Below are 53655 nucleotides of genomic sequence, written 5' to 3'. Positions count from 1 at the left end.
GGTGGTGTCGAACTGCATGCCTGGGTCGCCGCACACCCACGTGCCTTCGGCGATCAGGCGCATGACGTCGCGGGCGCGGTAGGTGTCCATCACCTCGCCCGTGGTCACCGCCTTGGTCTGCCACAGGCCATCGTCCAGCACCGCGCGCATGAACTCGTCGGTCACGCGCACGGAGTTGTTGGAGTTCTGGAAGAACACCGAGCCGTAGGCGGTGCCGGTGAACGAGCCGTCGTAGCCGGCGTCGATCAGTGCCCACGCCTTCTTCTCTTCATCCACCTTGCAGTTGATGAAGTCGACGATGTCGGGGTGCTCGGCGTTGAGGATGACCATCTTGGCGGCGCGGCGCGTCTTGCCGCCCGACTTGATCACGCCGGCGAAGGCGTCGAAGCCCTTCATGAACGACACCGGCCCCGAGGCGGTGCCGCCGCCGGCCAGCAGTTCCCGCGATGACCGGATCGCCGAGAGGTTGCTGCCGGTGCCCGACCCGAACTTGAACAGCATGCCCTCGGTCTTGGCCAGGCCGAGGATCGAATCCATGGTGTCGTCAACCGCGTTGATGAAGCACGCGGAGCACTGCGGCGCCTTTTCGAACCCGCAGTTGAACCACACGGGGCTGTTGAAGGCCGCCTTCTGGTTCACCAGCAGGAACTTGAGGTCGTCGCTGAACGCCGAGAGCGCCGAGTCAGACGCGAAATACTTCTGCTTGCGCGCCCACTCGGTAATCGTGTCGACGACACGGCCGATGAGCTGCCTGACCGAGCGCTCGCGCTCGGGCGAACCAATGTGGCCCCGGAAATATTTTGAGACAACGATGTTGGTCGCCTGTTGCGACCACGATTTCGGGATCTCGACTCCCCGTTGCTCGAAGACAACGGTGCCCTTTTCGCTGCCGATGATCGCGTCGCGCACTTCCCATTCGATTTGATCGAACGGGTCGCTGCCGGCGACCGTGAAAAAACGCGGAAACTCCAGGCCGGGGGAGGCCTGAGACTTTCGGCTGCGTGTTGACTCTGCCGGTTCCACGTTGCCCGACGATGAGCTAACAGTCTGTCCTGCGGTGGCCGCTGACAGACCCTTTTGGGAAGCGCCTTCCTGCATGCTTCTTCCTCCGAATGGCGACACCCCTCCCCATGGGGCAGACGCCCTATCTAAGCGAACGGTTCTTCTAAATTGGTGTGGTACGCGCGGTCTGACGTCTCTAAATCGCTTTTCTTTCTTCTCGAAATCGGCTGCGATCTGGTCCCAATCGTTTGGCGCCGGGAGGTGCCTGACGATTGAAAATCATCTTCGCGCGCGGAGCCAAATATGCGCCTGTAACTATTTGTTGTCAAGCTCTTAACCCACAACATGTTGCGCTTTTCTTTTAGGTCGTCCGCAATATCTCGCGGAAACAGGCCAGAAAACTTCCATTCGTTTTATTTTCGCTTAACGAAAGTTTTTCCGCAATGTAAACAACGCCCTCCGTGCAAGGGCGTGCAACCGCGTCAACCAAAGATTAGATGTCAAAACCCGAGGCGAGGTGACCGGATTAGCGGACCAGGACGGACGCCATGGTGGCGGCCTTATCGGCGAGTTTTCCCGCAAACACGACGTTGCGGGCCTTGAGGGCGTCTTCGGCCTGCTGCAGGAATCGCCGGGCGGTCTCGAACTGCGCGCGGCCGTCGGCGTCGAGCGCGCCGGCGTTCACCCGCGATAAATCACGACCGGCCCTGGCGATCAGGTCGCGAATCGCCGCGGCCGTTTGCATCTCTGTGCCCGGCGACGGCGTGAGCGTCAGGGACAGTGGCGAGGCCGGCCTCGCGGCGTCCGCGGCCGGTTCCGGCGTGGCGGGCGGCTCCGGCCTCGCCTCTGCCCTGGCGGGCCGCGCCGGAGGCCGGGCCGGCGTCACCGGCTCCACCACCGGCGCCGGCGCCGGCGGCTCCGGCTCTTCCTGGTAGGTGGTGACGACCCGCGGTGGCGGAGGCGGCGGGTCGAGCAGCGGCATCTCCACCTCGGTGCGCACCTGCGCCTTGGCCGCGCACGCGCTCAGCGACGCACTCAGCACGACGAGGGACACGAGCCGACCGCGATACATCATCACGATTGTATCCGCCTCCGCTTCGCTGGCACACATCAGCTACGGCGGAACAAGCTTCACGCAGCTGGCAAGACGACGATGAAGGCCGTGCCGACCCCGACCGTGGACTCGACGTCGATCGTCCCGTTGTGAACCTGCACGGTGCGAAACGCCAGCGCCAGCCCCATGCCTGATCCCCGTTCCTTGGTCGTGAAGTAGAGCTCGAAGATCCGCTCGAGGTTCTCCGGGGGAATGCCGACCCCGGTATCTTCGACGCGGATGCGCACCCGGCGGTCGGTCAGCGCCGCGCAGACAATCGACAACCGGCCGCCCTTGGGCATGGCCTGGATGGCGTTCTGCGCCAGGTTCAGGAACAGGTCGCGCAGTTGCGCCGCGTCCCCTTCCACGACCAGCGACTCGTCCGTGCACCCGGCGTGCACGCTCACGCCCGCCTGCTCCGCCTCCGGCCTGACCGCCGCCAGCACGTTGCCAATCAACGGGGCGACGCGCACCGGGCCGAACGACACCTCTTCGGGACGCACGAACTTCAGGAAACCCTGGATGCGATCGTCGAGCTTGCGGATCTCGCCGGCGATGACATCCAGGTGCGGAGAGGCCGGGCTCGTGGCGCCCAGCTTCGCGCGCAACAGCTCGACGTGGATGGTCATGGCGTTGAGCGGGTTCTTCATCTCGTGCGCCACGCCCGTGAACAGGCGGCCCACCTGGGTGATGCGGCGCGACATCTCGGCCAGTTGCGCCGGCTTGAGCCCGCCGGGCGAGGCGGCTCGCAGTTGCGCGCTCACCTGGTCGAAGACGTCGCCCAGGTCGCGCAGTTCCTCGTCGGCGCGCAGGTCGAGCGAGGCGCCGAGGTCGCCGCGGCCCAGGCGCGTCAGGCTGCTCCGGATCACATGCATCGGCCGCAACACCAGTTGCGCCAGCAGCATCGCCACGACCACCGCCACCAGCAGCGACACGCCCGCGGCCAGCGCCGCCGGCGCCAGCGACTCGTTGAGGTCGTCGCGGACCAGCAGCGTTGACAGGCCGATGCGGATCTCGCCGAACGGCTCGTCGCCCAGCGCCACCGGCTGGCTCCACTCGAGCGTCTGCTGGGTGGCATACACGGCCCGCACCTGGCCCAGGCCGCTCGCGGCCAGGATGTTGTTGAGCGGCACCCGCGCCGGCACCGTCTTCCCCACCTGCGCGGGGTCGCTCGATGCCAGCACCGTGCTCGAGCCGTCGACAATGACCGCGTCCACCACGTCCTGTGAATAGAACGCAGCCTCGAGTGCCGACTGCACGTTGCGGCTCGAGCGCAGTTCGCCGGCGGCGGTCTCGCGGCTGGTGACGACTTCCTTGGCTTGCTGGTAGATCGCGTTGGCGAGCAGTTCGGCGCGGGCGCGGCTCTCTTGAAGCAGCACGCTGGCCAGGGTCACCAGATGGAGCAGGCTGAGCGCGGTGACGACCATCGCCACCATCGCCGTGACGCCGAGCACCTGCTTCTGCTTGATCGAGAACCGCATGGCGATCAGGAGGGCGGATTCTGGTTTTCTTTGAAACGATTGAGCTTGTTATGCAGGGTCTTCAAGCTGATCCCCAGCATCTCGGCGGCCCGGGTCTTGTTGCCGCCGGCGGCAGCGAGCGTCGCCATGATCAGCTTCTGCTCCGCCTCGTCCACGGTCATCCCGGGCGCGATGGTCAGGGCGTTGGCCGGGCCCGGCGCGGCGGCGGCCGGGCCCAGCGCCGGCAGGTGCGCCGGTTCGATCACCTCGCCGCGGGCCAGGATCGTGGCCCGCTCGATCACGTTGCGGAGCTCGCGGACGTTGCCGGGCCAGTCGTACTGTTCGAGCAGCCGCATGGCGGCCGGCGCCACGGTCTTCACGGAGCGGTGATCGCGCGTGTTGAACTCGTCGATGAACGCCTGGATCAGGAGCGGCAGGTCGTCCTTGCGCTGGCGGAGCGGCGGCAGCGCGATGCTGAACACGTTGAGCCGGTAGTACAAGTCCTCGCGCAACCGGCCCTCGCGGATGGCCACCACCGGATCGACGTTGGTGGCGGCAATCACCCGCACGTCCACTTCCTGCTCGGTGCGGCCGCCCAGGCGGCGGAACTTCCGCTCCTGCAGCACCCGCAGCAGCTTCACCTGCGTCGCCGGCGTCATCTCCGCAATCTCGTCGAGGAACAGCGTGCCGCGGTCGGCCAGCTCGAAGCAGCCCAGCCGCCGCTCGGTCGCGCCGGTGAACGCGCCCCGCTCGTGGCCGAAGATCTCGCTCTCGAGCAGGGTGTCGGGAATCGCCGCGCAGTTGAGGGCGATGAACGGCGCCGCAGCGCGCGGGCTCAACTGGTGAATGGTCTGCGCCACCAGCTCCTTGCCGGTGCCGGATTCGCCCAGCAGCAACATCGACGCCGGCGTCGGCGCCGCCTGTTCCAGCACGTGATAGAGGGCGCGCATCGAGGCGCTGTGCCCGATGATGCGGCCGAACCGCCCGCGCTCGTTCAACTGGCGCCGCAGCGCCTGGTTCTCGCGCTTCTGCCGGTTGATCTCCGCCAGCCGCTCGAGCAACCGCTGCAGCTTGTGCGGATCGAGCGGCTTGGTCAGGTAGTCTTCGGCGCCGGCCTTGACGGCCTCGACGGCGGTGTCCACGGTGCCCTGCGCCGTCAGCAGGATTACCTTGATGTGCTCGACGTCGCCCTTGAGGGCGTTGAGCAGGTCGAGCCCGCTCATTCTCGGCATCACCATGTCCGAGACGATGATCGAGGGCCGGAAGTCGGTCACCCGCTCCAGCGCCTCGGCGCCGTCGCTCGCGGACTCGGCGGTGAACCCCCACGCCCGCACCAGTTCGGTCAGCCCGCTGCGCGTGGCAGGGTCATCGTCGACGACGAGGACACGTTCGGCGGCATGTGAAGTCGGCTCAGCCACTGTTTCGAGTGTACCATCGGCCAGAGCGAGACCCACCACCGTGCTCCCCCCAACCGCAGCCGAAGCCGAACCCGAACCCACCGCCAATCCGGCGTCCCCGCCGGCGCCGCCCGCGCCCTTGCGCAGCCCCTGGCGCGCGTGGGCCGAGATCGTGCTGTGCTCGGGATACCCGACGCAGATCATGCTGGGCGAGGCGCTGAAGGACGCCGGCATCGCGCCGCTGAACGCCAATGGTTCGCTGTCGGCCACGTTCGTGTTCGCGCTGTCACTCGGCGACACCGCGGTGCTGGTGGCGCTGATGCTGTGGCTGTTGATCAGGAATGGCGAACAGCCGCGGCAGGTCTTCTTCGGCACCCGGCGGGCCGGCGAGGAGGCCGTGGTCGGCCTGCTGTCGGTGCCGTTCGTCGTCGCGATGGTGCTGGCCCTCACGCTCGTCATCCGCGCCGTCGCGCCGTCGCTCCGCAATGTGCCGGAGAATCCGCTCGCAGGGCTGCTGGGCACGCAGACCGGCCTGCTCGCGTTCCTGGTCGTGGTGATTGTGGCCGGTGGCCTGCGCGAAGAACTGCAGCGCGCGTTCCTGCTGCACCGGTTCTCGCACGACCTCGGCAGCACCGGGGCCGGACTCCTGATCACCAGCGTGGCGTTCGGGCTGGGTCACACCCTGCAGGGCTGGGATGCGGCGATCCTCACCGGCGCACTGGGCGCGGCGTGGGGCGCGATCTACCTGACGCGCGGGAGCGCCGTGGCATCCATCGTCAGCCACAGCTTGTTCAACTGCGGCGAATTGCTGCGCGCGTTTCTGCGGTGACATCACGGCTCGATGGTGTCCGACAGCTCACGGGGGTGAGGATGCTCCCGGAGAAAGCCGTTGAGATGAGCTCATAGACCGCACCGTAAGCGGTGCCGTTTTCTCCGGGAGCATCCTCACCCCCGTGAGCTATTGAACCAGGATCACGACGTCGGTTCGGCGGCGAAGGTCCGACACCCAGTCGGCGATCAGTTCGCGGCGGCGTGACACGACCAGCCGTTCGCGCAGGATCGGCGCCGCCTGCTCGAAGGTGGTGCCCGCCCGGTCGAACTCGGCCCGCTGCCGGGTATAGGCGGCCGAAATCTCGGTGTCGGTCGGGGTGCTCGCGGATGCGAACCGCTGCGCGAGATAGGCGACCGCCCGCAGGTCGTCGCGGACCCAGGCCCGCAGGCGCGCCTCGGTGAATCCCGTCTCGTCCAGCACACGCGCCATTTCGGCCGCACCGGCGACCCGCTTCCTGATGTCATCCAGCCGCGCGTCCACCGCGCTTTCCGACGGGGCCGGGGGCGCATAGCGCTGCACTTCGCGCAGGACCAACTCGCGATCCACGAGCGGCTGGGTGATGCCCGCGGCATCGGCGGACGGGGCGGCGTCCACCAACCCCAGGCGCACGGCGGCCCGCGCGTCGCCCAGCGTGATGACCTGCGTGCCGACAATGGCGAGGGTGCGCTCGATCAACTCGCCGGGCTGCGCGAGCGCGTCGGCGGCCGACGCCGTCCAGGCCACGAACACCAGAGTGAGCAGGCGGCGCATCAGAAGGCCTGTCCCAAAGAAATGTGCAACACGTTGGACCGTTCTCGTCCGCCGGTGAGCAGCAACCGCGTGCTGATCTTGAAGCCCCAGTCCACGCGCAGCGGGCCGATCGGCGATCGATAGCGGAAGCCGACGCCGCTGGTCACGCGCAACTCATCCAGGCGGATGTCGGACGCCTGCTTGAAGACGTTGCCGGCGTCGGTGAACCACACAAACTGCAGGTTCTTCCAATACGGCGCCCGGGCCTCGAGGTTGAACACGGCCAGGCCGTTGCCGCCCTGCGGAAAGCCCTGCGGGTCGAGGGTCTGTGGCGTGCCGAGACGGTCCAGCGCGAAGCCGCGCACCGTGGTGTCACCGCCGCCAAAGAACCGTTCGCTCGCCGGCAACTCGCGGATGACGGTCGGGAATGTCGCCGCGCGCGCCGCGCCGCGCGCCACCGGGCCCTCCGGCGTCCCGGCAATCTCGAACACCGGCGGCACCGCCTGCGCGAAGCCGACCGCGACGCCGATGCGCGCGCCGGCGGCCAGCACGAAGCCGCGGCCCGGCAGGCGGCGGTAGATGAAGCCCTGCGCGAAGGTCTTGACGAAGCCGACCTCCGATCCCATCCGCTTGGCGGCCAGCGAGGCGTCAACGCCGACGACCGAGCCCTGTTGAGGATCGAGCACGTCATTCCGTGAGTCGCGGAGGACCGAGCCGAAGACCTTCGACAGCTTGACCTGCGGGAACAGGCGATCGATCAGCAATTGATCCTCGGCGGCGATGCGCTCGTTGAACAGCCTGGTGTAATCGAAGGTGTAGCGGCCGGTAAACGTGAAGGCGGTGAAGCGCTTCGCGTAGTCGGCCGTCAGGCCCTTGCGGTTGAAGTCGAAGCTCGAGCGCAGCCCTTGCTCCACGAACGCCGTGAACTGGGCGTCGCCGGCGGTCCCGAAGGCCCGCGGCTCGCGGAACGTGAATAGCCCGCGGTAGTCGTTGAAGCCGTAGCCGCCGGTGTTGGATGGATCGGTGTTGTCCACGCCCGGATCGCTCTGGCGGAGCGACACCCGCGCGAACAGCGTGACCGACCGGTTCTTGCCCCACAGGTTGCGCCGGCTGATGTCGAAGAAGCCGCGCGGCGCGACGTCCAGCTTGTCCACCGCCTGGCCCGAGTCGTCTTCGCGGGTGATGCGGCCCACTTCGAAACCGCCGCCATAGCTGACCGTCGTCGCCGGCGCTTCCTCGAGATCGACCAGCACGTCACGGGTGTTGGATCCGGTGCGCGGCAGTTCCGTCACCCGCACGCGGCGGAACAGGCCGGTCGCCGCCAGCTGCCGCTGGCTCTCGATCAGCGCATCGTCGCTCATCGGGCTGCCCGGGCTGATGGTGAGCGCGCGGCGGATCAGGTCAACACCGGCGCGATCGTTGCCCTTGATCAGCACGTGGTCCACCAGGATCTGCGGGCCTTCGGCGATCGTCCAGGTGATGGCGACGCGGCGCTGCTCGTCGGCAAACGCGAGCTGCGAGATGACCGACGCGCCCTGGTAGCCCAGGTTCCGGTAGGCGCGCTGCAGGGCGTCGCGGTCGGCGGCCAGTTGCGGGCGGTAGAACGGCCGGCCGGATGACAGCGCCATCTGCGCCGCCAGTTGTTGCGGGGCAATGGCCTTGGCGCCCTCGACCGTGACCTCGGTGACCAGGGTCTGCGGCCCTTCCAGGATCTCGAACCGGACCTCGACCGGCCGGAACGACGCGCCGCCGCGGGTCTCGGCCGGCAACACCTGGATGGCCGGCTTCACCGCCGCCTGCGAGAAGCCACGGACCCGGTACAGCTCCGTGATGGCGGACGCCACGGCACCCATGCGCGCTTCCACGAACGGCTCGCCCGCTCTCACGAGCAGCAACGGCGCGATGCCGGCGCGATCCAGGCCGGCCAGGCCCGAAACATCGACCAGGGCGACGCGGTGCTGCGGCCCTCTCGTCACGGTGAAGGTCACGACCACGTCATCGCCGTCCTGGCGGCGCGCGTAGGGCGCCTGCGCGGCGCGGAAACCCTGGCGCCGAAGGGCCTCTTCGATGTTGCGGCTCCCATCTTCGAGCAGGTCCTGGTCCACCGATCGTTCGGCGCGAACCGGGACGAGGGCCTCGCGGTCGCCCTCCAGGGGATCCCCTTCGAACACCACCCGCACATGCGGTCCGGGCTCGACGCCGAGCAGCACGGTGACGCCCGTGCCATCGGCTGAAAAGTCGTGGCTCTGGCGCACGCGCGCTTCGTAGTAGCCGAGCCCGCGGAGTTCCTCTTCGTAGTCGGCAATGCGGGCGTCGAGCGCCACCCGGTCGAACGGGCGGCCAACCTGGAGATTGAGGCGCCGGAGCACGTCGGCCTCGGGCATCAGCGGCGAGGTCGCCACGGTCACCGCCTGAATCGCGGCGCGGGCGCCGGCGTTCACGGCGAGCAGCAGCGTGACGCGCTCGGGCCGTGGGTCCTGCTCCTCGAGACGCGGCAGGATCGAGGCCTGGCGAAAGCCGCGATCGGCGTAGAACGCCTCGAGGGCGGCGACCATGTCGGGCACGCGGCTGGCGGATGGCAGCGCGCCGAAGCGATCGGTCAGCTCGGTGCGGATGCCCTGCTCGGGCAGCTGGGCATCGCCGGTGATCCGGACCGCCGCGATGCGACGGACCGGCGTCAGCAGCCATCGCACGGTCACGCCCTGGTCCGACGGCGACGCGAACACGCGCACGTCTTCAAAGCGTCCCAGCCCGACGAGGTGATCGATGGTCGAGCGGACCTTGATCATGGTGAGCGGCTCGCCGATGCGCGTCTCGACCAGCTCGATCACGGCCGGGTCCACGAGCATCACCCCGGCCACCTCGACGCGGACGTCGGCGACGGTACGCCCAAGGTAGGGCTGGGCGTGGGCGGCGCCGACGGCGGTGGCGAGCAGCAGCGCCGCCGCCAGAACCAGGGTCGCGGCGCGGTGGCGCATCAGAAGGCGTGCCTCTTGCGCACTTCGATGGCGTAGGTGCGGTCTTCGTTCTGCGACAGCACCCACGACAGCGTGTCGCTCTCGTCGAACTCGAGCAGGATGATCTCGTCGTGGGTGGCCGACGACAGGCTCCGCGCGTAGGTCAGGAAGATGCGGTTCGAGATGCGCTTGCCGATGGTGATGCGCGCGGTCGGGTTCAGGTTGACCCGCGCCGACTGCTGGTACGGGTCGTTCAGGAGCGGCGTGATCTGGAAGGTGTCAACGCCGAACGTCTGTTCGACGACCCGGCCCACTTCGGCCGACAGGGCGCCGGTCAGGGCGCGCGTCGCGCGGGCTTCGACCAGCCGCTGCTCCTGCTCGTTGGGCCGCTGCAGGCGCGCCAGTTCCATGTCGCCGCTGGGCGCCTGGTCGCTGAACAACAGCGACAGGATGTCGAGCGTCGGCAGCGGCGGATCCGACTGGAACTGCGGCTGCAGCCGCTCGGTGGTGCCGGCCATGCGCATGGTGATGCGGTAGGTCTGGCGCGGCACCCGCACGCGGGTCTCGGCCTCGATGTCGAAGAACGGCTGGATGCGATCGGGGTTCGCGAAATCCAGGCTGCCGCGCGTGACCGCGTAGCGCCGGCCTTCGAACTCGACCTCGCCGCGCACGATCTCGGCGCGGCCGAACACCAGCGGGCGATCGAGCGTGCCGCGCAGCGCGAGGTCGGCGCTGGCGACGATGCGCGCCTGGTCGTTGTCGATGCGCAGGGTCCCGGGCGCGAGCAGGCGCACGTCAAACCGGAGGGTGGAGGCCGGCGCGGCCGCCAGTTGCCCGGCGACGACCGGCAGCGCCGCGTCGCCGCCGGTGAGGCCGCTGAACAGGCCGCCCGAGGTGTCGATGCCACGCGTCCAGCTCGCGCTCTTGACCAGCACCGTGCCGGTGACGACCGGCGACGCCGCCGGCCCCTGCAGCGCCAGCGTCGCATCCACCAGCGACCGCATGCCCTCGGGATAGCGCAGCCGCATGTCCAGGCCGGTGACGGTGACATCGAACTCGCTCAGCTGGTACGCCGCCAGGCCGATGCGGCCGCCAAACCGCACCGGGCCGCCGCCGAGCCGCGCGGTCAGGCCGTCGAGCCGGACGCCGGTCCCGTCAAACGTGACAATGCCGTTCAGGTCTTCGAGCGCGTGCGGGAACGAAAACTGGCGCAGGCGGCCGGTGGTCAGGAGCGCATTGCCGGCCACCACCGGCTCGCGCGCGGTGCCAGTGATGCGGGCGGTGACTTCGGCGCGGCCCGAGCTGCGCACGTCGGCGACAAAGCCCTGGAGCACGGCCAGGTTGGCGGCGCCGTTGGCCTGCAGCGCCAGCGACTGATCGCGCAGATCGACCGTGCCGGTCACATCCAGCTCGGTGCCGTCACCGACCAGGCGCAGCGAGTCCACCTGCAGCCGCTGGCCCTCCACGCTCAGCAGGATGGGCGCCGCATTGCGCAGGCGGTAGTCGACGAGGCGCAGGTCGACGAGCTCGACGGCGGTGTCGATGCGCAACGCGTCCGGGTTGTAGAGCTCGCCGACCACGCGGATGGTGCCGCTGGCGATGGCGGAGGTAAACGGCGAGAACGTCGGCTGGAACGCGCGGATGAACGGATCGAGCGAGGTGTCGCTGACCCGGAACGACAGCTCCGCGTCCATCTCGTCGTTCAGTTCCACCCGGCCGGTGCCCGAAACCGCCATGCGCGTGGAGGCGACCTCCATCTCGTAGGTCATCAGCAGGCCGCGCATCGACAGCCGGCCCGTCATCTCACCGACGCCCTCGTCGCCGAAGAACAGGTCGCGGGCGCTGAATTTCACGTCGTAGCGCGGCAACTCAAAGGTCCCGGTGCCCTCGACGCTGAAGTCGAGCGAGCCGAAGATCGTCGGATAGCCCGGGAACGTGGTCAGCGCCAGTGTCTCCACGGCCACCCCCCGCCCGGCGGCATTGAACGAATAGGTGCCGTTCCAGCCGACGTAGGCGGCGGCGGTGACCAGGCCGCCGCCCTTGCGCATCTGGATCGCGTCGAGGCGGACGCCGGCGCCCTCGAACCGCAGCGCGGCCTCGGCCTCGGCGAACGGCTCGTCGTAGGCAATGCCGCGGGCGATTGTCATGCGGCCGAACCCGTGCGGTCCTTCGTACTGGCCGTAGACGTGGAAGTCGCCGGACAGGGCACCATCGACCTCGTAATCCTGGAGGTCGAACGCCTCGCGCAGGTCAACCAGGGGGCGCTCGGCCACGCGGATGCGGGCGTCCATCTCCTCGCCGCCATCGGCGCGCGGATAGCCCAGCGAGAACTGCCCGGTCACGTCCATCCGCGACAAGCCCGAGCGAATCACCGAGCGGCTGATGTTGGCGTACGAGTTCTCGACCACGAAGTCGCCGTCGATGTCGCCCCAGTTCACGTCCCACGCGCGCATTTCCGATGCCACCAACCGGCCCTCGATACGCGGACGCCGGAACGCGCCCAGCAACACGCCGTCGAACCGGCCGACCCCGTCCACCGCAATCGCATTGGTCGTCGCGCCGAACGCGGTCATGATGCCGGCCAGCATGCGGTCGCTTTCCTGCCAGTTGCGGCTGGTCACGCGGAAGGGCATCTTCGACCGATCGCCATAGGCGGTGGCACCTTCGAACGCGACGTAGGTGTCTTCAGTGAAGACCTGGCTGGGCTCGAAGCGGATCGCTTCGGGATCAAACGCGTAGGTGAGGCTCCCCGCCACCGCGAGCGGCGTCAGCGGCGTGTGATTGCTGAACGGGCCCTGGATGGCGTACCGCTCGCGGGCGGCGGCGGCGGCGGCCGCTGGCAGTTGCGGTCCCTGCAGCGCCGTGCCCGGCGGCGCGGTGAACGTCACCGCGCCGGCGCCCGTCGCTTCGGCAAAGCGACCGAGCGGCCATTCCATCTGGTTGCTGCCGGTGGCGCGGCCGGCCACGCGCAGCCCGCGCATCTGGTAGAAGTCGGTCAGGGCCGTCAGGTCAACGTCCGTATAGTCGGCGTCGAACTGCGCGCGCGCCGGCGTCACGGGATTGCCGAGCGGCGACATCTCGTAGCGAAAGCGCGTCCGGCCGCCGGCGAAATCGGAGGTCGCGCGCGTCACTTCCATCCGATCCCGCACCCAGACCACCGAGCCGGCCAGGTTGGGGAATCGCAAGTCGTTGACGCCGGCGACGGCGCTGGTGAAGTCGCCCTTCAGCTCGCGGCCGCCCTTGAACATGTGAAACGTCCCGGCGAAGCTGCCTTCGCCCGACAGGCTGAAGCTGTCGTGGGCAAAGAAGATCTCGCGCATCTTCGGGAACTGCATGCGCGACTTGACCTGATACAACTGCTCCGGCCACTGCGCCGGATCCACGGTCCCCGTGATCTGCGACACCGCGCCATCGGTGAGCAGATCGATGCGGTCGAACACGACCTTGCCGTCAACCAGCCTGAACGCCGACGACAGGTTGGCCGACATCGGCACGTACTTCTGAATGGCGATGGTGCCGCCGGCGAACTTGAGCGTGCCGCGGTAGTCGCCGGCCTTGGCGACGGTCACGTCCAGGTTCGGCGCCACGGCAAACCAGTCGGAACCGTAGTCGTTGACCACCAGCTCGCCGCGATGCGCGCGGACATACTGCAGCGTGGTCACCACCAGGCGCGGTCCCGTCCGCGGCGGCCGCGGCGGTCCGGTGAGGCGGGGAAAGGTCTGCCGCCCGTCGGGAAACGACTCGACCACCATGCGCCAGTCGGTCATCTCGACGTTGTCGAGCAGGATCTCCCGTCCGAACAGCGCGCTCCAGGTGATCGACGTCTCGATGTGCCTGGCGACCAGCCAGGGCGGCTCGCCCGGGAGCATGCCGTCGATGCGCAGGTCTTCGACGACAAAGCGGCCGCGCCCGAGGTGCACGCCCAGCCGGCCGATGGTCACCTTCCGCTCGAACCAGTTGCTGCCCGCGGTCTCGGCCCGGGCCTTGAGCGCCGGCCCCAGGTCGATGGTCAGGGTTGACACCAGGACGACGGCAATCGTGACGCCGATGACGACGACGAACCGCCGCGCCAGGCGATAAACGCGCGTGAATGCGGAACGCAGCCGGCTGCTGATCTGCGCCATCCGTGTCATCCGCGGTGTCTATTCCACGACCAGCAGGCTCGCACCCGCATCCACCGACTGCCCCTCGACCACCGACACCTCGCGGACCCGCCCGTCGCGGACCGCGCGAAGCTCGTTTTCCATCTTCATGGCCTCGACCACCACCAGGCCCTGCCGCGCCGTCACCTGGTCGCCCGCTTTCACCAGCACGCGGACGATCTTGCCGGGCATCGGCGCGACAATCCGCTGCGGGCCGGTGCCGTGGGCGGCGCCGGCCTTCTTCTGACGTCCGAACCCGCCCGCCACGCGGACCTGCACCGGGATGGTCCGGCCCGCCACGTGCACGTCAAAGTCGCCGGCGGTGCGCTGCGCGGCCAGCGCCACATCCACGCTACGGGTCGGCTGCGACGCATCCTGTGGTTGCACGAGCAGTGACAGCGCGAGTTCGCCGACCCGCCTCGCATCGACGACGTGGGTGCGGTCACCGATCACGACGTGCAGTAGCGCCCCCTTGCGGGAGATGGTCACGGAGCGGACGCCGTTGCCGGCGGCAACCTCGAACGTCATCGCAGCGCCTCCGCCCGGCCGGCCTGTTTCCAGTGGCTGACCGGCGCCGCCGACGAGGCCAACGAGTTCGCCGCGGGCCGCGTGAACATGTGCACGGCGGCGGCGATCATCGCCAGTTCCTCGTGATCGGCGTCAATCGCCTGCAACGGGCCGAAGCCGGGCGCGCCGAGCTTGCGATCGATAAACGTGGTGTCGAAGCGGCCGGCCTTGAAGTCGTCGTCTTCCAGGATCCACTGGAAGAACGGGATGGTGGTGCGAATGCCCCGCACTTCGTATTCCGCCAGCGCGCGCTTCATCCGCGCCAGGGCGCGGTCGCGGGTGTCGCCCCATGTGATGAGCTTCGAGATCATCGGGTCGTAGAAGATCGGCACCTCGCCGCCCTCGTACGCCCCACTGTCGTCGCGCACCCCCGGCCCCTGCGGCACGCGCAGCCCCTGGATGCGGCCGGGCGACGGCAGGAACCCGTTGTCCGGGTCCTCCGCGTAGATGCGGCACTCGATCGCATGCGCCGTGGGCGTCAGCAACGACTCCGGGTCGAGGTCGAGCCGCTCGCCGCGGGCGATGCGAATTTGCCACTGCACCAGGTCCACGCCCGTCGCGATTTCCGTGATCGGGTGCTCGACCTGGAGGCGCGTGTTCATCTCGAGGAAGTAGAACGAGCCGTCGGTATCGAGCAGGAACTCGATCGTGCCGGCGTTGGTGTAGCCCACCGTCCGCGCCACCGCGGCGGCCGCCGACGTCATCTGCCGCCGCAACTCGGGCGACACCGCGAGCGACGGGCTCTCTTCCACCACCTTCTGGTGACGGCGCTGGATCGAGCACTCGCGCTCCACGAACGGCAGCACGGTGCCGTGGTGATCGCCGAGCAACTGCACTTCGATGTGGCGCGGCGCGAGGATGCGGCGCTCGAGATACACGGCACCGTCGCCGAAGGCCGACTGCGCTTCCGAGCGCGCCGCGCGCAACGCGCCCGGCAGGTCCGCGGGCGAGGCGACCATGCGCATGCCCTTGCCGCCGCCACCGGCCACCGCCTTCAGCATCAGCGGGTAGCCGATGCGTTCGGCCACGGCGAGCACGTCGGCGTCGGAGGTCTGATCGCCCAGCGGTTCCTCGGTGCCCGGCACGACCGGCACGCCGGCCTTGATGGCGGCCTGGCGCGCGGCGGTCTTGCTGCCCATCAGCGTGATCGCTTCGGGCGACGGGCCGATGAACACGAGGCCCGCATCGCGGCACGCCGCCGCGAAATCCTCGTTCTCGGCCAGGAAGCCGTAGCCCGGATGCACGGCATCGGCACCCGACTTCTTCGCGATGTCGATGATTTTGTCGATGCGCAGGTAGCTCTCGCGCGGCGGGCTCGGCCCCACCGGCCAGGCTTCGTCGGCGAGGCGCACGTGCAGCGCGGCGCGATCGCATTCGGAATAAACCGCGACCGTGGCAATGCCCATGTCGCGGCACGCACGGATCACACGGACAGCAATCTCGCCACGATTGGCGATCAGGATCTTCTTCATCGGGCCGAACCGCTTACGATTCTATCAGTTACGGCGTTATCGCCGTGCGGCGAGGTTCGGCCGGCGAAGCCGGCAGGCCGCGAACGGCGGGACGAACGGATCGAGCGGCCGAGGTCCGCCGGAGAGCGGCGGGCCTACGCGAAGTGACGTTCGAGAAACAGGTCGAAGTCGTCGCAGGTCGCTGCGGGCGGCGGCTGCAGCCGCGCGAAGTGCGCGGCGTCGAAACTGGTGGTCAGCGCCACCACCGGCATGCCGGCGGCCTGGGCCGCGACAATCCCCACGGGCGCGTCTTCGAACACCAGGCAGTTGGGCGGCGGCACGGCGAGCTGGATCGCCGCCTCGAGGAACACGTCGGGGGCCGGCTTGCCGCGCGGCACCTGGTCGCCGCGCACGATCAGCGGGAAGGCGGCGGTCAGGTCCAGCTCGTTGAGCGTGTGCACGACGTTCGGCTCCGGCGCCGATGTCGCCAGCGCCATCGGGATGGCCGCCGCGATGAGTCGCGCGATCAGGGCCAGCAGGCCTTTCACCGGCAGCAACCGGCCGCGTGACAGTTCGCGATACAAGCCTTCCTTCTCCGCTTCGTAGGCCTGCCACTCGTCGCGAGGCACGTCGCGGCCGAACAGGATCGGAAAGATCTCGCTGTTGCGCCGGCCGTCGAGCTTGGCGCGATCGTCGGCGGTGAGCGGCGGCAGGCCATGGCGCTGCGCAAAGACCGCGAAGGCCTCGGCGTGCAGCGCCATGTTGTCAACGAGGGTGCCATCGATGTCGAAGATGACGGCGTGCGGACGAAAGCGCATGCGCTACTTCAGGACGACAAAGGCCGCGCGGCCGGAATACGCGACCTGGCGGCCGCCCTGAAACGCCGCCACCGCCCAGAAGTAGGTGCCCGAGTCGAGCACGATCTCCTTCGGCACGGCGATGGTGGTGGCCTGGACCGTCACTTCCCAAATCTCCATGTCCACCTCGTTCACCACCAGCAACGCGTAGCCCTCGGCACCAGGGACCGCGGTCCACGCGAAGGCCCTGGGCTGCGCGCCGACCGAATCGCGGGCCGGCGACAGGTGGTCGATTGCCTGCTGCACGGCTGCTTTCGGGGCGCGGTCAGGAGGCGCGGTGGCCGGCGTGGGCGCTTCGGACGCCCGCGCGCACGCCAGGCTGGCGAAGACGATGGCAAGGACGAGGCTAGAGCGGAATGTTTCCATGTTTTTTGGGCGGGTTCTTGTCGCGCTTGTGATCGAGGGTGGCGAGCGCCTGCACGAGCTTGGCGCGCGTCGTCCTCGGCAGGATTACTTCATCCACGTATCCGCGTTCGGCGGCCACGTACGGGCTGGCAAACCGCTCGCGGAACTCCGCGATCTTCTGCGCGCGCGTCGCCGCCGGGTCGGCGGCCTTCTCGATCTCGCGTTTGTAGAGGATGTTGACGGCGCCTTCGGCGCCCATCACCGCAATCTCCGCGCTCGGCCACGCGTAGTTGAAGTCGGTGCGGAGGTGCTTGCTGGCCATCACGCAGTAAGCGCCGCCGTAGGCCTTGCGCGTGATCACGGTGATCTTCGGCACCGTCGCTTCCGCGAACGCGTACAGCAGCTTGGCACCGTGGCGGATGATGCCGCCGTACTCCTGCACGGTGCCGGGCAGGAAGCCGGGCACGTCCTCGAAGGTGATCAGCGGGATGTTGAAGGCGTCGCAGAAGCGGACGAAGCGCGCGCCCTTCACCGAGGCATTGATGTCGAGCGTGCCGGCGAGGTAAGCCGGCTGATTGGCGACGATGCCGACCGGACGGCCGCCGAGCCGCGCGAACCCCACCAGCATGTTCCGCGCGTAGTGCTGATGCACTTCGAGGAAGTAGCCGTCATCGGCAATGGTGTGGATGAGGTCGAGCATGTCGTAGGGCTGGTTGGGCGAGGCCGGCACCAGCGTGTCGAGGGCGTCGTCTTCGCGGTCGGCGGGGTCGTCGGTCGGCTTGCGGGGTGGGTCGTCCAGGTTGTTGCCGGGCATGAACGACAGCAGCTCGCGGATCAGCGCCAGGCATTCGGCGTCGTCTTCCACCGCGAAGTGCGCCACGCCGCTCTTCTCGTTGTGCGTCATCGCGCCGCCGAGGTCTTCCTTGCTGACGTCCTCGTGGGTCACGGTCTTGATCACGTCGGGACCGGTCACGAACATGTAGCTGGTCTGCTTGACCATCACGATGAAGTCGGTGATGGCCGGCGAGTAGACGGCGCCGCCGGCGCACGGGCCCATGATTGCGGAGATCTGCGGCACCACGCCGGAGGCCAGGGTGTTGCGCAGGAAGATGTCGGAGTAACCGCCCAGCGACACCACGCCTTCCTGGATGCGGGCGCCGCCGGAGTCGTTGAGGCCGATCACCGGCGCGCCGTTGCGCACCGCCATGTCCATCACCTTGCAGATCTTCGCGGCGTTGGTCTCCGAGAGCGAGCCGCCGAACACGGTGAAGTCCTGCGCGAAGGCGTAGGCGACGCGGCCGTGGATGCGGCCGTGGCCGGTGACCACGCCGTCGCCCGGCACGATCTGCTGCTCCATGCCGAAGTCCTGGCAGCGGTGCGTGACCAGCTTGTCCACTTCCTCGAAGGTGCCGGGATCGAACAGCCGCGTCATGCGCTCGCGCGCGGTCAGCTTGCCCTGCTCGTGCTGCTTCTGCAGCCGCGCTTCGCCGCCGCCCAGTTCGGCGAGGCGTTCGCGTTCCCGCAGCCGATCGATCGGGTTCATTGACACGGGTTGCTGAGCGTGCCGACGCCTTCGACCTTGACCATCATGCGATCGCCGGGCACCAGCGGCCCCACGCCTGACGGGGTGCCGGTCGTGATCACGTCACCGGGCTGGAGGGTCATGAACCGGGAAACGTGCTCGACCAGGTACGGCACCGGGAAGATCAGCTCGCGGGTGTTCGAGTGGTGGCGCCGCTCGCCGTTGACCCAGCCTTCAATCTCGAGGGCTGACGGGTCGAGGCCGACCGCGATGCAGGGGCCGAGGGGCGCGAAAGTGTCGAAGCCCTTGGCGCGTGAGTACTGCACGTCGTTGACCTGCAACTCGCGCGCGGTGACGTCACACAAGCACGTCACACCGAGGATGTAGTCCATGGCGTCGGCGGCCTTGACCTGCGAGGCGCGCTTGCCGATCACCACCGCCATCTCGGCCTCGTGCTCGATGCGGCCGGCCCAGCCGGGGAGCCGAATCGGCTCGTCCGGGCCAATCACCGTCGTCGCCGGCTTCAGGAACACCAGCGGCTCGTCCGGGAGCTTCTTCTTCATCTCCGCGGCGTGGTCCTTGTAGTTCAGGCCGATGCACACCACGATCGACGGCTGCACCGGCGCCAGGAACTTCAGCGCCGACCCGGCCGGAATTTCGTCGCCCGGTTCGTAAGTGCCGAACACGTCGCCGCGCAACCAGAACAGGTTGCCGCCGCGCTCCACCGCGTAGCGCCCGCCCATCCCCTGCTTCACTCGATAAATGCGATCCATGCGTCCCGTCTTCGTGTGGTCGTGATTGGTGATTACCGCGCGGTCTCTTCGACCCGGTTGGACTGCGCGCTGACATTCTGCGGCGTGGCCCGGTCAACCGCCACGACGACGTACACGTATCGCGTGCCCGCGCGCGCGGTGGTGTCGCGATAGGTCGTGCCCACGACCGGCTCCGGCGTTATCGCTCGAAGTGTGTCACCGGGCGCGTCCCCGCGCAAGACCAGGTAGCCGGCAAGGTCCTTCTCGGTATTGGGCTCCCAGATCAGGCTAATCACGCCCTCCCCCACAATCGCCGCCAGCGACAGCGGCGCTGCAGGCGGGAAGGTGTCCGCCGGGGTCACGCACGTCCTGGGTGATGCGGGCCCCTGCACCACGGCGCCGGCCACGCGTTCAACCGGCCGCACCACGAAGCAGCGCTCCACACCGAAGGTCACGCTCGGGATCACGTACTCGGTGACGGCGAGCGGCTGCGGCGTGAGCGCCGCCGGCACCGTGATCGCGAACGGATCGCCGGCAACGTCGGCAGCGGCCACCTCGAACAGGTGATAGGTCGTGGCTTCGGACTGGAAGCCCAATGACTTCGCGACCAGCAGCGGCGCGATCGGCGCCAGCGGGGTGAGGGCGGCCGGCGAGGCATTGCCAGGTACGGGCACCACCAGTGGCGCGATGGGTTCGGCGAACGTCGCCGAGCGCGCGTCCGGTGAAGGCGACCACTTGATGGTCATGGCCGTCTCGGTGAAGGTGACCTGCGGCGCGCCAGGCGCCGAGCTGGCCGCATCCAGCGGGACCGGCACCGGCGGCGAAGCCGGCGCCTTCCGCCCGCGCGGGCTCACACCGATCACGAAGTAGTAGCGCCGCGGCTGTTGCGCCGGGGCCGGCGCCACCAACGGGCCCGCCACCGGTTCTTCGTCCGCCGCCTTGATCGGCGCCACGGCGCCCTTGGGGAGCGGCAGCTCCACCGCCACGTGCAGGTCGGGAGTGAGGGTCTCTTTCACCACGGCGCGCGCGGCGCGATCGATGCCCGGCGGCGCCGGCAGCGGCGGCACCTCGACACCACCGGCGGCCGGTGGCAGCTCCGGCATGATCGGGCGGACCGGCAGCGTGGCGATCAACGTGGCGAGCTTGCGTTGTTCGTCGGTCTCGGGCGGGCGGGTGGCGGTGATCGCGTAGACCTCGAGCGAGGCGATGTCCGCCGGCTGCTGGCCGTCAACGTTGGCGCTTGGCACCGGGAACGAAACGTAGACCTGGTCGCCCAGCCGCTGCACGGCGACCTCGGCGACCGCCGCCGGCACGCGCACGAAGGGCGCCAGCGGCGGCCCCTTCTTGCCGCACGCGGCGGTCACGACGATCACGATCAACGCTGCGGCTGCGCCTGCCCTGAGCGAGCGCCGGCGCGAAGGCATCGCGGCGACGCGAGTCGAATGGCCTGCCCTGAGCGAGAGTCGGCGCGGTGGCACCGCGGCGACGCGAGTCGAAGGGGTCACAGGATGTAGCGGGACAAGTCTTCGTTCTTGACGATGTCGGCGAGCATGCGGCGCACGTATGCCGCGTCAATGGTAATCGATTTGTCCTCGAGGGTTGGCGCGTCGAACGACACCTCGTCGAGCAGCCGCTCCATCACCGTGTGCAGGCGGCGGGCGCCGATGTTCTCGGTCCGCTCGTTAACGGTGGTGGCGAATTCCGCGATGGTGGCGACGCCGTCTTCGGTGAACTTGAGGTCCACGCCCTCGGTGGCCATCAGCGCGACGTACTGCTTGATCAACGCGCTCTTCGGCTCGGTGAGGATGCGGACGAACTCGGCCTGCCCGAGCGCCTCGAGCTCGACCCGGATCGGAAAGCGGCCCTGGAGCTCGGGGATCAAGTCCGACGGCTTCGAGACGTGAAACGCGCCGGCGGCGATGAACAGGATGTGGTCGGTGCGGACCATGCCGTGCTTGGTGTTGACGGTAGTGCCCTCGACAATCGGCAGGATGTCGCGTTGCACGCCCTCGCGGCTGACCTCGGGACCGTGGCTGCCTTCGCGGCCGGCGATCTTGTCGATCTCGTCCACGAAGATGATCCCGGCCTGCTCGACGCGGTCCACCGCGGCCGCGGCGACGGCCTCCATGTCGATCAGCTTCTGCTCTTCCTCGCCGCTCAGCCGCTGGCGCGCGTCGGCCACCGTCACGCGCCGGCGCTTCGAGCGGCCCTGGAACATCCCCGGCATCATGTCGCGCAGGTTGACGCCGACTTCCTCCATCGACGACCCGGTGATCAACTCGATCGACGGGAACGACTTCTCCTGCACCTCGATCTCGACGAACCGCTCGTCGAGCTTGCCCTCGCGCAGCTGCTCGCGCATCCGCTGGCGGGTGTCGTGCATCTCGTCGCGAATGCGGCCGGGGTCTTCGTCGGGCGCGGCCGGGCGCGGCGGCAGCAGCAGGTCCAGCAGCCGCTCCTCGGTGTTCAATTCGGCCTTGGCCCGCACTTCCTCGATCCGCTCGTCGCGGACCATGCTGACCGCCAGCTCCACCAGGTCGCGGACCATCGACTCGACGTCGCGGCCGACGTAGCCGACCTCGGTGAACTTCGAGGCTTCGACCTTGATGAACGGCGATTGCGCCAGCCGCGCCAGGCGGCGCGCAATCTCGGTCTTGCCGACGCCGGTCGGCCCGATCATCAGGATGTTCTTGGGCGCCACGTCTTCGGCCAGCTCCGCCGGCAGCTTCTGCCGTCGCAGCCGGTTGCGCAGCGCGATGGCCACGGCCCGCTTCGCCTTGGCCTGCCCGACCACGTACTTGTCGAGCTCGGCCACGATCTGGCGTGGCGTCAGCGAATCAATGAACGTGGACGAGCGCTCGGGAAGGGGAATGGACATCGGGGGGCTTACAGTTCTTCGACGGTGATGTTGCTGTTCGTGTAGATGCAGATTTCTGAGGCGATCACCATCGACCGCTCGGCAATCTCGCGCGGGCTCATGGCGGTGTGCCGCATGAGCGCCTTGGCGGCGGCCTGCGCGAACGCGCCGCCGGAGCCGATGCCGATCACCGGCTCATCCGGCTCGATCAGGTCGCCGGTGCCCGACAGCAGGAACATCGACTTCTGGTCGAGCACGATCAGCATGGCCTCGAGGCGGCGCAGCGCGCGATCAGTGCGCCAGTCCTTGGCCAGTTCGACGGCCGACCGTTCGAGGTTGCCGCGGTACTGCTCAAGCTTGGCCTCGAACCGCGCGAACAGCGCAAAGGAATCGGCGGCCGACCCGGCAAAGCCGGCCAGGATGCTGTCGTTGTAGAGGCGCCGGATCTTGCGGGCGTTCTGCTTGACGACGGTGTTGCCGAGGGTGACCTGGCCGTCTCCGGCGAGCACCGCCCGATCGTCCCGGCGCACGGCCAGAATCGTCGTGGCGTGAAACGTCGACTCCATCTCCGTAGTGTCTCACACCACCCGCCCGGCACCGGCCGGCCGCGGGGGCGGCGCCTCGCCGTGGAACAAGATCGCCGCGAGTGTGGTATCCAATGTACTGCTCACGGGGCGCCTTGACTGAGGGTGGGGCAAAGCACCGGTCTGCCTGGCCTGTCGTGGACTAATTGCGTGAAACACCTGGTTCGGCCAACGTCAGCACGCGACACGGGCCGGCGTCGCGGCTGGCGGTACACGCGCGCGGCGGCGCCCGGAGTGTCATGGCTCAATTGAAAAGAATCAATCCGACCGTCGTGATCGTGGAAGACGAGTGGGCCATCGCCAAGGACCTGCAGCAGAGTCTGCAGCGAGCTGGCTTCTCGGTCCTTGGGCTGGCGGGGTCTGGCCGCGAGGCACTGGAACAGATCGAGCGTCACAAGCCGAGCCTGGTGATCATGGACATCGGGCTGAGCGGCGATCTCGACGGTGTTCAGGTCGCTTCCCGGATCGCGAGCGGCGGTGACATCCCGATCGTCTACGTGACCGGACATGTCGACGCCGCAACGCTCGAGCGGGTGGCCTCAACCAACGTCATGGGCTACGTGCTCAAGCCGTTCAACGACCGGCAACTGCACTGTGTTGCCACGCTCGCCATCCGGAAGGCAGTGGCGCGGTCGCGGTTGGCCCGCGCCTCGCAGCGCAGCGAGGCGATGGAAGCGGGCCTCCAGAACATCGCGACTGTGCTCAGGGAGATCGGCGTCGAACCCACCACCTCCTGGCAGTCCGACCCTGATGTCGCCACCCTGACGCGGAGGGAGCGCGACATCATGACCCGCCTGGTCAACAACGCGCGGGTCTCGACGATCGCCCAAGCCGTCAGCTTGAGCCCGCACACCGTGCGCAATCACCTCAAGAACATCTATCGCAAGCTGGACGTCCATTCGCAGGGCGAGCTCATCGAATGGGCGCGACGACGCGGCTAGATTTCGCGTTGGGGCTTGACGGACGCCGCCAGTTGGGCCAGACTCACCGCGTTTTGAACAATAATTCGTAACTCATTGATTCACAAGACCTTTACTGGCCCGTTGTTGGCCGGAATTGAACCATTGTGAGGCAGATGTTTCGACATGGCGGCGCCGAATCCCCCTAGAGACTCGCAGTCAACCGAATCCCTCACCCGCACCTGTGAAGGCGTCCTCAATGCGGTCCCGGACGGCATTGCCGTGGTCGATTCAGCCGGTCGCATGTTGCTCGCGAACACGCAACTGGCCGGCATGTTCGGCTATGCGCCCGGCGAATTGACCGGCGTCGAGGTCGAAGTGCTCATGCCCGAGGCGCTGCGCGGTCCGCACCAGTTGAGCCGCGAACGCTACGAAGCGCGGCCAAAGATCTGCGTCATGGCCTCTGGACGCGACCTGATGGGCCGCCGCAAGGACAGCTCCGAGTTCGCCATCGAGGTCAGCCTGAGTCCCCTCCGCACGCCCAACGAACTGCTCGTCATCGCCAGCGTCCGCGATGTCTCGGTACGCCGGAACGCAAACGCCGAACTCCGATCGTTGCTCGACACCAGCAACCTGCTGCGCAAGGAACTTCACCACCGCACCAAGAACAACCTGCAAGTGATGTCGAGCCTGCTCAACCTTCGCAAGACGACGATCGCGGATCCGGACGCGGCGGCCGCACTCGAGAAGACGCGAGACCAGGTACGCGCCATGGCCCTGGTCCACGACCTGCTCTGGCAGGCGGAGAGCCGCGCTCCCGAGGGCTTCCAGCAATTCGGCTCCGCCCGCGTCAACTTGCAGGAATACGGCTGGCGGCTGATCGAGGAGATCCAACACACCCACGACATCGATCCCGCCCTGGTGCGGTTTCACACCCATCTGGAGCGGGTTGACGTGTCATTTGACACCGCCACCCGCCTCGGCCTGATCGTCAACGAGCTCATTTCGAACAGCCTCGAGCATGCGTTTCCGGAAGGCTCGGGAGACGTGACGGTGACGCTCACGCGGTCCGGCGACGGCGCCTCGTTCCAGCTGACTGTTGCCGACAACGGCATCGGGCTGCCGCCGGACCTCGCCGAGCGCCGGCAGCAGGCGATGGGGTTGCAGCTGGTCGAGAGCCTGGTCGAACAGTCGGGCGGCACGATCGCGGTCGATGGCGCGCCGGGGACGACCGTCGCCATCCGCCTGAGCAACCTCACGTGACACGGTGAGGTGATGAAATCACGAGGCCGCGTGCTGGTCGTCGAGGACGATCTGCTGATCGCGCGAGAGTTCCGCGACATTCTGGTCGCCGGCGGCTTCGAGGTACCGGTGACGGTGACCAGCGGAGCCGACGCCCTGGTCGCCGCCGGTGTCCGGCACCCCGACCTCGTCGTGCTGGACATCGGCCTCCAAGGCGCGATCGATGGCATCGCGTTGGCGGTGGCACTGAACGGCCGCCGCCGCACGCCGGTCCTGTTTGTCACCGGTGCCGCCGACCCGGAGACGATGGCTCGGGCAGCAGCCGTCGGCCCGTTCGCGTATCTGATCAAGCCGGTCAACCCCCGGCAGTTGTGCGCGACGGCGGGATTCGCCATCCGTCGCGTCGGTCTCAATCACCGCGAAGCGGGCCACATTGCCGGGACGCAAGACTTTCGCGAGTTGTTCGACGCGACCGCCGACGGCGTGCTCGTCACCGATGCGCACGGCTGCATCATGCTGGCGAACCAGGCTTGTGGGCAGCTGTTCGGATACGCACCGGCGGACCTCATCAATCAACCAGTTGAAATCCTGATGCCCGGGCGCGCGCGCCTCGCGCACGTCGCCGCGCGCGAGGCGTTCGCCGAACATCCACAGTTGAGACCGATGGGAGAGCGGGCCGAACTGATCGGGTTACGGTCCGACGGGACGACGTTCCCGGTCGAGGTCGGGTTGAGCCCGCTCGGGTCGGGCAAGTCACTGCGCGTCATTGCCATCATCAGGGACGCGACCGAGCGGCGGTTGGCGCAGCGCGCCGTCGAGGAGAACCGCGAGCTGGCGCGGCAGCTCCATCGGGTGCAGAAGCAGGACGCGGTGGGCCGCCTCGCCGGCGGGATCGCCCACGATTTCAACAACCTCCTCATGGTCATTGGCGGATACGCCGAACGGCTGCTCGACGGCGAGGATGCGGCGCCTCGCCGCCGGCACCTGGTCGGCCTCAAGGAGACCGTCGATCGGGCCGCGGCGCTCACCCGCCAGCTCCTGGCGTTCAGCCGGCGCCAGGTGCTGCAGCCGGAGATCGTCGATCTGAACAGGGCACTCGAAGCCACCGAGCGGATGCTGTCGCGTGTCATCGGCGAGGACATCCGGATGGTGATCCGGCCGGCACACGAGTTGTACCCGGTGAAGGTCGACCCCAGCCAGATGGAGCAGGTGCTGCTGAACCTCGTGGTCAACGCGCGGGATGCGATGCCGGAGGGTGGGTCGCTCGGGATCGAAACCGCCAACGTGTTCCTCCCTGAGCCATTCCAGGTCGGATCGTCGGCGGCATTCGCGCCACCAGGCCACTACGTTTCGCTGACCGTGCGTGACACCGGCATCGGCATGGATGCTGCCACCGTCAGCAAGGCCTTCGAGCCGTTCTTCTCGACGAAGGATCCGGCAAAGGGCACCGGCCTCGGCCTGTCCACGGTCTACGGCATCGTCAAGCAGAGCGGTGGATACATCTGGCTCGAGAGCGCGCCGGGCGCGGGTGCGACGGTCACCATCATGCTGCCGGCCACCGGCGAGCGGCCCGTGGAGGCGGCGGTCAACGAACCGCTGGGGCCCGTTCCCCGCGGACACGGCCGCGTGCTCCTGGTCGAAGACGAAGAGCCGGTGCGCGAGCTGGTTGCCGAATTCCTGACCGCGGCCGGGTTTGACGTGGTGACCGCCGGAGACGGCAACGAAGGCCTCGCCGTGCTCAAGTCAACCGCCGCCGCCTTCGACCTCATCGTCAGCGATGTCGTGTTGCCTCAGACCAGCGGTCCGGCCTTCATCGAGGCGGCTCGCCTCCACTACCCGCACATGAAGGCGTTGTTGATGTCCGGCTACACCGACGGCCACCTCCCTCTTCACTACCAGGCGGAGCCCCACACGCGTTTTCTCCAGAAGCCGTTCAGCCGCGAGCAGTTGCTGAGGGCCCTGGCCGAACTGCTGGCTTGACGGATCAGGCGGACTCCTGGTCTTGCTGTCTCTTGCTCTCCGGTCTAGGTCGAGCGCTTCCGCCCGAAGTAGAGATACAGCGGGATGCCGGCGGCCATCACGGCAAGACCGGCCAGCGTGGTATAGGGCGCCGAGAAGACGCCGTTGATCACGGTGGCGGTGCCGACGATCACGAACAGGGCCGGCGTGAACGGATACCCCCAGGCGCTGAACGGGCGCTCGGCGTTCGGTTCGCGGTTGCGCAGCACGAAGACGGCGGCGACCGCGATGGTGGAAAACAGCGTGACCGCAAAGCCGGTATAGGTCGTCAGGGTATCGGCCCCGCCCCACATGATCAGGATGCTGGCCCAGATCGCCTGCGCGATGATCGCGACCGACGGCGTGCGGTAGACCGGGTGGACCTTGGCGGCGGCCGGGAAGAAGACGCTGTCGCGCGCCATCGCGTAGTACACGCGCGGCCCGGCGAAAATGTTCGCGCTGACGCTCGCCAGCAGGCTGATGATCGAGACCACGCCCATGATGTTGCCGGCCGCGGAGCCCAGCACCTTGTCGGCCACCACGTCGAGCACGCTGCTCTGCACCTTGGCCAGTTCACCAACCGGCATGACATAGAGGTACAGCGTGTTCAGCAGCACGTAGATCACGATCACCGCGCCGGTGCCCAGGGCCAGCGCCTTGGGCACGTTGCGGCCGGGGTCGCGGATCTCTTCCGCCATGTACGACGCGGCGTTCCACCCCGAGTAGGTGAACATCACGGCGAGCAACGCCAGCATCCAGGACGACGCGGCAACCGGGCCGGCCACCTGTTGCAGGTTGGCGGTGGAGCCCGCGCCGATCGAGAAGCCGGCGGCGATGAAGATCATCAACGCCGACACCTTGAGCACGGCCAGGAAGTTCATCAGCAGGCGGCCGGGGCCGACGCCGCGGTAGTGCACGTACGACAACGCCACGACCGCGGCGATGGCGACGAGCGTGCGCCGCGACACGGTCAGCGGGAAGCCGGGAATGGGAATGACGAAGAACGGCGTGTGATCGGCGGCGCCCGGGAAGAAGCGATCCAGGTAGAAGACGAGAACAACCGAGGTGGCGGCAATGGCGCCGGCAAAGCCGGCGACGAAGGACACCCAGCCGGTCAGGAAGCCGGCGAGGTTGCCGTAGGCGGCGCGCAGGTAGACGTACTCGCCGCCGGCCCTAGGCCGCAGCGCCGCCAGTTCCGCGTAGGCGGTGGCGCCACAGAACGCCAGCGCGCCGCCGGCGATCCAGATGCCGAGGAACAACCACGGGTTGGGCACGCCCGCCGCGATGAGGGGAGGGGTGAAGAGGATGCCGCCGCCGATGACGTTGGAGACGATGATCGCCGCCGCGTCAAGCGGACCGAGGCGGCGTTCGAGTGAGGAAGCAGCAGCGGGGCTCGCCATCGCGGGATTATACGCGGGCGAGGCGCGGTTCCTTTACCGCGTCAGCAACTGGCGCTGAATCGGATACTCCGCCAGCTTGGCCCACACCTTCGAGCCCTGCTTGAGGAAGATCTCCACCTTGGCGTCCATGAACTCCTTGTTCTGGAGCATCTGCATGCGGGGCTGCGTGCCGGTGTAGCCGAGGGTCGAGTGCATGACGAGGGCACCGGTTTCGGCGCCGCCGGCGAGCACCGGCTCGCGGGGAACGGCCCAACCGTAGTACTCGCCCCACATTTCCTTCTCGCCGACGCGGCGGAAGATGGCGTTGATCTGGATGGACTTGAGTTCTTCGGTGGTCTTGTTGCGGAGCTTCAGCGTGACGCTCGGCACCAGCTTGTTCTTCCCGCCCTCGATGATCCCATCGTCGAACCAGCCGGTGACCACGTCCACCGGTTCGAGCGCGGCGACGGCGTCCACCGACGCGCCGCAGCCGTAGGACGACAGGGTGACCACACCCGCCACGATCGCGGCGAAGGCGAGCAAGCCACCAATGAGGGTGAGCACCGGGACGCGCGGGGTTTTGGTTTCCATGGGTGTCGCGGCGGATCCGCCCGCCTTCGCTATTCTAAGACACCGGCGCCCGGAGAAGGTTCCTTTAGTGGCGCGGACACTCCCTTAGAACTGGCTGACCTGGACGCGCTTGCGCGCTTCGTCGCGGTCGATCCTGCCGGCGCGATAGGCGATGAGGTCGGCGCCCTTGATCCGGTAGATCATCGTCACCACTTCCTCGAGGGGGTCCTGCGGCGCCAGGGTGTCGCGGCCTTCGTTGTCGCGGGCCGACACGGTGAGCCACTGGTCGGGTCCGATCGCCATTGGTGTGCTGTAGTCGATGATGGCGTCCACGAGCGCCCGCGTCACGGCCTCGGTGTAGGCGCGATTCGGATCCTGCGCCCACGCCCGATCGCCGGCGGGAGGCCGCGGCGCCGGCGCCACGCCGGCCGCGGTCGCGGCGCCGACGCCCCCGGCGGAGCTGTCCGGGATCACGACGCCCGGCGACACGGTCGGATTGCCGGGGTTGGCGGAGCGCGGGTAGGCGGTGTTCGGGACCGCCTGCGTTTCCAGTTGCTTGAGGGAGCGCTCGAGCGCCGCCCGCGAGGTCGGATCGGTGATGGTGGACTGGGCGATCTTGCGGATGTCGCTGATGGCGCCCTGCGTGGCGGAGTTGTCCTGGTCGATCATCGTGCGCAGGCTCCACATCATGCTCTGCCGCATCATCGGCACCTGCACGTCGAAGTAGACCCCGTAGCCATCCAGGTAGACGCCCCGGGCCTGTGCCTCGCCGGCCAGGATGAAGACGCCCGGCATCACGGCCAGGATGTCCCGGTTCAGCGCCTTGGCGCCGTAGTCGACGGCCCGCGCGAGCGCGCCTTCCATCACGTAGATGTGATGGCGCATGTCGTTCATGTTCACCGGCTTCGCCGTCGCCGCCTCCTGCGCCGCGGCCGGAACCGCCACGACCAGGGCCGACAGGACGATCCACGTGCTGATCTGCTTCTTCATGATGTTTGTTCTACCGACTCTGCATTCGTACCGCTATTGCTGCGGCGTCGTTGACGCCCGCAGCACGTAATTCAACTGCTGCCGTTGCTTCGCCATCTCCACGCCGGTGTGGCCAATGGCCTGTTCGACGCGCAGCAGGTCGACGCGGCGCTGGATGTCCATGTCGCGCGTGAGCTGGGTCACGCGCAGCGCCAGCTCGCGCTTCTGCCGCGTCTCGCTCGCTTCGAGCAGCTCGCGCACGCGCGTCAGGGTGGCACCGTCCGCTTCTGATCTCGACGCCGCGCGGACCGTTCCGGTCTCCCGGGTCGCGCGGATTTCTTCACGCAGTTGCTGCTCGAGGCTGATAAGCGCGGTCTTCCACTGCTCGTCGGGGGCCACCGCGGCGGCCGCCGGCGGCGCGCCAGCCGTGGACGTGGCCCCGGCCGGGCTCATCCAGCCGGTAGACACGACAAACCCGTCCGGCCCCGACCTGACCTGGACGTTGGCGATCGCGGCGCCCACCGCCAGCACCAGCACGGCCGCCGCGGCTTGCGCCCACGCCGGTACCGTGTTCCACCACTGCGCGGGGCGAAGCACGTCGGCCGGCTTCGAGGCCACGGACTTCTGGGCGATGGTGAAGCCGAGTTCGGCGTCGGGCGGCGCCCACTGCGACAACTCGGTTCGCACGCCCGACAGCGCGGCGACCTCGGCGGCGCAGGCGGCGCACTCGCGCAGGTGATTCTCGAACTTCAGGCGTTCCGGGGCGCCCACCTCGTCGTAGAGGTAGGCGACCAGGGCGCCCTTGTCACAGGCGAACATGAGGCTCATGATGCTCTTCCACTCTGAAAACTGGTCATCCCGCGGCTCTCCAGGTGCTTACGCAGCACGCTCAAGCCTTGGTACAACCGCGTCTTGACGGTGCTCAGCGGGCACCCCTGCAAGTCGGCAATCTCCTGAAACGTCAGGCCGTGGTACTCCTTCAGCACGATGGCGGTGCGCTGCTCTTCCGGCAGCAGTTCCATGCCCTCGGCCACGATGCGGCTCATTTCGTGCCGCGACACCAGGTCTTCGATCGACTCGACCGGCCCCTGCTCGGCCGCCATTTCGATGACGTCGGCCCCTTCGGGCAGGTCAACGACCGGGGTCCGCTTCTTCCGCCGGATCCAGTCCCGGCACAGGTTCAGGGCGATTCTGTACAGCCAGGAGGAAAATTTCGCCTGGCCTTTGAACCCGGGCAGGGCCCGGAAGGCCCGGAGAAAGGTCTCCTGAGCCACGTCCCGGGCGTCTTCGTCGCGGCCGATGACGCGATACGCCAAGGCATAGATCGGCCGTTCCCAGCGCAAAACCAGCTGGTTGAAGCTCTCGGCGTCGCCGGCCATGGACCGGGCAACGAGCTCCTCGTCTGTCGCTACCATGCGAAACGTTTGGCCAATCTCTCTCGCTTGCTATTGTCTAAGACGGCGGGACGGCTCCGAAAGTCGGCAACGGCCGCCTTCGCCAAGGCTTCGGCGGGCCAAGGCGTCCTATTGGGGTAAGATACCGGTTCCAGAGACACTTAGTGGGCGTTAACTTTCCAAACGACGAAATCTTCCTCACAACCGAAGAAGTCCTGGAGTATCTCCAGGTCAACCTCCGCACGGTTTACCGCCTGATTAAGGCCGGCAAGATCCCGGCTGTCCGGGTGGGACGCCAGTGGCGGTTCCGCAAACGCGACATCGACGCCTGGCTCGACACCCAGCGCCCCCGCGGCGAGCGGGTTCCGCAGGTGGCCGTGTCCGACCGGCCGCCGGCCCGCGAAGGCCGCTCGCGCGTGCTGGTGGTGGACGACGAATCAAGCATCCGTGAGTTGCTGGCCAAGACCCTGGCGCTCGCGGAATACGACGTGGACACGGCGCCGGATGGCCGGGCGGCGCTCGAGCGCCTGCGCCTCGGGCACTACGACCTGCTGATTGCCGACCTCAAGATGCCCGGCATGGACGGCCTGACGCTGATCCGCGAAGCCAAGCGCCTGAAGGCCGACATCCCGGTCATCATCATCACGGGCTTCTCCACCGAGTCGAGCGCCATCGAGGCGGTCAACCTGGGTGTGGCGGGCTACCTGACCAAACCGTTCCGCGTGCCGCAAGTGCTCGCGGCCGCGGCGCGCGCGCTCGGCGAATAGAAAAGGGGACGTCCGTCCCCTTTTCCGCTTCCCATGATTCAACTGCAAGACGTCACGAAATCGTTCGGCGAGAAGACCCTGCTCGAACACGTGACCTGGCAGGTCGGCGATCACGATCGCGTCGGCCTGTGCGGCCCGAACGGCGCCGGCAAGACCACCCTGCTCAAGATGCTCGCCGGCTTCGACGAGCCCGACGCCGGTTTCATCCAGAAACCCAACGCGCTGACCTTCGGCTACCTGCCGCAGGACGGGCTGTCGCACAGCGGCCGCACGGTCACCGCGGAGGCCAGCCTCGCCCTCAAGCCGCTGCTGGATCTGAAAGCCGAGATGCACGCGATCGAGGAGCGACTGGGCGACACCACCCTCGCCGCGCCGGAACACGACGCGCTGCTCCATCGCTACAGCGAAGTGCAGGACCAGTTCCGCCTGAGGGACGGCTACCAGATCGAACTGAAGGTCGCCACGGTGCTGCGCGGCCTGGGCTTCGAGGCCGAGGCGCAGGAGCAGCTGACCGATCACCTGTCGGGCGGATGGCAGATGCGGCTGGCGCTGGCCAAGCTGCTGTTGAGCGCGCCCGACCTGTTGCTGCTGGACGAGCCGACCAACCACCTCGACCTCGACGCGCGCAACTGGCTCGAGGAGTATCTCGTCGCCTACCCGGGCGCCGTGATCCTGGTGTCGCACGACCGCTACTTCCTCGACGCGGTGGTCTCGCACATCGCCGACCTCTCGCTCCGCACGATCACCGACTACCACTGCAACTACTCGAAGTACCTCGAGGAGCGCGACGCGCGCCTCGAGCGGCTGCGCGACGCCAAGCGGCGGCAGGACGAGGAAGTCCAGCGCGTCGAGGACTTCATCAACCGCTTCCGCTACCAGGCCACCAAGGCGGCACAGGTGCAGAGCCGCATCAAGATGCTCGAGAAGGTGGTCCGCATCGAAGTGCCGCCCGAGCGCAAGCGCATCCACTTCCAGTTCCCGGCCTCGGCCAAGAGCGGCCGCATGGTGCAGGAGCTGAAGCACGTGCGCAAGGCCTACGGCGACAAGGTGGTTCTGGACGGTGTGAGCCTGCACATCGAGCGCGGCGACCGCATTGCGCTGGTCGGCCACAACGGCGCCGGCAAGTCCACGCTGATGCGCATGCTGTCGGGCGAGGAAGCGCCCGACGCCGGCGTGCGCACCGAAGGCCACCAGGTGGTGATGCAGTACTTCGCCCAGGACGAAGCCACGCGCCTCGATCCCACCCTCACCGTCTACGAAACGCTGTCGGCCGGCTCGCCGCAGACCATGGTGCCGGCCATCCGCAACATCCTCGGCGGCTTTCTCTTCTCCGGCGACGACGTCTACAAGAAGGCGGGCGTGTTGTCGGGCGGCGAGCGGACGCGGCTGGCGGTGGCGCGCATGCTGCTGCGGCCGTCCAACACGCTGCTGCTCGACGAGCCGACCAACCACCTCGACATCGACTCGAAGGAAGTGCTGCTCGACGCGCTGGCCGACTACGGCGGCACGCTGATCTTCGTGTCGCACGATCGCTACTTCGTCGAGCGGCTGGCGACCAAGATCGTCGAGGTGGGGGGCGGCAAGGCGACGCTGTACCCGGGGACGTACGAAGCGTTTCTCTGGAGCAAGGAACAAGGCCCGCCTACGCGGCCGGAGGCCGCTACGGCGAGGTCTCGCCGGAGCTCGCCCGAGAGTGCTGAGCGAGCGAAGGCGGACGCCAACACGGTGGTCAAGATCGCGCCGAAAGTTGAACAGACCTACGAAGATCGCAAACGCGACAACGTCGAGAAGAAGAAGCGCGAGCGGTCCTTCAAGACCCTCAAAGATCGCGTGGCCGACCTCGAATCGCGCATCGCCGACCGCGAGCGGGCGATCAAAGAGGTGGAGCAGAAGATGTCGGCGGCCGACTTCTACAGCGACCACGAAGCGTCCAAGCCCGTGCTGGCCCAGCACCAGGCGCTGATGTGGGAGGTTGGCGAGCTCCTGAGCCAATGGGAAATGCTTCAGGGCGAAGCTGAGCAATTCTCGGATCTGCAAAATTCGTAATCTGATTACATTTTTGTCAGATTGCTCCGATCTAGGTAATAATCCAAATTCTGTAATCGCAACGACTTAGAGCGTGGCTGGCTCGGGGCACGGGCTTTGCTCACGCCTGGGCCGGCCCCATGCACATGGCGAAACGTCCAGCGAACACCTCGCGGCACACCGACGTGTTCTTCCGCCACATGGTGGGAAACATGCGCAATGGCGTGCTCACCATTGCGCGTGACGGCAGCGTGGTGCTGATCAACGACGAGGCCTGCCGCCTGTTCAGGCTGGCGCCGGGCCCCACCCTTGTCGGCCGTCCCTACGCCGACGTCCTCCACGACCACCCCGACATCGTCCGCGTGCTCGGCGGCGCCTTCGAAATGGCGGCGCTTCCCAACCGCGCCGAGCTGCGGCTCAAGTCCACCGACACGGTGATCGGCTACACGCTGTCGCTCGTGCGCGACGAGAAGGGCGAGGCCGTGGGCGCCGCCCTGTTCTTCAAGGACCTCACGCACGTCGAGCAGGTCGAAGAACGCGAGCGCTTGCGCGACCGGCTGGCCGCGGTCGGCGAGATGGCCGCGGTGATGGCGCACGAGATCAAGAACCCGCTCGCCGGCATCGAGGTGCTGGCCGGCCTGCTCCGGCGCAAGGCGCCGCAGAACGAGGACGTGCAGTCGCTGGTGAACGACATCATCGGCGAGGCCAAGCTCGCCAATTCGATCGTGCAGGAGGTGCTGGCGTTCGTGCGCCCGGTGCGGCTGCAGGTGGATCGCACGTGCCTCGCCGACGCGCTGGCGAGCGCCGTGGTCATGGCCGACGGCAAGGCCACGCGCGGCAGCATTCTCGTCGACACCGTGCTGCCGGACGACCTGCCGCTGGTCGGCGCCGACCAGCACCAGCTCACGCAGGTGTTCGCCAACCTCCTGATCAACGCCTACGAGGCGCTCGAAGGCCGCGGCCGCATCCTGATTTCCGCGTCGGTGGCGCGCACCGCCGCCGAAGGCGCGCTGATGCCGGACGGCCACCAGGCCGTGGACTCGGTGGTGCTGGAGATTTCGGACGACGGGCCGGGCATGACGGCCGAGGTCGCCGACAAGATCTTCAACCCGTTCTTCACGACCAAGGCCCAGGGCTCCGGCCTCGGGCTCGCCATCGTCCGCAAGATCGTCGACGCCCACGACGGCCGCATCGACATGTCCACCGCTGACGGGCGCGGGACGCGGTTCCGGCTCACGCTGCCGGTGGAATCACCCAAGCACGGCACGCACCACTAACGCGCAGACGGAGACCACGCACATGGCTCGCATTCTCGTTGCCGACGATCACGACGCCCTGCGGCGGGGCCTGGCGCTGTCGCTGACCGCGGCCGGGCACGAAGTCGAAGAGGCGCCCAACGGCAACGCCGCGCTCGAGCGCCTGCACGAGGGCTACTTCGACGTGGTGGTCAGCGACCTCAAGATGGGCGGCTCGGACGGCCTCGACGTGCTGCGCACGACCAAGCAGCTGCATCCCTCGGCGTCGGTGATCCTGATGACCGCGTTCGGGTCGGTGACCACCGCGGTGGAGGCGATGAAGCACGGCGCGTTCGACTACGTGCAGAAGCCGTTCGAGCTCGAGGAAATGGAAGTGAAGGTCGAGAAGGCGCTGGAGCTGAAGCGCCTGCGCAACGAGCTCGACTACCTCCGCAACGAACGCCAGGAGAACTACGACTTCGACCGCATCGTCGGCGGCAGCGAGTCGCTGCAGCGGGTGCTGGCGGTCGTCAAGAAGGTGGCCAAGAGCAATTCGACGGTGCTGATCCGCGGTGAAACCGGCACCGGCAAGGAGCTGATCGCCGGCGCCACCCATCACAACTCGCTGCGCGCGTCGCGGAACTTCGTCAAGGTGAACTGCGCGGCGCTGCAGGAGAACCTGCTCGAGTCGGAGCTGTTCGGCCACGAGAAGGGCGCCTTCACCGGCGCCGACCGCCAGCGCATCGGCCGCTTCGAGCAGGCCGACGGCGGCACCTTGTTCCTCGACGAAATCGGCGACATGAGCGCCAGCACGCAGGCCAAGATCCTGCGCGTGCTTCAGGAGCATGAATTCGAACGCCTCGGCGGCACGCGCACGCTGCGCGTCGACGTGCGGCTGATCGCCGCGACCAACCGTGACCTGTCGGCGATGGTCGCGTCGGGACACTTCCGCGAAGATCTCTACTATCGGCTGAACGTGGTCTCGATCGAGACGCCGCCACTGCGCGAGCGCAAAGACGACATCCTGCCGCTGGCCATGCACTTCATCCGCCGCTTTGCCAGCGAGTTGAAGAAGCGCCTCGACGGCCTCGACAACGAGGCGCAGAAGCTGCTGATTCGTTACAACTGGCCCGGCAACATCCGCGAGCTCGAGAACGCAATCGAACGCGCGGCGCTGCTCGCCGAAAGCCCGATCATCACGTCAGCCGACCTGCGGCTGGGCGACTTCGCCCCGGCCGGCAGCGGCCGCGACGCGCAGGGCGTGGTGAAGATCCCGCCCACCGGTATCGCGCTCGAGGAAATCGAGCGGCAGGCGATCACCGAGGCGCTGAAGATGGCGAACTGGGTGCAGAAGGACGCCGCGGAGCTGCTGCAGATCAGCCCGCGCGTGATGAATTACAAGATCAAGACGCTGAACATCGAACTGCCTCGGCGGAGAGTCCTGGCCTCGGCGTCGTAGGGGCGCACGCTGCGCGTGCGTAGGGCGAGCTCGCTACCGCTCGCTCGTGAGGCGCCTCGCCTTGCTCGGCGTGGGGCTCGGCGCTTACGCGCCTCGTCGGGGTGCTACTTATTCACATCGGCCAGGCTCAAGATCTCCACGGCCGGTGCCGACACCAGGTCAGCCGAGGTGCGGCCTGATCTTGCTGTCGCACGGTCGACCCACGCCGTCCCGGTGCGGCAGACGATCCATCGCCGGCCATCCGGGTGAGCGGTGTTCAAACCTCGGATCGGCGCGTTGACCGGAAGCGCGAGCAATTCCTTCTCCCATCCGCTGCCTTCCGGCGGGTGCTCCCCCCAAGGACGATTCTCGCCGGCGAAGTCGCGCTCGAATGCGGTGGCCATGCCCTCGCTCACGGCATGCTCGATGACGGTGCGAGGGTTCCCCGCTGCGGATCGCACGAGGTGATGAAACTCGTGAAACAAGGTCGCGCGCAAGTCCTTCTCGGCGATGGCGACGACACCGCCGCCGTGCGCTGGATCAACGGTCCACATTACGAAGTTGGGCGGCATGGCGTCTGCGGTCGCGCCGATTTCTTCGATCACGTCCGTCCCTGGACGAGCGGTGAGTTCGAGCTGCGGCGGCAGACCCGGCAGGAGCTTCCCCACTTCGGCGGCGGTCGCGTTGGCGATGCGATCGATGGTGGCGCGCTCAGCGCGCGAGAAGGTGTAGGTCCTTGATCGAAAGTAGCGGGTCTTGACCTGGGGTTGAGCGCAGCCCGCCACGGCAGTCAGCAGCAGAGCAACGGCGACGACCGGCCGGCACAAGCGTGTCACGGTCGAATCAGAACCGCCCGCGCGGCGAATTCCCGTTGCGCCATCCGCCGTATCTCACCATCAGGCCCAGGAGCATGATGAGAACGAGCACCGGCATGTCGATTGAGTTCAGCATCGCGGCCAGATCATAAACCGAACTGCCGCAGGTGGTGATCGGTGTGTTTGTACGCCCACCGTTGCCAGTCTTCACGCGACATCACGCCGAAGAAGCCGTGCGCAGGTTCGAGCGGGCCGGTCCCGGCCGCAATTCCATTGAGCCCCGCCACCGCCCTTGCGCGATCATTCGCGAACTCGGACGGACGCGTGCCAAGGGCGCGCGGATCGTGCATGGGATTGGTGGCCCAGCCATGCGGCAATCGAAGAGGCGACGACAGCGCCAGCCACTTGATGATGGGACGGCCTCGGGTTGAAACAACCTCGGTGCGCGGACGAATCAACAGCACCATTTCGGCGGCATCACCGAGGTGGCAGAGCATTTCGTGGGGCGTCAGCGTGCCCCAGCGTCGAGTGCTTTCGGGTCGCAGGTGATCGAGCCTGGCGACAAGCGAACGCAGCACCGCCGGCTCACCCACACCCTTCATCCGCGAGACCTACCGGCAGATGGTGGGGTCGATCGCGCGAATGGTGAACTTCGTCGAACGTGGTTCTTGCGGCACCACGATTCCAGGGTAGCCGCTGGGGTCCACCGGGACCACCGTCATGCCGCACTTGACCTCGGGCTTGGCCGGCGCCGGTTGACGGAGTGGCACTTGCACCTCACCTGGCTTGAACAGCCGGCTGTAGGGGTTCTTCCTGTCAGCATCCCAACGCGACTTCACGGGTGGCCGCACGAGGGCGATGGCGGGTCCGCTTGCCTGTGACGCGCTCGCCGGTAGTGCGCCGAGCACGAGCAACGCGGTGAGAATCGGTGTCAGTAGACGCACAGTCCTCCCTACGAGTGGCCGAAGGCCACGAGTCCTACGAGCGGCGAAGCCGCGAGCCCCACGATGGCGCAAAGCGCCGAGCCCTACGCCGAGCGCCAGCGAGGCGCCCTACGCGCGCCGAAGGCGCGCCCTCAGTACGCAATCGCGTAGCAGTCCCTTCGCGGATCAGCGGCCGCGAAGCGATTCCCAGTCGCTGGATCAATCATCACCGCGGTCGCGCACCCGGACATCCCAAACGGACGCAGCCGGCTCACGTCGTGACCGCGAGCTCTGAGCTCGTTGTAGACCGAATCGGGAATCGTCGCTTCCACGTTCAACTGGTTGAAGCCCGCGGTGTGCGGCCAGAACGAGCCGTAGAAGTGCATGGTCTGCGCGCGCGGGCGTTCCAGCGCCGCGTGCAGGTTCGGATACCAGTCATCCCAGAAGTCGACGATGCTCAGGAACGCCTGCAGGATGGTCTGGTCCTGGTTGTCGCCCCCCGGCGTGCCGAGGCCCATCATCGGCGTATCGCCCTTGAACACCAGGCTCGGCGTCAGCGTGTAGCGCGGCCGCGCCCGCGGGCGAATCTGGTTGGCGCGGGTCTTGTCGAGCCAGAACTGCTCGCCGCGCACGCTCATGCCAATGCCGGTGTCGCCGAGAATCACCGCCCCGGGCACCCACCCGCCGCTCGGAGTGACGTCGAAGATGTTGCCGTCCTTGTCGATGATCGCCATGTGGGTCGTGTCCTTGACGATGCCCGACGAATCATCCGCGAGCTTCTCCCCGCGAGGCGTGACGCCGTCCGTGACGTTTGCCTTCCAGAACGGCCACTGCTTCACCTTGGTGTCGTACTTCAGCGGATCGCCCGCGATGAACGAAGTGGACGACTTCTTCGGGTCGATCAGCGCCGCCCGCTCTTTGGCGTAGGCCTTCGACAGCAACCCCTCACCCGGCACCTGCACGAACGCCGGGTCGGCATAGAACGAATCGCGATCGGCATACGACAGTTTCAGCGCTTCGGTCACGGTGTGGATGTAGTCCGCGCTGGCGTAGCCCATCGCGTGCAGGTCGAAATTCTCGAGGATGTTGAGCGCCTGCAGGAGCACCGGACCCTGGCTGCCGAAGCCGTGCTTGTACACCGTGTAGCCGCGATACGTCGTCTTCACGGGCTCCTCGATGCGCGCGTAGTAGTCGGCGAAGTCGCTGGCGTCAAACGGGGCCCCGTGCTTCTGCAGGAACGCGACCATTTCTTTCGCGATGTCGCCCTTGTAGAACCGATCGCGCGCGGCGACGATGCCGGCGACGCGGCCCTTGGCCTTGGCGGCGCGTTCGGCGTCAACCATGCGGCGCAAGGTGCGCGCGAGCGTCGGCAGCTTGATGGTTTCGCCGGGCTTGTAGACCGACCCGTCAGGCTTCAGCCAGTAGGTCTTGTTGCCCGGCCACTTCTCGAAGAACTTGAGCTGATTCTGGATGGCGCGCGCGGTGCTCGTGCGCATGGGAAAGCCGTTCTCGGCATACGCGATGGCCGAGGCCGCCACCTCTTCGAAGCTCATCGTGCCCCACTTCTCGAGCACGGTCAGCGACGCATGCAGGGCGCCGGGGACGACCGCCGGATCGAGCCCCTCGCCTTGCAGATCCTTCTTGCGCGACAAGTACCAATCGACGTCCACCGCCTTCGGCGCCCAACCCTGGCCGACGATGGCGGTGACCTTGGCTTCTCTCTTGGGATATACCAGGACGAGCGCCTCGCCGCCGAGGCTGTAGAGATCCTGCTCAAGCACGCCGCCGGCGAGCAGAGATGCCACGCCGGCGTCGAACGCGTTGCCGCCTTTCAGGAGAATGGCCAAGGCCGCGGCGGTGGTGAGCGGGTGACCGGTGGACACGCCACCGGTCGGTCCCATCACCGCCGGCCTGAGGGCCGACCCCGCGGGCTGCCGATCCTGCACCGGCACCTGCCCCGCCCCGTCATGCCGCGCACACACGACGATGGCGGCAACTACTATCGCGAAGCGAAGCTGAGCTCTCACGGTCCCTCCCGGGTGTCACTTCTCGATCGTGGCCTTCTTGATGTAGTCCAGCTTCGGGAATTCCCTCTCGAGATAGGCATTGCCCTCCTTGAGGATGCGTGCCGTATCGGGACCCTTGCCGCCGCGCTGGGGCATGTCGCCGTAGCCGGTGAAGATCTTCGCAGCGACATCCTGCCCCTCGGTGATATCGGCGAAGGCCGCGAAGCCTTGCCCGTCAAGGCTCGAGTTGTCGCGAAAACTCAGGAACACCTGCGTCGACGCCATCATCGGGTTGCCGCCCATGGCAAACGATAGCGTCATGCGCTTGTTGGAATGCTTGACCGGGTCCGGCGAGAACAACTGCCGGCTCCACATCGCCGTCAGGGTCGGGTCGCCGTGCAACCCGAATTGAGCCATGAAGTTGGGCACGGACCGGTAGAACCTGACACCGTCGTAAAAACCGTTCTTCACGAGGTTGTAGAAGCGATCGGCGGCCTTCGGCGCCCAGGCGCGTTCCACGTGGGCGACGAATATGCCCGCGCTCGTCTCGAACCTCACGTTGTAGGCGGCCGGCGCCTGTTCTTTCAGCGAGGCCGGAACCTTGAGCGACACCCCCTGGGCGGCGGCGCCACTGGGCAACATCGACAGCGCGGCCAGGGCCAACGCAACGGTCGTCACGCGAATCATCAGATCTCCTCCAAAAGTTACCAACCGCAATTATCCCTTCGGAAGCGGTCCCGGCGAAAGGGCCTCGTCGAGGACGCGGCGGACCGCCTTGGCGAGGACGCCGGCTGAAAACGGTTTCGACAGCAGCATGGCCGCCTTGAGGTCGTCGGGCGTCACCACGTCGGCGGCGTAGCCCGACATCAGGATCACGCGGATCGAGGGGCGCGCCGCCCGGAGCCGCGCCGCCAGTGCCGGGCCCTTCATGCCCGGCATGACGACATCGCTCAGCAGCAGGTGAATGGTGCCCTCGAAGGCGTCGGCCACGCGCAGCGCTTCCTCGCCGCTGGCGGCGGCGATGACGACGTAGCCGCCCCGCCGCAGCGACTCGGCGGCCAGCAACCGGACGGCGTCTTCGTCTTCCACCACGAGCACGGTTTCCAGGGGACCGTCGGGCTTCACCCGCGGCGGCGTGAGGTCCTTCGGTGTCGGGGTTGGCGCCGGCTGATCGGGCGCGCGCGGCAGCAGCAGTTCAATGGCCGTGCCGGCCCCGAGCGTGGACGTCACGCCGATGTGGCCGCCGCACTGCCGGACGAACCCGTAGACCGTGGACAGGCCAAGCCCGGTGCCCTTGCCGTGCGGCTTGGTCGTGAAGAACGGCTCGAACATGCGCGCCCGCGTCGCCTCGTCCATGCCGGTCCCCGTGTCGGTCACGGTGATCTGCACGTAGTTACCGGGGCGGACATCCCCATCCGGACGCCGCTCGCCGAGGGGACGCGCCGCGTTGCGCGCCGTAATCTGCAGCGTGCCGCCGCCGGGCATGGCTTCGCGGGCGTTGATCGCCAGGTTCAGGATCGACTGCTCGACCTGCGCCGGGTCGGCCAGCACCGGCCACAGCCCGGGCTCGGCATGCGCGATCACCTTGATGTCTTCGCCCATCACGCGGCGCACCAGCATCAGCAGGTTGTCGAGCATCGCGGCGAAATCGAACTGGTTGGTCTGCAGTACCTGGCGCCGGCTGAACGCCAACAGCTTATGGGTCAGCGCCGCCGCGCTGTCGGCGGCACGGCGGATCTGCAGCGCCTGATCGCGGATCGGCGAGTCGGCCGGCGCGTCTTCGTGGATCAGGCTGGCGTAGCCGAGAATGGCCGTGAGCATGTTGTTGAAGTCGTGCGCCACGCCGCCGGCCAGCTTGCCGATGGCCTCCATCTTCTGCGACTCGGCCAGCTGCCGTTCGAGCTGCCGCTGCCCTTCCTGAGTGCGGCGTTCGCGACGCGCCAGCAGCCAGCCCGCCAACGGCAGGATCACCAGGAGCACCGCGGTCAGCGCCAGTTGTCCCGTGGCATTGCGCTGAAACTGCGCCGCGACGAGGTCGTATTGGGAAGACGAGGCGGCCAGCCACGTCTGGTCCGCGGCGGTCAGCCTGGACCAGGCGTGGATGCGACGGCCGTTGCCATCCCCCAGGATGGCAATGCCCTGCGGCCCGTCATGCCGGTGCGCATCGCTCGCCTCTGCGGCAAGGCCCGTCTGGCCCGGTCCCATGCGCACGCCGTACTCGGGAGTCGTCAACCCAACCACGAGTTGGTCGGCCGCAGATTCGGCAATCGCGGGGCCCAGGTACACCTCAACGAGGCGGTTGACGTCAATGGCGAGACCCAACATGCCGTTGAAGTCGTTCCGCGGATTCGGGTTCTCGCCGCTCGGCGATGTCCGCCACACCGGAGTGCTGATCACGCGGACGTGGTCGGGCGCATCGTGGAGCCACCAGGCGCGAGCGATGGTGACTTTGCCTCGGTTGGCGGGGTCGCCATTCCACCGCCATCGTTCCGGATCAAGGCCCACCCGCGTCCCGTTCTCGATCAGCCGGCCGCCAGGCTCCCAGTAGTACAGCCGGCCTTCGGCGTCGATCCGGACGATGTAGCGGACCACGCCGATAGGGTTGTCACCAAACGCCGCCTCGATGCGCTGTCCGAGGAACGGGATGTCAAGGTTCTGCACGCTCGGCAGGCTGTTGAACTGGCGCAGGAGGGCCGACAGGCCGCGGATCTCGCCCTGGATGCCCACCGACGCGGTGCGAACCATCGCGAGTTGCTGCGTGGAGTGCTGGGCAATGGCGCCGCCCACCGCCGAACGATAGATCACGACGCTCAGCGTCGCGACGACGAGCAGGGCGGCAACGGTGCCAAAAAAGATGGCACGGGTCACCGCCGACGAAGGCGAGGGGGGCATCGCGGCACCCACACTATAAGCGGTAACGGCGCCGGCGAAGCGAACTTACCGCCGGCCAGCACGGGCGTGGCCGGTGCGGCTACGGCGTCCGGACGGTGATCGTCACACCAATGCGGTCGGGTTCGCGGCCGGTGAACGCGACCGGTCCGGTGACCGGCCAGCTGCCGCTCACCCAGGGGAACGGGTTCGACACGTCCATCCAGAAAAAGCTGACGTTGACCAGGCGGTTGACGTCGACGTAGCCGCGGACCACCAGCTCGCGGTCCTTCTTGCCCATCGACACGCCGTACAGGCTGTTGAGTGACAGGTACTGGATCAGGCTGTCGTCGCGCGTGAGTTCTTCGCGGACGACGCTGGCGCCGACCCGGATCTTGGCGGCGATTGGGGCCTCGAGCTGCGCGCCCATGAAGTAGCCGGGCTTGTCGATGCCGGCCAGGTCAGGAATGCCCACCAGTTCACCGGAGGTCAGCGTCGGCCCCCACCTGTACTTAGCGTACTCGCCAAACACCGAGGCCCACGACGTCGGCGACAACTTCACGCTCACCACCAGCGCATCGTCGTTGCGCTTGGACGCCCAGTAGCTGGGCAGGCGCTCCACCTTCGAACCGGTGTAGCCCTTCTTGTAGGCCGCGCGCACGTCGATCGCCTTGATCGGCGTCAGCCGCACCGAGGCCGCCACCGTGACGGCGCTGTTGGTGTCGAGCGAGGTGTTGACGAAGTAGAACCAGTCGTAGTCCTTCTCGCGGTTGCCGTCGCCCAGCACGGCCATCACGCCGGCATCGAAAATCGCGCGGTCACCGCGCTTCGCCGAAAACGCGAGCATGGCGCCGAAGTTGGCCTCGGCGTTCAGCCGTGTGATCCGCGTCATGTCCTTGGCGGTCGCGGCGCCGACTTCGCGCGGCGCAAAGCCAATCGGCAGAATGAAGCGGCCGCCGCGCAGCGACAGCGAATCGGTAATGCCCCAGTCGATGTAGCCTTCGCGAAGAATGCCCTGCTGCGTGATGTAGTCGAGCGAGAAGGTGTTGTAGGTGTCAACCCGCTTGAGGCCGTCTTCGACGTCGCACTTGACGATCGGGCCGATGGCGGCGAACAGGTTGGGGTCGTTGGGAAAGAAGTAATCCTTCTCGCCGCACGCCGGCCGCGCGTTGGTTTCGCTGACCGGATTCACCGACACGAAGAAGCGAACGTGGTCACTGACCTTGCCGGCCGCGCTGAGAATCGCCATGCCGACACGGCCCTGCTTTTCGAAGCCCAGGGCAGCCTGCGCGCCGTCGTGCGACCAGCCGGCCACCACTTCGCCGCCGAACTTGAAGCGCTCGCTCTGCGAGAACTTGAAGCCGAAGAAGTCAACCACTTCGCCGGGAGGATCCGAAGCCGGCGCGGTCTCTTGCGCGAAGGCGGGAGCAGCGGTGACGAGGGTGAGGAGCACGAGCGCCGTACGAAGCGACCGGCGCTGGACGAGAAATTTCGAGAGAGGCACCTTGCGAGATTCTACTCGCTCTTGGCCGACTTCGTCGCGCCAAAGGCCTGTTTCGCCGGAGCCTCTGGCGAAGGCGGGCGGGCCCCGGCCGCGGCGGCGGACGCGCGCGGGTGCGATTTGCGATAGACGTCGATCAGCTGAGCCGCGTTGACGTGGGTGTATCGCTGCGTCGTGCTGAGCCGGGCGTGGCCGAGCAATTCCTGGATGGCCCGGAGGTCGGCCCCGCGCTGCAACAAGTGCGTGGCGAAGGTGTGACGCAACGCGTGGGGGCTGATGCCCATCCGCGTGCTGCAGAGCGCGACGTATCGGCGGAGCATGCGGTCCACGCTGCGGCCGGTCAGGCGGGTGCCCCGGGCGTTGAGGAACAACGGATCGGCCTGAGGCCGGTGGTTCCTGACCGGCTTGCGCGGCGCCATCGGCCGCCGGCCGGCCACCCGGCCCTGCCGGCCGGCGAGTATCGCGGCGCGGTCGGCCATCCAGGCCCGGAGCGCCGCCAATGCACTCTGGTTGAACGGCAGCAGGCGTTCCTTACCGCCCTTTCCCATCACCCGAACCATGCGGCCGGCGAGGTTGAGATCCTCGAGGTTGATCCCGACCAGCTCGCTCAGCCGCAGCCCCGAGGCGTAGAACAACTCGAGGATGGCGCGATCGCGGCGGCCCAGCGGGTCAGCGGTGCTGGGCGTCTCGATCAGCCGGGCCATCTCGGGCTCCGAGAGATGCGTGGGGATGGTCTGGTCCCGCTTGGGGGCGACGGCCATCGCCGTGGGATCGTGCTCGATCAGGTCCTCACGGCGCAGGTACTTCACAAAGGTGCGGAGGGCCGACAGCTTGCGCGCCACGGATGAGCGGGCCTTGCCCGCCTTGTTCAGCTCGGCGAGGTGCGAGCGCACGGACGTGAGACCGAGATCGGCCGGCGTCAGTTCCGAGATCTTGCGGCCCTGGTCGCCGGCCACCCACGCCAGGTACTGCGTGATGTCGCTCTCGTAGGCGCGCACGGTGTGCGGCGAGACGTGCCGATTGAGCTTCAGATAGGCGAGGAATTCCTTTAGGAGTTCACGCATCGCCAGGCGTCCAAGTCAGCCAACGCGCGCTCGGCGATCAGCAGCTTCTTCTTCATCTTGTCGCGCGGCGGGTCGTCGAGTGGCGGCATGATGCCATGCGTGATGTTGGTGGGCTGGTAGGTCGTCGGATCCGCGTGCGACACGTAGTACGCGAGCGAGCCGATGGCCGTGGTCCGCGGCGGCGCCTGCGGCGTCTCGCCACGCGCGAGGGCCGCGGCGTTGCGGCCCGCGACCAGGCCCGACGCGGCGGACTCGACGTAGCCCTCGACGCCAGACACCTGGCCGGCGAAGAACAGGTCCGGCCGGTGGCGCGTTTGCCATGTCGGCAACAGCACCTTCGGCCCGCAGATGTAAGTGTTGCGGTGGACCATGCCGAAGCGCACGAACTCGGCGTTCTCGAGACCGGGGATCATCTTCAGCAGCCGGGCCTGGTCGCCCCACTTGATCTGCGTCTGGAAGCCCACCAGGCTGAAGTGATCGCCGGCCAGCGTGTCCTGGCGCAACTGCACCACCGCATAGGGCAACCGGCCCGTTCGCGGATCCTTGAGGCCGACCGGCTTCATGGGGCCGAACCGCAGCGTGCCCTCGCCGCGGTGCGCCATCACCTCGATCGGCAGGCAGCCTTCGAAGAACTTGGTGTTGTCGAAGTCGTGGACCGTCGCCGACTCGGCCGAGACCAGCGCCGCGTAGAACGCGTCGTACTCCTGCCTGGTCATCGGACAATTCAGGTAGTCGCCTTCGTCCGTCTGCTCCAGCGCTTCACCCGGGTTGGCGCTCCACACGTTGCGGCCCCAGCGCGAGGCGCGGAAGACCTTCGACATGTCGATGGATTCGGCGAGCACGATCGGGCTGATCGCGTCGTAGAACGACAGGTGCTCCTCGCCCACCATCGCCTGGATGTCTTTCGACAGCGCGTCGGAGGTGAGCGGGCCGGTGGCGATGATCACGGGCGACCATTCCGGGCCGGGGACCTTGAGCACCTCCTCGCGCGACACCGTGATCCGGGGGTGCGCCTGCACCGCGTCGGTCACGGCCTTCGAGAATGCGTGACGATCGACGGCCAGCGCGGCGCCGGCCGGCACGCGCGTGGCGTCGGCGGCCCGCAAGACGATGGAGCCGAGCCGCCGCATTTCTTCCTTGATGAGTCCGACCGCGTTGTCGAGCTTGTCGGCGCGGAAGGAGTTGCTGCAGACCAGCTCGGCCAGGCCGTCGGTCTGGTGAACCGCCGTCGGCCGCACCGGCCGCATTTCGTGGATGGTGACGTCGGCGCCGATCTCAGCGGCCTGCCAGGCCGCTTCGCAGCCGGCCAGACCGCCGCCAATTACATGAATCATTCACTCCGAGTGTAACTCGGCGGCGGACACCCAATCACTTCTTGGGGCTGGGCACGTGCTGGTCGATCAGGGGATCAACCAGTTCTTTGCCTGATCGCCGCCGAACACTCGAAAGCCGAGTTTCTCGTAGAACGCGCGCGACGCGCCGATGTCTTTGACCGCAAGACTCACCGAGAAGTTGCCGAGCCGCATCTGCGCCTCCCCTGATGCCTGGTTGGTTGCCGGACGGGTCACTTGGGCGGTAACGAGTCCGCCCAGGTAGACCGCGAGTACTCCCACGATGGACCGCGTCATCGGTTTCTCCTGCCCTTCTGCTCAGCTTGCACAGCACCTGGTGCGCGCCCCTGCGCGCGATGGTCGGCCTGACGCCTCGGCTTCAGCCGCGGCGGCGCGGTGATCAGATTGCCCGCCGTCGGCTGCAAGCCGTTAGCCGGTACTTCGGATGACTCTCTGATCTCCCTTACGGCCAGGATGAAGGACTCAATCTTCGAAATAAGCTGGTATGTTCGTTTGATTCCAAGGCGAATCTTCGGAGGTTCCCAATCGGGTCTTAAGAATCCGCGACGATGCTTAAAGATATTCACGGCCTTTCTCATTTGTTCTGCTTCGCGAGCTCGAGTCAAGCTCGCTAGCTCAACCCCGAAACGTCGTTTGAAAAGACCACTCATACTGGGGAACGTCAAAAACGTCACATCGCTACGAAATAGCGCTTTGCGGACCTCCCGTTCCCATCTGTTGACAACAGCGATGCTCGACGGTGGAGGGCGCTTAGCGCGTAATGACTCCCAGTCTCGCTTGTTCTCCTCGATCCACTCAGGCAGGACTGCAAGTTGCAGTTCATGATCCACGGCCGAGGCGAGGTCGAGGTACACGGCGCGCAGAGTCAACTGTTCCACTTCGTCGAGGTCGCGTTCAACTGCGTGACGTTTCTTCTGCGTCTTCACGTTGGCTGAGAGCTTCTGTCGACTCTCCAACGCTTCGCAGACCAAGGTCAAGAAGCACCGCAGAACTCGAAAATCGAGGTTCTTCCTCCGCCTAGGCATAGATCCTCCGCCCAGCGCCTCGGCTTCAGCCGCGGCGCACCCAATATCATGTCGCGCGCCGACGGCTGCAAGCGGCTGTTAGGCGGAGCCGTTGCGAACAAGGATGCGCAGACCTAGCTCACTCGTCGGACCACACGATTTCACTTGCGAGGTACTCTCCAATAACTAGCTTGATCCGGATCTCCCCACTTGTGTCAATTGCGTGATACCGGTAACGACCGTCTTGAACATCTACCCAGTCATTGACGACTAGGCCGGTAGTCGACTTTTCGCCATCGCCTGACTCAAGAACCAGCTGGGTAACGAGCAGCCGCTGCAACGCACGCGACCCGACCTCGCCGAACGTATCAGCAACGTAACCTGCCTCGTACGAATCGCGCTCGTCGTCGGCCATGAGACCAATAGGCCAAAATCGGACGGAACTGGGCTCGTGTCGGCAGGGTTGACTGAGTTCGTATGCCGCATGACCGCGCGCCAGCTTCAGAAGGACATTGCGAACACGCTCAGGCTCGATCCCGAACTGCGTGCGCCCGCCCTGGTTCGTCTTGACCGCCTCCAGTCGAGCGCGTAACGCCGGGGACCGCTGCAGAATGCTCGCGACACCCGGACGGCGGATTCGAGTCGGATCGGTAGTGCCCGCAAGAACCGATTCAATCAGACAAGCTAAGTACTCCTCATCTCGGGAGAAGCCACCGTTGCAATCGCGACATGCCCCCACGACTGGGAGATTTTCCGGAAGGGGAGGATCGAGAAACACACGAGAAGGGACATGGTCGCGCGTCTCGTCTCGGCCGCCGCAGTAGATGCAGCCGTTGATGAGGCGCTCGTCAGCGTAACTCTTCAGTTGCTCCATGGTATATGCAGTATCTCGTCCGCCTAACAGTTCCAAATGAGCCGCGCGCCGCCGCGACATGATTGCACGGGACGGTCGGCGCGCGGCCCATTTGGATGTTAGGCAGCGGTCAATAGACCTTCAGCGGAGAAGGCAGTTGAGCCACGATTCGCCCTGCCAAGTTGACAATCTTAGCAACGGCCGGTGGGCCGTAGTACCCGCCCTTCACAAACGTGACGGACTTGAAGAACTTGTCGAAATCGTGAATCCGAATCTTGGCACCGTAGGCAGTCGAGAGCTTGCCGAACGCTGGCGAAAGGGCGCTCTTCCACGACCAGATCTCGACTTGCCAGCCGCGCTTCAATGCCCGCTCGGCTTGAAGAGCGAAGCCGGTCCCGAATTGTGAGACCCGACCGTCGCCCGTAACAAGAACGAGCGCCTGCGCTTCCGCAGAATCAAGGAGGAGATTCGCGACCTTCAGGTGAAGCAACTCATCGACGCCTTGTTCGCCCAAACGGCCGTCGCCCTTTTCAATCTTGCGCAGCAGGTTGGTTTCGTACTTCATGTCCCGCGCGTAACTCCAGAGGTCGTCGTTGCCAGGAGGAACCGACCCAGCCAAGACTCTCGAGCCTACCTGCTGACTACCCTCGACCAGCAAGGCGAGATTTCGAAAGTGAACGCGGAGGGCGGGCCATGGGACATGCCTCTCGACGCGAGCCGACATGCTCTGGGCACCGCCGAAGATGTTCGAGTTGTCGATGAAGACGTGGTGCGTCATGAGATGTTGCCTCGCTGGTCCGTGATCGGCAACCAGTCGCTTTCAGGTCTCGCAATAAGACGAGCGTTGTTGTACGCGCGATCAAGGGGCAACACGGTGAAAGCCCGATACGCGCGCTCTTCGCGCTCGACTACCAGAGCCAGATCGGCGCGCGCAGGGCTCTCGAAACAGAGAGGCAGCAACAACTGAATGCGCCCGGGTTCTGCACCCTCATGCCCAAAGTAGAACTGAGGAATCGCAACCTTGTAGTTCATCTGCGCGCGCTTCCCCGCCTCGGTCACGGCCCCTTGCAGCATCATTCGGCGCCGATGCGAATTGTCGCGCAAGTCGGCCGGATACCGCTCAAGGTTCTCGTCAAGAATGTGGTCTAAGTTGGGAATGAGCTCGCGATCTGGGTCATAGATGAGCTCACCGGGCTTGTCGAAGTATCGAGCCGCTCGCGGACGGCGCGCGAAGAACGCCATCCTTCGGTCGCTCTCGACAACGAAGTCCCTCAGCACCCAAGGTTGACGGGCCGGATCACGATTCGCTTCGAAAAACGCGTAGATCGGCTCGTAGTTGGGAGTGAATAGACCAGTATTGAAGGCCGCAATCTTGCCGCGCGCCGCATCTGCGCCTTCCTCGATCTTGCCTTCCTGGTGAAGCCTCTTAAAGGTGTATCGAAGGTAGTTGCCAAGAATGACGAGGGGTTGCTCGGTGTCGAAAGACCAACGCTCATGCTGAGCACGGTCTGCAAGCTCTCGAAGGCGGGAGTAGTAGATTTCGCTCTTCGGAATGTCCGCATTCTTTGCAGGCATCCATGCGAAACCGAAAAGGTCGTCGGCGGGTTTGCGGAGTACGGGCGTGGTTTCCATTCTTCTCTTCCTTTAGTTAATGAGCCGATTCGATTAACGCTGCTACACGGCATTTTGTCCGGGTAGCAGGGCCAAGATAGCACCAGCTTTGGGCGTTGTGCAAGTGGTGCGTCGAGGCGGTAGTGTCTCAGTTTGATTTCTCCGGCGCCAGCACCTGATCCACCAGGGTAACGATCTCGGCCATGTCCCAAACGCGGTCGGTCAAACCGGCTTGCATGGCCGGGGTCACGCGCAACGTCTTGTGAACCTTCAGCCAGTTATAGAACACCGTGTAGATCGCCACCATGTGAATGTGGTTTTCGAGTTTCTTTGAAAACCCGTTGGTCAGGCGCGTAAATCGGCGCATGTGCATCCGCATGGTGAGGTTCTGGCGCTCCGCGAAGCTGGTCGAAATGTGCTTCGGGTCAGGGTCGCCAGTGATCGGCGTCGGGATGCAACCAGTGCATTCGGCAGGGCTGTAGCGCCGCTGGTCTTCGACCGACGCCGTACCGTAAATCTTAATGAGCTGGGCGAAATCAACGTCCATACCGAACGCCTCTTCGACGGCCACCAGATACGCCTTGTGGCCGTCGCTGGTGAGTTGTACCCGGTTCGCCAGACGCGAACGAAGGTCATTCATGAACGTGATCGCGTAACCGGCATCACGGCCACCTACGAGCCATGAGATAACGAGCTTGGAATCAGCATCGATGCCGGTCCACGTCCAGGTATCGCCAGCGCCCGCGACAGCCTCCGCGATCTTCTCGGTGACGTTCTTCCGCTTGGCATATGTGAACGACCAGATTTCATCGACCTGGACCCGCTTCGCCTTCACGCCGCGAACCTGATCCTCATGGAACGCCGCGCAGACGCGGCCAGCGTCAACCAGGAGCTTGGAAACGGTGTTGATGGACACGTCGGCCAAGCGCGACACTGAGCGCATCGAGTTCCCCTCACAGAGCATCGAGAGGATTTGTGCGCGCTTGGCGACGGGCAGCCGGTTCATAAGTAAAAGGTTAAGCCCAGACCGCTTATTTGTCAAGCATTAAGTTCAGTTTGCAGTTTTGTGCAAATTGCGCTTGACCGCGCCTTTTGTGGGGCGTAGTCTCTGGGAAGTGGATTATTCCGGCTTCCGAACCCCTGGCCAGCTTATCGACGCGCTACTGACCGAGCGCGGATGGACGAAGCGCGTCCTCGCCATCGTCCTGAAGGTTGACGAGGCAACAGTCACTCGGATGGTCAAGGACCAGCGGGTCATTGATGCCCCGATGGCGCTTCAACTATCTGAGGTGTTTCGCGTACCCGCCGAAGCGTTCCTGGACCTTCAGCAGGACTTCTCTCTCGCAGTGGCGAGATTCAAGACAGCACCTGATCCCGGCCGCGCTACACGCGCCACGCTTTTCGGTGATCTTCCAGTCGCCGACATGATTAAGCGCGGATGGATTGATGCAGCCATGACAGACCCGCAGGGCGTAGAGAAAGCCTTGATCCGGTTCTTCGGTGTCTCGTCGGTTGAAGACATTCCGGTCCTTCCTCATGCGGCAAAGAAGACGGCCGTCGCGACTCCTGCATCTCCGGCGCAGATCGCTTGGTTGTACCGAGTTAAGCAAATCGCGGCTGACATGATGACCGCTAGGTATTCGCCCACGTCGGCGCGTTCGGCCGTAAAGCGCCTCGGTGAGCTAAGGGGTGACGCCGACGCAGCCCGTCATGTCCCGAAAGTTCTAACGGAGTGTGGCATCCGGTACGTCATCGTCGAAACCCTGCCGACCGCGAAGATAGACGGGGTTTGTTTTTGGCTGGACGACTTCTCGCCCGTGATCGGAATGTCGTTACGATTCGACCGAATCGATAATTTCTGGTTTGTGCTGCGACATGAACTTGAGCACGTCATTCAGCGTCACGGCGCTGGCGCGGCCATGCTGGATTCTGACATTGATGCCCAACTCCAAGGCGTAAACGAAGAAGAATCCGTTGCGAATGCCGCTGCGGCAGACTTCTGTGTGCCGAGTGAACAACTCGACAAATTCATTGCGCGCAAGAGTCCCTTTTTCGCTGATCGTGATGTTCTCGGGTTCGCCAAGACAATCAAGGTGCATCCAGGGTTAGTAGCGGGACAGGTCCGACGATTTACGGGCAAGTTCAACATCCTCAGCGATCATCTTGTGAAGATTCGGTCGATAGTGACTCCAAATGCGATGGTGGACGGCTGGGGCGATGTTGCTCCGGTGGATGCGTAGTCGCAACGGGAAGGAATAACGATGGCTGGTAAAAGGCAAGAGCTTGCGCGTTGGATCTATGAGTACCGGCGAACCACCGGAATAAAGGAAGTGGACCACCACAACCTGGCGACCTGGCTGAAGAAGCGCGGCTGGCCGATGCCGGTGCCGGCTGACCCTGTGGACATGCTGGCGAAGCAGTTGTCTGAGGTTGCGCGACTTGAAACCAGGAAGGACAACGTTAGCGGCGAAGACTACCGGGCCTACCATGCCTTCACCGTGCCTCAGCCGAACGGGCAGCAGTTGACGCTTTGGGTGGACATCGACGAAGCGACCAGATCACAGATGCGGAAATCCGGGATCAACAAGCGGGAACAGATGGTCGGAGAGGCGGTTCGACACACCATTGATTTCGACCATTGGAACCGGATCAATCCGGACCAGGAGCCGCTTCAGTTTCCGCTTGATTTCACGGACGACGTGGAATGGCGCAGGAACGCGCCGGACGAGAACGAGAAGGCGAGCTAATCCTTCTTCCAGCGAGCCTGAGCGGCCACCTTGGCGATGTCGCGGCGTTCGGTAGGGGTTAGGGCTTTGGCTCTCGCCCGCCCGCCGCGCTTGCCTCCGGCGACACCCTTTGCGGGAGCAGACTCGTCGGCATCACCAGTCGCGATTCGCATCACCAGTACTGCGTTCTTAATCACGTCGGCGGGTCTTTTCTGGCCCTTTGGTCCTTTCGGCATCGCAGGGCCAGCATACAGGCTGAGGGTCAGTCCGCGCTAGAGCGCCTGATTTCAAACTGAGACACTACCGTCGAGGCTGCCTAACGGCAGGGCTGAGTCGCGGCGCGCTGAGTTGACGGCGCCGAGCTCCAGCCCGTCTTAGGTTGACCTGCCGGGTTTCTTCGGACCAATCGTTACTGGAGAATGGCCCCTTCGGGGTTAGTTAGTACGTTCGGTTCTTCTGCCCTGACTTC

46 protein-coding genes are annotated in these 53655 nt (G+C 66.5%); 10 read left to right on the top strand and 36 right to left on the bottom strand.

The genetic code is table 11. The features are described from left to right. The 4 genes from WC815_23500 to WC815_23485 form a co-directional block, all read right to left on the bottom strand. Window positions 1–909 (bottom strand): hypothetical protein (locus WC815_23500; protein MFA5911756.1); only part of this gene is annotated, 909 nt, incomplete at its 3' end. 619 nt (window positions 910–1528) lie between these two features. Then, the gene (locus WC815_23495) at window positions 1529–2077 is read right to left on the bottom strand and encodes a hypothetical protein (protein MFA5911755.1); all 549 of its coding nucleotides are present in this window, start codon (window positions 2075–2077) and stop codon (window positions 1529–1531) included. Window positions 2078–2133: 56 nt separating this feature from the next. After that, window positions 2134–3576: an ATP-binding protein gene (locus tag WC815_23490; protein ID MFA5911754.1), complete on the bottom strand. Its 1443-nt coding sequence runs from the start codon at window positions 3574–3576 to the stop codon at window positions 2134–2136. A gap of 5 nt (window positions 3577–3581) precedes the next feature. Beyond that, window positions 3582–4973 (bottom strand): sigma-54 dependent transcriptional regulator, encoded by a 1392-nt coding sequence (locus WC815_23485; protein ID MFA5911753.1) that lies wholly within the window; start codon window positions 4971–4973, stop codon window positions 3582–3584. A gap of 40 nt (window positions 4974–5013) precedes the next feature. Here WC815_23485 and WC815_23480 point away from each other — a divergent pair, with 40 nt between their 5' ends. Beyond that, window positions 5014–5781, top strand: a complete 768-nt coding sequence (locus WC815_23480; GenBank protein ID MFA5911752.1) for a type II CAAX endopeptidase family protein — start codon at window positions 5014–5016, stop codon at window positions 5779–5781. 129 nt (window positions 5782–5910) lie between these two features. Here the strand turns inward: WC815_23480 and WC815_23475 are convergent, their stop codons facing one another. The 12 genes from WC815_23475 to hslV all read right to left on the bottom strand — a co-directional run bounded on the left by WC815_23475 (window position 5911) and on the right by hslV (window position 22529). Then, window positions 5911–6534 (bottom strand): hypothetical protein, encoded by a 624-nt coding sequence (locus WC815_23475; protein MFA5911751.1) that lies wholly within the window; start codon window positions 6532–6534, stop codon window positions 5911–5913. After that, the gene (locus WC815_23470; protein MFA5911750.1) at window positions 6534–9491 is read right to left on the bottom strand and encodes a POTRA domain-containing protein; all 2958 of its coding nucleotides are present in this window, start codon (window positions 9489–9491) and stop codon (window positions 6534–6536) included. Before WC815_23470 ends, WC815_23475 begins: the two co-directional genes overlap by 1 nt. Further along, on the bottom strand, window positions 9491–13603 hold the full coding sequence (locus WC815_23465; protein MFA5911749.1) for a translocation/assembly module TamB domain-containing protein: 4113 nt from the start codon (window positions 13601–13603) through the stop codon (window positions 9491–9493). Before WC815_23465 ends, WC815_23470 begins: the two co-directional genes overlap by 1 nt. Window positions 13604–13612: 9 nt before the next feature. Then, a complete protein-coding gene (locus tag WC815_23460; GenBank protein ID MFA5911748.1) occupies window positions 13613–14140 on the bottom strand; it encodes a biotin/lipoyl-containing protein in 528 nt (175 codons plus the stop codon). Next, a complete protein-coding gene (locus WC815_23455) occupies window positions 14137–15651 on the bottom strand; it encodes an acetyl-CoA carboxylase biotin carboxylase subunit (GenBank protein MFA5911747.1) in 1515 nt (504 codons plus the stop codon). Before WC815_23455 ends, WC815_23460 begins: the two co-directional genes overlap by 4 nt. Before the next feature lie 134 nt (window positions 15652–15785). Then, a complete protein-coding gene (locus WC815_23450; GenBank protein MFA5911746.1) occupies window positions 15786–16448 on the bottom strand; it encodes an HAD family phosphatase in 663 nt (220 codons plus the stop codon). Between the two features lie 3 nt (window positions 16449–16451). Then, window positions 16452–16853 carry a hypothetical protein gene (locus tag WC815_23445; protein ID MFA5911745.1) on the bottom strand — a complete coding sequence of 134 codons (402 nt, stop codon included), beginning with the start codon at window positions 16851–16853 and terminating at the stop codon, window positions 16452–16454. Further along, the gene (locus WC815_23440) at window positions 16834–18375 is read right to left on the bottom strand and encodes an acyl-CoA carboxylase subunit beta (protein MFA5911744.1); all 1542 of its coding nucleotides are present in this window, start codon (window positions 18373–18375) and stop codon (window positions 16834–16836) included. The genes WC815_23445 and WC815_23440 overlap by 20 nt, the downstream gene beginning before the upstream one ends. Then, window positions 18372–19127 carry a fumarylacetoacetate hydrolase family protein gene (locus WC815_23435; protein ID MFA5911743.1) on the bottom strand — a complete coding sequence of 252 codons (756 nt, stop codon included), beginning with the start codon at window positions 19125–19127 and terminating at the stop codon, window positions 18372–18374. The genes WC815_23440 and WC815_23435 overlap by 4 nt, the downstream gene beginning before the upstream one ends. A gap of 32 nt (window positions 19128–19159) precedes the next feature. Then, the gene (locus WC815_23430) at window positions 19160–20479 is read right to left on the bottom strand and encodes a hypothetical protein (protein MFA5911742.1); all 1320 of its coding nucleotides are present in this window, start codon (window positions 20477–20479) and stop codon (window positions 19160–19162) included. 128 nt (window positions 20480–20607) lie between these two features. Beyond that, the gene (hslU, locus tag WC815_23425; GenBank protein ID MFA5911741.1) at window positions 20608–21984 is read right to left on the bottom strand and encodes an ATP-dependent protease ATPase subunit HslU; all 1377 of its coding nucleotides are present in this window, start codon (window positions 21982–21984) and stop codon (window positions 20608–20610) included. Window positions 21985–21992: 8 nt separating this feature from the next. Continuing rightward, complete coding sequence (gene hslV, locus WC815_23420; protein MFA5911740.1) at window positions 21993–22529, bottom strand: ATP-dependent protease subunit HslV; 537 nt, start codon at window positions 22527–22529, stop codon at window positions 21993–21995. Window positions 22530–22795: 266 nt separating this feature from the next. Here hslV and WC815_23415 point away from each other — a divergent pair, with 266 nt between their 5' ends. The 3 genes from WC815_23415 (at window position 22796) to WC815_23405 (ending at window position 26668) form a co-directional block, all read left to right on the top strand. After that, a complete protein-coding gene (locus WC815_23415) occupies window positions 22796–23488 on the top strand; it encodes a response regulator (GenBank protein ID MFA5911739.1) in 693 nt (230 codons plus the stop codon). Window positions 23489–23632: 144 nt separating this feature from the next. After that, the gene (locus WC815_23410) at window positions 23633–24709 is read left to right on the top strand and encodes a PAS domain S-box protein (protein MFA5911738.1); all 1077 of its coding nucleotides are present in this window, start codon (window positions 23633–23635) and stop codon (window positions 24707–24709) included. A gap of 12 nt (window positions 24710–24721) precedes the next feature. Continuing rightward, window positions 24722–26668, top strand: a complete 1947-nt coding sequence (locus WC815_23405; protein ID MFA5911737.1) for a response regulator — start codon at window positions 24722–24724, stop codon at window positions 26666–26668. Between the two features lie 44 nt (window positions 26669–26712). Here the strand turns inward: WC815_23405 and WC815_23400 are convergent, their stop codons facing one another. The 5 genes from WC815_23400 to WC815_23380 all read right to left on the bottom strand — a co-directional run bounded on the left by WC815_23400 (window position 26713) and on the right by WC815_23380 (window position 31019). Further along, on the bottom strand, window positions 26713–28086 hold the full coding sequence (locus tag WC815_23400) for an amino acid permease (GenBank protein ID MFA5911736.1): 1374 nt from the start codon (window positions 28084–28086) through the stop codon (window positions 26713–26715). A gap of 33 nt (window positions 28087–28119) precedes the next feature. Continuing rightward, entirely contained in the window at window positions 28120–28656 is a 537-nt protein-coding gene (locus WC815_23395; protein MFA5911735.1) for a hypothetical protein, read from the bottom strand. Window positions 28657–28740: 84 nt separating this feature from the next. Further along, window positions 28741–29625 carry a hypothetical protein gene (locus WC815_23390; protein ID MFA5911734.1) on the bottom strand — a complete coding sequence of 295 codons (885 nt, stop codon included), beginning with the start codon at window positions 29623–29625 and terminating at the stop codon, window positions 28741–28743. A 33-nt stretch (window positions 29626–29658) separates the two neighbouring features. After that, on the bottom strand, window positions 29659–30432 hold the full coding sequence (locus WC815_23385; protein ID MFA5911733.1) for a zf-HC2 domain-containing protein: 774 nt from the start codon (window positions 30430–30432) through the stop codon (window positions 29659–29661). After that, window positions 30429–31019, bottom strand: a complete 591-nt coding sequence (locus tag WC815_23380) for a sigma-70 family RNA polymerase sigma factor (protein ID MFA5911732.1) — start codon at window positions 31017–31019, stop codon at window positions 30429–30431. Before WC815_23380 ends, WC815_23385 begins: the two co-directional genes overlap by 4 nt. Before the next feature lie 143 nt (window positions 31020–31162). Here WC815_23380 and WC815_23375 point away from each other — a divergent pair, with 143 nt between their 5' ends. From WC815_23375 to WC815_23360, 4 genes are all read left to right on the top strand, one after another. After that, the gene (locus WC815_23375; protein MFA5911731.1) at window positions 31163–31765 is read left to right on the top strand and encodes a response regulator; all 603 of its coding nucleotides are present in this window, start codon (window positions 31163–31165) and stop codon (window positions 31763–31765) included. Window positions 31766–31798: 33 nt separating this feature from the next. Further along, window positions 31799–33811: an ABC-F family ATP-binding cassette domain-containing protein gene (locus WC815_23370; protein MFA5911730.1), complete on the top strand. Its 2013-nt coding sequence runs from the start codon at window positions 31799–31801 to the stop codon at window positions 33809–33811. A gap of 125 nt (window positions 33812–33936) precedes the next feature. Further along, window positions 33937–35067: an ATP-binding protein gene (locus WC815_23365; GenBank protein ID MFA5911729.1), complete on the top strand. Its 1131-nt coding sequence runs from the start codon at window positions 33937–33939 to the stop codon at window positions 35065–35067. Window positions 35068–35089: 22 nt separating this feature from the next. Further along, window positions 35090–36484, top strand: coding sequence for a sigma-54 dependent transcriptional regulator (locus tag WC815_23360; GenBank protein MFA5911728.1), 1395 nt, complete (start codon window positions 35090–35092; stop codon window positions 36482–36484). Between the two features lie 104 nt (window positions 36485–36588). Here the strand turns inward: WC815_23360 and WC815_23355 are convergent, their stop codons facing one another. From WC815_23355 to WC815_23285, 15 genes are all read right to left on the bottom strand, one after another. Next, a complete protein-coding gene (locus tag WC815_23355) occupies window positions 36589–37299 on the bottom strand; it encodes a DUF2268 domain-containing putative Zn-dependent protease (protein ID MFA5911727.1) in 711 nt (236 codons plus the stop codon). 125 nt (window positions 37300–37424) lie between these two features. After that, entirely contained in the window at window positions 37425–37871 is a 447-nt protein-coding gene (locus WC815_23350) for a DUF1569 domain-containing protein (protein ID MFA5911726.1), read from the bottom strand. Between the two features lie 18 nt (window positions 37872–37889). Then, window positions 37890–38222 carry a hypothetical protein gene (locus tag WC815_23345; protein ID MFA5911725.1) on the bottom strand — a complete coding sequence of 111 codons (333 nt, stop codon included), beginning with the start codon at window positions 38220–38222 and terminating at the stop codon, window positions 37890–37892. 131 nt (window positions 38223–38353) lie between these two features. Then, window positions 38354–40228, bottom strand: coding sequence for a gamma-glutamyltransferase family protein (locus tag WC815_23340; protein MFA5911724.1), 1875 nt, complete (start codon window positions 40226–40228; stop codon window positions 38354–38356). A gap of 15 nt (window positions 40229–40243) precedes the next feature. Beyond that, the gene (locus tag WC815_23335; protein ID MFA5911723.1) at window positions 40244–40894 is read right to left on the bottom strand and encodes a peptidylprolyl isomerase; all 651 of its coding nucleotides are present in this window, start codon (window positions 40892–40894) and stop codon (window positions 40244–40246) included. Window positions 40895–40924: 30 nt separating this feature from the next. After that, window positions 40925–43099, bottom strand: coding sequence for an ATP-binding protein (locus WC815_23330; protein ID MFA5911722.1), 2175 nt, complete (start codon window positions 43097–43099; stop codon window positions 40925–40927). Window positions 43100–43178: 79 nt separating this feature from the next. Continuing rightward, a complete protein-coding gene (locus tag WC815_23325; protein ID MFA5911721.1) occupies window positions 43179–44579 on the bottom strand; it encodes a hypothetical protein in 1401 nt (466 codons plus the stop codon). 11 nt (window positions 44580–44590) lie between these two features. Next, window positions 44591–45640 carry a tyrosine recombinase XerC gene (locus tag WC815_23320; GenBank protein MFA5911720.1) on the bottom strand — a complete coding sequence of 350 codons (1050 nt, stop codon included), beginning with the start codon at window positions 45638–45640 and terminating at the stop codon, window positions 44591–44593. Next, a complete protein-coding gene (trmFO, locus tag WC815_23315) occupies window positions 45625–46974 on the bottom strand; it encodes a methylenetetrahydrofolate--tRNA-(uracil(54)-C(5))-methyltransferase (FADH(2)-oxidizing) TrmFO (GenBank protein MFA5911719.1) in 1350 nt (449 codons plus the stop codon). The genes WC815_23320 and trmFO overlap by 16 nt, the downstream gene beginning before the upstream one ends. A 66-nt stretch (window positions 46975–47040) precedes the next feature. Beyond that, the gene (locus WC815_23310) at window positions 47041–47268 is read right to left on the bottom strand and encodes a hypothetical protein (protein MFA5911718.1); all 228 of its coding nucleotides are present in this window, start codon (window positions 47266–47268) and stop codon (window positions 47041–47043) included. After that, window positions 47265–47918 carry a hypothetical protein gene (locus WC815_23305; protein MFA5911717.1) on the bottom strand — a complete coding sequence of 218 codons (654 nt, stop codon included), beginning with the start codon at window positions 47916–47918 and terminating at the stop codon, window positions 47265–47267. The genes WC815_23310 and WC815_23305 overlap by 4 nt, the downstream gene beginning before the upstream one ends. Before the next feature lie 217 nt (window positions 47919–48135). Next, window positions 48136–48870 (bottom strand): hypothetical protein, encoded by a 735-nt coding sequence (locus WC815_23300; GenBank protein MFA5911716.1) that lies wholly within the window; start codon window positions 48868–48870, stop codon window positions 48136–48138. A gap of 109 nt (window positions 48871–48979) precedes the next feature. Then, entirely contained in the window at window positions 48980–49627 is a 648-nt protein-coding gene (locus WC815_23295) for an NYN domain-containing protein (protein MFA5911715.1), read from the bottom strand. Continuing rightward, complete coding sequence (locus WC815_23290) at window positions 49624–50481, bottom strand: DUF3825 domain-containing protein (protein ID MFA5911714.1); 858 nt, start codon at window positions 50479–50481, stop codon at window positions 49624–49626. The genes WC815_23295 and WC815_23290 overlap by 4 nt, the downstream gene beginning before the upstream one ends. 127 nt (window positions 50482–50608) lie before the next feature. Further along, complete coding sequence (locus WC815_23285; GenBank protein MFA5911713.1) at window positions 50609–51466, bottom strand: IS1 family transposase; 858 nt, start codon at window positions 51464–51466, stop codon at window positions 50609–50611. Between the two features lie 73 nt (window positions 51467–51539). On the opposite strand from WC815_23285, the gene WC815_23280 reads away from it, so the two are divergent. Both WC815_23280 and WC815_23275 read left to right on the top strand, forming a co-directional pair. Beyond that, window positions 51540–52700 (top strand): hypothetical protein, encoded by a 1161-nt coding sequence (locus WC815_23280; protein MFA5911712.1) that lies wholly within the window; start codon window positions 51540–51542, stop codon window positions 52698–52700. A 90-nt stretch (window positions 52701–52790) separates the two neighbouring features. After that, the gene (locus WC815_23275; GenBank protein MFA5911711.1) at window positions 52791–53207 is read left to right on the top strand and encodes a hypothetical protein; all 417 of its coding nucleotides are present in this window, start codon (window positions 52791–52793) and stop codon (window positions 53205–53207) included. The last annotated feature ends 448 nt before the right edge of the window (window positions 53208–53655 follow it).

It is taken from the genome of Vicinamibacterales bacterium (assembly GCA_041659285.1).
Lineage (GTDB): Bacteria > Acidobacteriota > Vicinamibacteria > Vicinamibacterales > UBA2999 > 12-FULL-67-14b.
Note: the sequence above shows the minus strand (reverse complement) of the source record. Positions and strands in the feature narration are given on the sequence as shown.

Coding starts and splice junctions, on each gene's coding strand:
- WC815_23495 (MFA5911755.1), bottom strand. CDS start 2,077: ATGATGTATCGCGGTCGGCTCGTGTCCCTCGTCGTGCTGAGTGCGTCG.
- WC815_23490 (MFA5911754.1), bottom strand. CDS start 3,576: ATGCGGTTCTCGATCAAGCAGAAGCAGGTGCTCGGCGTCACGGCGATG.
- WC815_23475 (MFA5911751.1), bottom strand. CDS start 6,534: ATGCGCCGCCTGCTCACTCTGGTGTTCGTGGCCTGGACGGCGTCGGCC.
- WC815_23470 (MFA5911750.1), bottom strand. CDS start 9,491: ATGCGCCACCGCGCCGCGACCCTGGTTCTGGCGGCGGCGCTGCTGCTC.
- WC815_23465 (MFA5911749.1), bottom strand. CDS start 13,603: ATGACACGGATGGCGCAGATCAGCAGCCGGCTGCGTTCCGCATTCACG.
- WC815_23460 (MFA5911748.1), bottom strand. CDS start 14,140: ATGACGTTCGAGGTTGCCGCCGGCAACGGCGTCCGCTCCGTGACCATC.
- WC815_23455 (MFA5911747.1), bottom strand. CDS start 15,651: ATGAAGAAGATCCTGATCGCCAATCGTGGCGAGATTGCTGTCCGTGTG.
- WC815_23450 (MFA5911746.1), bottom strand. CDS start 16,448: ATGCGCTTTCGTCCGCACGCCGTCATCTTCGACATCGATGGCACCCTC.
- WC815_23445 (MFA5911745.1), bottom strand. CDS start 16,853: ATGGAAACATTCCGCTCTAGCCTCGTCCTTGCCATCGTCTTCGCCAGC.
- WC815_23440 (MFA5911744.1), bottom strand. CDS start 18,375: ATGAACCCGATCGATCGGCTGCGGGAACGCGAACGCCTCGCCGAACTG.
- WC815_23435 (MFA5911743.1), bottom strand. CDS start 19,127: ATGGATCGCATTTATCGAGTGAAGCAGGGGATGGGCGGGCGCTACGCG.
- hslU (MFA5911741.1), bottom strand. CDS start 21,984: ATGTCCATTCCCCTTCCCGAGCGCTCGTCCACGTTCATTGATTCGCTG.
- hslV (MFA5911740.1), bottom strand. CDS start 22,529: ATGGAGTCGACGTTTCACGCCACGACGATTCTGGCCGTGCGCCGGGAC.
- WC815_23410 (MFA5911738.1), top strand. CDS start 23,633: ATGGCGGCGCCGAATCCCCCTAGAGACTCGCAGTCAACCGAATCCCTC.
- WC815_23405 (MFA5911737.1), top strand. CDS start 24,722: ATGAAATCACGAGGCCGCGTGCTGGTCGTCGAGGACGATCTGCTGATC.
- WC815_23400 (MFA5911736.1), bottom strand. CDS start 28,086: ATGGCGAGCCCCGCTGCTGCTTCCTCACTCGAACGCCGCCTCGGTCCG.
- WC815_23395 (MFA5911735.1), bottom strand. CDS start 28,656: ATGGAAACCAAAACCCCGCGCGTCCCGGTGCTCACCCTCATTGGTGGC.
- WC815_23390 (MFA5911734.1), bottom strand. CDS start 29,625: ATGAAGAAGCAGATCAGCACGTGGATCGTCCTGTCGGCCCTGGTCGTG.
- WC815_23385 (MFA5911733.1), bottom strand. CDS start 30,432: ATGAGCCTCATGTTCGCCTGTGACAAGGGCGCCCTGGTCGCCTACCTC.
- WC815_23380 (MFA5911732.1), bottom strand. CDS start 31,019: ATGGTAGCGACAGACGAGGAGCTCGTTGCCCGGTCCATGGCCGGCGAC.
- WC815_23370 (MFA5911730.1), top strand. CDS start 31,799: ATGATTCAACTGCAAGACGTCACGAAATCGTTCGGCGAGAAGACCCTG.
- WC815_23365 (MFA5911729.1), top strand. CDS start 33,937: ATGGCGAAACGTCCAGCGAACACCTCGCGGCACACCGACGTGTTCTTC.
- WC815_23360 (MFA5911728.1), top strand. CDS start 35,090: ATGGCTCGCATTCTCGTTGCCGACGATCACGACGCCCTGCGGCGGGGC.
- WC815_23335 (MFA5911723.1), bottom strand. CDS start 40,894: ATGATTCGCGTGACGACCGTTGCGTTGGCCCTGGCCGCGCTGTCGATG.
- WC815_23330 (MFA5911722.1), bottom strand. CDS start 43,099: ATGCCCCCCTCGCCTTCGTCGGCGGTGACCCGTGCCATCTTTTTTGGC.
- WC815_23320 (MFA5911720.1), bottom strand. CDS start 45,640: ATGCGTGAACTCCTAAAGGAATTCCTCGCCTATCTGAAGCTCAATCGG.
- trmFO (MFA5911719.1), bottom strand. CDS start 46,974: ATGATTCATGTAATTGGCGGCGGTCTGGCCGGCTGCGAAGCGGCCTGG.
- WC815_23310 (MFA5911718.1), bottom strand. CDS start 47,268: ATGACGCGGTCCATCGTGGGAGTACTCGCGGTCTACCTGGGCGGACTC.
- WC815_23300 (MFA5911716.1), bottom strand. CDS start 48,870: ATGGAGCAACTGAAGAGTTACGCTGACGAGCGCCTCATCAACGGCTGC.
- WC815_23295 (MFA5911715.1), bottom strand. CDS start 49,627: ATGACGCACCACGTCTTCATCGACAACTCGAACATCTTCGGCGGTGCC.
- WC815_23290 (MFA5911714.1), bottom strand. CDS start 50,481: ATGGAAACCACGCCCGTACTCCGCAAACCCGCCGACGACCTTTTCGGT.
- WC815_23285 (MFA5911713.1), bottom strand. CDS start 51,466: ATGAACCGGCTGCCCGTCGCCAAGCGCGCACAAATCCTCTCGATGCTC.